55 protein-coding genes (2 of these 55 running past the window's edge) are annotated in these 54,915 nt (G+C 69.6%); 26 read left to right on the top strand and 29 right to left on the bottom strand.

Going from position 1 to position 54,915, the window contains the following annotated elements:
- Positions 1-1,743 carry the 5' portion of a hydrogen gas-evolving membrane-bound hydrogenase subunit E gene (gene mbhE, locus AC07EQ_RS11470; protein WP_478387915.1) on the bottom strand. 636 nt of this gene lie to the left of the window's left edge, so 1,743 of the gene's 2,379 nt are visible here — the first part of the coding sequence; it begins with the start codon at positions 1,741-1,743; its stop codon lies off the left edge, out of view.
- A gap of 440 nt (positions 1,744-2,183) precedes the next feature.
- Between mbhE and AC07EQ_RS11465 the strand changes: the two genes are divergently transcribed.
- The 5 genes from AC07EQ_RS11465 to AC07EQ_RS11445 all read left to right on the top strand — a co-directional run bounded on the left by AC07EQ_RS11465 (position 2,184) and on the right by AC07EQ_RS11445 (position 7,902).
- Complete coding sequence (locus tag AC07EQ_RS11465; RefSeq protein WP_478387914.1) at positions 2,184-3,875, top strand: serine/threonine-protein kinase; 1,692 nt, start codon at positions 2,184-2,186, stop codon at positions 3,873-3,875.
- A gap of 76 nt (positions 3,876-3,951) precedes the next feature.
- The gene (locus tag AC07EQ_RS11460; protein WP_478387913.1) at positions 3,952-4,761 is read left to right on the top strand and encodes a purine-nucleoside phosphorylase; all 810 of its coding nucleotides are present in this window, start codon (positions 3,952-3,954) and stop codon (positions 4,759-4,761) included.
- Positions 4,762-5,105: 344 nt separating this feature from the next.
- Positions 5,106-6,737: a phospho-sugar mutase gene (locus AC07EQ_RS11455; RefSeq protein ID WP_478387912.1), complete on the top strand. Its 1,632-nt coding sequence runs from the start codon at positions 5,106-5,108 to the stop codon at positions 6,735-6,737.
- Between the two features lie 2 nt (positions 6,738-6,739).
- The gene (locus AC07EQ_RS11450) at positions 6,740-7,192 is read left to right on the top strand and encodes a flavodoxin family protein (RefSeq protein ID WP_093266990.1); all 453 of its coding nucleotides are present in this window, start codon (positions 6,740-6,742) and stop codon (positions 7,190-7,192) included.
- Positions 7,193-7,566: 374 nt separating this feature from the next.
- Entirely contained in the window at positions 7,567-7,902 is a 336-nt protein-coding gene (locus AC07EQ_RS11445; RefSeq protein WP_132485237.1) for a hypothetical protein, read from the top strand.
- Positions 7,903-8,087: 185 nt separating this feature from the next.
- Here the strand turns inward: AC07EQ_RS11445 and AC07EQ_RS11440 are convergent, their stop codons facing one another.
- Entirely contained in the window at positions 8,088-8,468 is a 381-nt protein-coding gene (locus AC07EQ_RS11440; RefSeq protein WP_358307401.1) for a type II toxin-antitoxin system death-on-curing family toxin, read from the bottom strand.
- Positions 8,469-8,482: 14 nt separating this feature from the next.
- Positions 8,483-8,689, bottom strand: coding sequence for a type II toxin-antitoxin system VapB family antitoxin (locus AC07EQ_RS11435; RefSeq protein ID WP_358579371.1), 207 nt, complete (start codon positions 8,687-8,689; stop codon positions 8,483-8,485).
- Between the two features lie 53 nt (positions 8,690-8,742).
- Here AC07EQ_RS11435 and AC07EQ_RS11430 point away from each other — a divergent pair, with 53 nt between their 5' ends.
- Positions 8,743-9,333, top strand: a complete 591-nt coding sequence (locus tag AC07EQ_RS11430; protein ID WP_478387911.1) for a TetR/AcrR family transcriptional regulator — start codon at positions 8,743-8,745, stop codon at positions 9,331-9,333.
- A 306-nt stretch (positions 9,334-9,639) separates the two neighbouring features.
- On the opposite strand, the gene AC07EQ_RS11425 is transcribed toward AC07EQ_RS11430, so the two are convergent.
- The 3 genes from AC07EQ_RS11425 to AC07EQ_RS11415 all read right to left on the bottom strand — a co-directional run bounded on the left by AC07EQ_RS11425 (position 9,640) and on the right by AC07EQ_RS11415 (position 12,841).
- A complete protein-coding gene (locus AC07EQ_RS11425) occupies positions 9,640-10,992 on the bottom strand; it encodes a glycoside hydrolase family 18 protein (RefSeq protein WP_478387910.1) in 1,353 nt (450 codons plus the stop codon).
- Positions 10,993-11,267: 275 nt separating this feature from the next.
- Positions 11,268-11,891, bottom strand: coding sequence for a uracil phosphoribosyltransferase (gene upp, locus AC07EQ_RS11420; RefSeq protein WP_093266981.1), 624 nt, complete (start codon positions 11,889-11,891; stop codon positions 11,268-11,270).
- Positions 11,892-12,136: 245 nt separating this feature from the next.
- Positions 12,137-12,841 (bottom strand): TetR/AcrR family transcriptional regulator, encoded by a 705-nt coding sequence (locus AC07EQ_RS11415; protein ID WP_478387909.1) that lies wholly within the window; start codon positions 12,839-12,841, stop codon positions 12,137-12,139.
- A 111-nt stretch (positions 12,842-12,952) separates the two neighbouring features.
- Here AC07EQ_RS11415 and AC07EQ_RS11410 point away from each other — a divergent pair, with 111 nt between their 5' ends.
- Positions 12,953-14,515 carry an FAD-dependent monooxygenase gene (locus AC07EQ_RS11410; RefSeq protein ID WP_478387908.1) on the top strand — a complete coding sequence of 521 codons (1,563 nt, stop codon included), beginning with the start codon at positions 12,953-12,955 and terminating at the stop codon, positions 14,513-14,515.
- 42 nt (positions 14,516-14,557) lie between these two features.
- On the opposite strand, the gene AC07EQ_RS11405 is transcribed toward AC07EQ_RS11410, so the two are convergent.
- A complete protein-coding gene (locus AC07EQ_RS11405) occupies positions 14,558-15,511 on the bottom strand; it encodes a TIGR03564 family F420-dependent LLM class oxidoreductase (RefSeq protein ID WP_478387907.1) in 954 nt (317 codons plus the stop codon).
- Between the two features lie 85 nt (positions 15,512-15,596).
- On the opposite strand from AC07EQ_RS11405, the gene AC07EQ_RS11400 reads away from it, so the two are divergent.
- Complete coding sequence (locus AC07EQ_RS11400) at positions 15,597-16,229, top strand: TetR/AcrR family transcriptional regulator (protein WP_478387906.1); 633 nt, start codon at positions 15,597-15,599, stop codon at positions 16,227-16,229.
- Positions 16,230-16,277: 48 nt separating this feature from the next.
- On the opposite strand, the gene AC07EQ_RS11395 is transcribed toward AC07EQ_RS11400, so the two are convergent.
- Positions 16,278-17,411 (bottom strand): glutathione-independent formaldehyde dehydrogenase, encoded by a 1,134-nt coding sequence (locus AC07EQ_RS11395; RefSeq protein ID WP_478387905.1) that lies wholly within the window; start codon positions 17,409-17,411, stop codon positions 16,278-16,280.
- Between the two features lie 219 nt (positions 17,412-17,630).
- Between AC07EQ_RS11395 and AC07EQ_RS11390 the strand changes: the two genes are divergently transcribed.
- Complete coding sequence (locus AC07EQ_RS11390; RefSeq protein ID WP_478387904.1) at positions 17,631-18,785, top strand: alkaline phosphatase PhoX; 1,155 nt, start codon at positions 17,631-17,633, stop codon at positions 18,783-18,785.
- Positions 18,786-18,795: 10 nt separating this feature from the next.
- Here AC07EQ_RS11390 and AC07EQ_RS11385 read toward each other — a convergent pair whose 3' ends face one another.
- The gene (locus AC07EQ_RS11385; RefSeq protein WP_478387903.1) at positions 18,796-19,278 is read right to left on the bottom strand and encodes a hypothetical protein; all 483 of its coding nucleotides are present in this window, start codon (positions 19,276-19,278) and stop codon (positions 18,796-18,798) included.
- Positions 19,275-19,517 (bottom strand): HC3 family zinc finger protein, encoded by a 243-nt coding sequence (locus AC07EQ_RS11380; RefSeq protein ID WP_478387902.1) that lies wholly within the window; start codon positions 19,515-19,517, stop codon positions 19,275-19,277. The genes AC07EQ_RS11385 and AC07EQ_RS11380 overlap by 4 nt, the downstream gene beginning before the upstream one ends.
- 188 nt (positions 19,518-19,705) lie before the next feature.
- Here AC07EQ_RS11380 and AC07EQ_RS11375 point away from each other — a divergent pair, with 188 nt between their 5' ends.
- Both AC07EQ_RS11375 and AC07EQ_RS11370 read left to right on the top strand, forming a co-directional pair.
- A complete protein-coding gene (locus AC07EQ_RS11375; protein WP_478387901.1) occupies positions 19,706-20,566 on the top strand; it encodes a helix-turn-helix domain-containing protein in 861 nt (286 codons plus the stop codon).
- A gap of 21 nt (positions 20,567-20,587) precedes the next feature.
- Positions 20,588-20,773: a DUF397 domain-containing protein gene (locus AC07EQ_RS11370; RefSeq protein ID WP_478387900.1), complete on the top strand. Its 186-nt coding sequence runs from the start codon at positions 20,588-20,590 to the stop codon at positions 20,771-20,773.
- Positions 20,774-20,831: 58 nt separating this feature from the next.
- On the opposite strand, the gene AC07EQ_RS11365 is transcribed toward AC07EQ_RS11370, so the two are convergent.
- Positions 20,832-21,620 (bottom strand): alpha/beta fold hydrolase, encoded by a 789-nt coding sequence (locus tag AC07EQ_RS11365; RefSeq protein WP_478387899.1) that lies wholly within the window; start codon positions 21,618-21,620, stop codon positions 20,832-20,834.
- A gap of 58 nt (positions 21,621-21,678) precedes the next feature.
- Between AC07EQ_RS11365 and AC07EQ_RS11360 the strand changes: the two genes are divergently transcribed.
- Positions 21,679-22,044: a MerR family transcriptional regulator gene (locus AC07EQ_RS11360; RefSeq protein WP_478387898.1), complete on the top strand. Its 366-nt coding sequence runs from the start codon at positions 21,679-21,681 to the stop codon at positions 22,042-22,044.
- Between the two features lie 32 nt (positions 22,045-22,076).
- On the opposite strand, the gene AC07EQ_RS11355 is transcribed toward AC07EQ_RS11360, so the two are convergent.
- From AC07EQ_RS11355 to AC07EQ_RS11340, 4 genes are all read right to left on the bottom strand, one after another.
- Positions 22,077-22,709 (bottom strand): class I SAM-dependent methyltransferase, encoded by a 633-nt coding sequence (locus AC07EQ_RS11355; protein WP_478387897.1) that lies wholly within the window; start codon positions 22,707-22,709, stop codon positions 22,077-22,079.
- A 61-nt stretch (positions 22,710-22,770) separates the two neighbouring features.
- Complete coding sequence (locus tag AC07EQ_RS11350; protein ID WP_478387896.1) at positions 22,771-23,052, bottom strand: hypothetical protein; 282 nt, start codon at positions 23,050-23,052, stop codon at positions 22,771-22,773.
- 197 nt (positions 23,053-23,249) lie between these two features.
- Complete coding sequence (locus AC07EQ_RS11345; RefSeq protein WP_478387895.1) at positions 23,250-24,755, bottom strand: alpha/beta hydrolase; 1,506 nt, start codon at positions 24,753-24,755, stop codon at positions 23,250-23,252.
- A 105-nt stretch (positions 24,756-24,860) separates the two neighbouring features.
- Positions 24,861-25,310 carry a helix-turn-helix domain-containing protein gene (locus AC07EQ_RS11340; RefSeq protein ID WP_478387894.1) on the bottom strand — a complete coding sequence of 150 codons (450 nt, stop codon included), beginning with the start codon at positions 25,308-25,310 and terminating at the stop codon, positions 24,861-24,863.
- A gap of 298 nt (positions 25,311-25,608) precedes the next feature.
- Here AC07EQ_RS11340 and AC07EQ_RS11335 point away from each other — a divergent pair, with 298 nt between their 5' ends.
- The 6 genes from AC07EQ_RS11335 (at position 25,609) to AC07EQ_RS11310 (ending at position 32,313) form a co-directional block, all read left to right on the top strand.
- A complete protein-coding gene (locus AC07EQ_RS11335) occupies positions 25,609-26,745 on the top strand; it encodes a hypothetical protein (protein ID WP_478387893.1) in 1,137 nt (378 codons plus the stop codon).
- Positions 26,729-28,060, top strand: coding sequence for a hypothetical protein (locus AC07EQ_RS11330; RefSeq protein WP_478387892.1), 1,332 nt, complete (start codon positions 26,729-26,731; stop codon positions 28,058-28,060). The genes AC07EQ_RS11335 and AC07EQ_RS11330 overlap by 17 nt, the downstream gene beginning before the upstream one ends.
- Positions 28,057-28,533, top strand: a complete 477-nt coding sequence (locus tag AC07EQ_RS11325; RefSeq protein ID WP_132493591.1) for a hypothetical protein — start codon at positions 28,057-28,059, stop codon at positions 28,531-28,533. Before AC07EQ_RS11330 ends, AC07EQ_RS11325 begins: the two co-directional genes overlap by 4 nt.
- Entirely contained in the window at positions 28,530-29,960 is a 1,431-nt protein-coding gene (locus AC07EQ_RS11320) for a hypothetical protein (protein WP_478387891.1), read from the top strand. Before AC07EQ_RS11325 ends, AC07EQ_RS11320 begins: the two co-directional genes overlap by 4 nt.
- A gap of 30 nt (positions 29,961-29,990) precedes the next feature.
- On the top strand, positions 29,991-31,184 hold the full coding sequence (locus AC07EQ_RS11315; RefSeq protein ID WP_478387890.1) for a hypothetical protein: 1,194 nt from the start codon (positions 29,991-29,993) through the stop codon (positions 31,182-31,184).
- A 325-nt stretch (positions 31,185-31,509) separates the two neighbouring features.
- Entirely contained in the window at positions 31,510-32,313 is an 804-nt protein-coding gene (locus AC07EQ_RS11310) for an aminotransferase class IV family protein (RefSeq protein WP_478387889.1), read from the top strand.
- Between the two features lie 21 nt (positions 32,314-32,334).
- Here the strand turns inward: AC07EQ_RS11310 and AC07EQ_RS11305 are convergent, their stop codons facing one another.
- Positions 32,335-32,679, bottom strand: a complete 345-nt coding sequence (locus AC07EQ_RS11305) for a MerR family transcriptional regulator (RefSeq protein ID WP_478387888.1) — start codon at positions 32,677-32,679, stop codon at positions 32,335-32,337.
- Positions 32,680-32,891: 212 nt separating this feature from the next.
- Positions 32,892-34,088, bottom strand: a complete 1,197-nt coding sequence (locus AC07EQ_RS11300) for an integrase core domain-containing protein (RefSeq protein WP_478387887.1) — start codon at positions 34,086-34,088, stop codon at positions 32,892-32,894.
- Between the two features lie 218 nt (positions 34,089-34,306).
- Between AC07EQ_RS11300 and deoC the strand changes: the two genes are divergently transcribed.
- Genes deoC through AC07EQ_RS11285 form a run of 3 tightly spaced genes read left to right on the top strand, consistent with a single transcriptional unit; the run spans position 34,307 to position 37,585 of the window.
- Positions 34,307-35,275 (top strand): deoxyribose-phosphate aldolase, encoded by a 969-nt coding sequence (deoC, locus tag AC07EQ_RS11295; protein WP_478387886.1) that lies wholly within the window; start codon positions 34,307-34,309, stop codon positions 35,273-35,275.
- Positions 35,275-36,714: an aldehyde dehydrogenase family protein gene (locus AC07EQ_RS11290; RefSeq protein WP_478387885.1), complete on the top strand. Its 1,440-nt coding sequence runs from the start codon at positions 35,275-35,277 to the stop codon at positions 36,712-36,714. The genes deoC and AC07EQ_RS11290 overlap by 1 nt, the downstream gene beginning before the upstream one ends.
- Positions 36,707-37,585, top strand: a complete 879-nt coding sequence (locus AC07EQ_RS11285; protein WP_478387884.1) for an aldehyde dehydrogenase family protein — start codon at positions 36,707-36,709, stop codon at positions 37,583-37,585. Before AC07EQ_RS11290 ends, AC07EQ_RS11285 begins: the two co-directional genes overlap by 8 nt.
- A gap of 456 nt (positions 37,586-38,041) precedes the next feature.
- Here the strand turns inward: AC07EQ_RS11285 and AC07EQ_RS11280 are convergent, their stop codons facing one another.
- The 3 genes from AC07EQ_RS11280 to AC07EQ_RS11270 form a co-directional block, all read right to left on the bottom strand.
- Positions 38,042-38,662 (bottom strand): HAAS signaling domain-containing protein, encoded by a 621-nt coding sequence (locus AC07EQ_RS11280; RefSeq protein WP_478387883.1) that lies wholly within the window; start codon positions 38,660-38,662, stop codon positions 38,042-38,044.
- Positions 38,659-39,012 carry a PadR family transcriptional regulator gene (locus AC07EQ_RS11275; RefSeq protein ID WP_478387882.1) on the bottom strand — a complete coding sequence of 118 codons (354 nt, stop codon included), beginning with the start codon at positions 39,010-39,012 and terminating at the stop codon, positions 38,659-38,661. The genes AC07EQ_RS11280 and AC07EQ_RS11275 overlap by 4 nt, the downstream gene beginning before the upstream one ends.
- Before the next feature lie 130 nt (positions 39,013-39,142).
- Entirely contained in the window at positions 39,143-39,721 is a 579-nt protein-coding gene (locus AC07EQ_RS11270) for an SMI1/KNR4 family protein (RefSeq protein WP_478387881.1), read from the bottom strand.
- Positions 39,722-39,981: 260 nt separating this feature from the next.
- On the opposite strand from AC07EQ_RS11270, the gene AC07EQ_RS11265 reads away from it, so the two are divergent.
- On the top strand, positions 39,982-41,208 hold the full coding sequence (locus AC07EQ_RS11265) for a primosomal protein (RefSeq protein ID WP_478387880.1): 1,227 nt from the start codon (positions 39,982-39,984) through the stop codon (positions 41,206-41,208).
- Between the two features lie 55 nt (positions 41,209-41,263).
- Here AC07EQ_RS11265 and AC07EQ_RS11260 read toward each other — a convergent pair whose 3' ends face one another.
- The 3 genes from AC07EQ_RS11260 to AC07EQ_RS11250 all read right to left on the bottom strand — a co-directional run bounded on the left by AC07EQ_RS11260 (position 41,264) and on the right by AC07EQ_RS11250 (position 44,021).
- Positions 41,264-41,872, bottom strand: a complete 609-nt coding sequence (locus AC07EQ_RS11260; RefSeq protein WP_478387879.1) for an RNA polymerase sigma factor — start codon at positions 41,870-41,872, stop codon at positions 41,264-41,266.
- A gap of 178 nt (positions 41,873-42,050) precedes the next feature.
- Complete coding sequence (locus AC07EQ_RS11255; RefSeq protein ID WP_478387878.1) at positions 42,051-42,815, bottom strand: IclR family transcriptional regulator; 765 nt, start codon at positions 42,813-42,815, stop codon at positions 42,051-42,053.
- 117 nt (positions 42,816-42,932) lie between these two features.
- Positions 42,933-44,021 (bottom strand): adenosine deaminase, encoded by a 1,089-nt coding sequence (locus AC07EQ_RS11250; protein WP_478387877.1) that lies wholly within the window; start codon positions 44,019-44,021, stop codon positions 42,933-42,935.
- Between the two features lie 323 nt (positions 44,022-44,344).
- Between AC07EQ_RS11250 and AC07EQ_RS11245 the strand changes: the two genes are divergently transcribed.
- Positions 44,345-45,538 carry a hypothetical protein gene (locus AC07EQ_RS11245; protein ID WP_478387876.1) on the top strand — a complete coding sequence of 398 codons (1,194 nt, stop codon included), beginning with the start codon at positions 44,345-44,347 and terminating at the stop codon, positions 45,536-45,538.
- Between the two features lie 30 nt (positions 45,539-45,568).
- On the opposite strand, the gene AC07EQ_RS11240 is transcribed toward AC07EQ_RS11245, so the two are convergent.
- The 6 genes from AC07EQ_RS11240 to AC07EQ_RS11215 form a co-directional block, all read right to left on the bottom strand.
- Positions 45,569-46,876 carry a thymidine phosphorylase gene (locus AC07EQ_RS11240; RefSeq protein WP_478388016.1) on the bottom strand — a complete coding sequence of 436 codons (1,308 nt, stop codon included), beginning with the start codon at positions 46,874-46,876 and terminating at the stop codon, positions 45,569-45,571.
- Between the two features lie 665 nt (positions 46,877-47,541).
- On the bottom strand, positions 47,542-47,922 hold the full coding sequence (locus AC07EQ_RS11235) for a cytidine deaminase (RefSeq protein WP_478387875.1): 381 nt from the start codon (positions 47,920-47,922) through the stop codon (positions 47,542-47,544).
- Between the two features lie 96 nt (positions 47,923-48,018).
- Complete coding sequence (locus AC07EQ_RS11230; protein WP_478387874.1) at positions 48,019-49,287, bottom strand: ABC transporter permease; 1,269 nt, start codon at positions 49,285-49,287, stop codon at positions 48,019-48,021.
- Entirely contained in the window at positions 49,284-50,378 is a 1,095-nt protein-coding gene (locus AC07EQ_RS11225; RefSeq protein WP_478387873.1) for an ABC transporter permease, read from the bottom strand. Before AC07EQ_RS11225 ends, AC07EQ_RS11230 begins: the two co-directional genes overlap by 4 nt.
- Entirely contained in the window at positions 50,375-51,925 is a 1,551-nt protein-coding gene (locus AC07EQ_RS11220) for an ABC transporter ATP-binding protein (RefSeq protein ID WP_478387872.1), read from the bottom strand. The genes AC07EQ_RS11225 and AC07EQ_RS11220 overlap by 4 nt, the downstream gene beginning before the upstream one ends.
- Positions 51,926-52,094: 169 nt before the next feature.
- On the bottom strand, positions 52,095-53,201 hold the full coding sequence (locus tag AC07EQ_RS11215) for a BMP family lipoprotein (RefSeq protein WP_478387871.1): 1,107 nt from the start codon (positions 53,199-53,201) through the stop codon (positions 52,095-52,097).
- Between the two features lie 506 nt (positions 53,202-53,707).
- On the opposite strand from AC07EQ_RS11215, the gene sdhC reads away from it, so the two are divergent.
- From sdhC to sdhA, 3 genes are all read left to right on the top strand, one after another.
- On the top strand, positions 53,708-54,142 hold the full coding sequence (gene sdhC, locus AC07EQ_RS11210) for a succinate dehydrogenase, cytochrome b556 subunit (RefSeq protein WP_132493609.1): 435 nt from the start codon (positions 53,708-53,710) through the stop codon (positions 54,140-54,142).
- 5 nt (positions 54,143-54,147) lie between these two features.
- Positions 54,148-54,567, top strand: coding sequence for a succinate dehydrogenase hydrophobic membrane anchor subunit (locus tag AC07EQ_RS11205; protein ID WP_358580210.1), 420 nt, complete (start codon positions 54,148-54,150; stop codon positions 54,565-54,567).
- Positions 54,568-54,640: 73 nt separating this feature from the next.
- Positions 54,641-54,915, top strand: partial view of a succinate dehydrogenase flavoprotein subunit gene (sdhA, locus tag AC07EQ_RS11200; RefSeq protein ID WP_478387870.1) — the beginning only. It continues 1,516 nt past the right edge of the window; only the first 275 of its 1,791 coding nucleotides appear in the window; it begins with the start codon at positions 54,641-54,643; the stop codon falls past the right edge of the window.

The raw sequence follows: 54,915 nt of genomic DNA, 5'->3' as shown, positions 1-54,915 counted from the left end.
GGCCCGCATCACCAGCGCCGTGCCGGGGACCGCCAGCACGGTCAGCAGGATGATGCCGAGGTAGGTCGGCAGCGAACCGACCTGCAGGCGCCCGGTGACGCCGACCGCGACCCGCTCCAGCAGCGCCATGATCCGCTCGTACCCGCGCTGGGCGTCCAGCGGCCGCGGCAGCCGGTTGCGCAGCCCGGTGAGGCGGGTGCGCCCGAGGTGCAGCGCGACACCGCCGGTCACGGCGACCGCCGACAGCAGCAGCGGCAGCGTCCACCCGTGCCAGATCCCCAGGTGGTACGGGTCGGCCCCTGCCGGGAAGGCGCTGGCGTAAGCGCTGGTCAGCTTGTCGACGACCGAGTAGCTGAGGCCCAGGACGACGCCCGCGGCCGCAGGCAGCGCGGCGGGCAGCAGCACCTCGGGACTGGCCGGTTCGGCCTCGGTCGGCACGATGTCGCGCTTGTCCGCGAAGGCGCCCCACAGCAGCCGCAGGCTGTAGGCGACGGTGAGCATCGAGCCGACCACCAGCACCGCGTCCACCAGCGGTTCCGGGCCGGAACCGCCGAGGTAGGCGCTGAACGCCGCCTCCTTGCCGACGAAGCCGAGCATCGGCGGCAGCCCCGCCATCGACGCCGCGCCCAGCATCGCGATCATCGCCAGCCACGGCATCCGGCGGCCCAGCCCGGACAGCTCGCGGATGTCGCGGGTGCCTGCCTGGTGGTCGATGATGCCGACGACCAGGAACAACGTCGCCTTGAACAGGCCGTGGGCCAGCAGCATCGCGGTCCCGGCGACCGCCGCGGTGTAGGTGCCGGTGCCGAGCAGCACCATCAGGAAGCCGAGCTGGCTGACCGTGCCGTAGGCGAGCAGCTTCTTCAGGTCGTACTCGTGCAGCGCCCGCCAGCCGCCCATCAGCATGGTGGCCAGGCCGAACACCACGGTCGGCAGCCACCACTGCGGCACGCCCGCGAACACCGGCCCCAGCCGGGCCACCAGGAACACACCGGCCTTGACCATCGACGCGGCGTGCAGGTAGGCGCTGATCGGCGTCGGCGCCACCATCGCGGCGGGCAACCAGTTGTGGAACGGCACCTGCGCGGACTTGGTGAACGCGCCGACCAGGATCAGCACCGCGGCCACCGCGACCGGCGTGCCGCCGGGCGGGTTCGCGATCAGCTCGGAGATCCGGTAGGTGCCCGCGGACTCGCCGAGCACGACGAAGCCCAGCAGCATCACCAGTCCGCCCAGGCTGGTGATCATCAGGGCCTGCAGCGCGGACCGCCGCGACTCGCGGCTGATCCCGGCCTGCCCGACCAGCAGGAACGAGCAGATCGTGGTCAGTTCCCAGAAGACGTAGACGGTGATCAGGTCGTCGGCGAAGACCAGCCCCAGCATCGCGCCGGCGAAGGCCAGCAGCAGCGGCGCGGACCGCCGCGCGTCGCCCCCGCCGCGGCTGAAGTACGCGTCGGAGTAGATCAGCACCAGCGAGCCGATGCCGGCGACCAGCACCGTCATCAGCAGCCCGAGCGCGTCCAGCCGGAAGCTGAGCTCCAGCCCGATCAGCGGCGCCCACGCGACCGTCTCGGTGATCACCTGCCCGGTCAGCACCGGTTGCGCCTGCGCCAGCACCCAGACCAGCGCTGCGGCCGGTGGCACTGCCGCGGTCAGGAACGCGGCTCGGGTGCTGCGCCGCGCGAGGAACGGGAGCGCCAGAGCAGCCAGCAGGTGCACGATGACGAACGCGAGCAAGGGCACCTCCTCGACGACGATTGGTCGTGGTCACCCGGACCCGCCGACTCCCGACCACCGGGATTGTTCGTCACCGTTCACGCAGTCGCACCGCGACGATCGACGTCGCGCCAGTGCAACCGCTGCGCATATCGGCTTGAGGAAGGCTCGGGCCACCGATGTACAGCGAGGTCCGATCGGAGCCCAACTTATCCGAAACGTACGAGTTCGGGCCAGTCAGCTCCGGAGGGCATATTGGCCGATGGGAGGCCGTTTTTCGTTGCGACGAAATGACCTTTGGCGGCATCGGGGGTGCCGCCGGGGCGACCGTCGGCGTGGGATAGTTCACTTTTCGTAACGCCGATGCGGATACCGCGGGTGATCGTCGCGGCGAGTCCGGTAATCATCGCAGCTGAGCAACGATCCTCACCGGTTCCGCCAATGCCGGGCCGTCGACCATGGAAAATATGGCCGTGCCCACGGATAGCTACGAACCCGACACCCTGGCCGGCGCCGGGCGGTTAATCGGGAACCGGTACCGCTTGGACAGCAAGCTCGGCGGCGGTGCGATGGGCACCGTGTGGTCCGGCACCGACGAGCTGCTGCGGCGGCAGGTGGCGGTCAAGGAGGTCAAACTCCCGCCGGGGATGCCGGACGCGGAGGCCGCCGAGTTGCGCGAGCGCGCGCTCCGGGAAGCCCGCGCCATCGCCGTCCTGTCGCATCCCAACGTCGTGACGCTCTACGACGTGGCGCGCGAGGACGGCGAGCCGTTCGTGGTCATGGAGCTCGTACCGTCGCAGAGCCTCGCCGCGATCCTCAGCAAGCACGGTGCTCTCGACGACCACCAGCTGGCGGTGATCGCCGACGGCGTCGCCGCCGGGCTGGAGGCCGCGCACCGGGCGGGCATCGTGCACCGCGACGTCAAGCCCGGGAACGTGCTGATCGGCGACGACGGCCGGATCAAGGTCAGCGACTTCGGGATCTCCCGCAACATCGCCGAGCACACCCTCACCAGCACCGGCATCCTGCTCGGCACCCCGGCGTTCATCGCCCCGGAGGTCGCCGCGGGCCAGGGCGTGACCGCCGTCGCCGACCTGTGGGGGCTCGGCGCGACGATGTTCGCCGCGGCCGAGGGACGCACGCCCTACGACGTCAGCAACGACCCGCTGGCCACCGTGACCGAGGTGGTGCGCGGCCCCGTGCCGGTGGCCACCCGGCCCGGTCCGATCGGCGACATCATCCGCGGCCTGATGGTCAAGGACCCGTCGCAGCGGATGCCGCTGACCGAGGCGCGCCGCCGGATCCAGCGCCTGCTGCCCGAGCCCGGCGTCCGCCCCTTCTCGATGCTGCTGGACCCGGACGCGCCGACGGTGAAGGTGCGGCACCAGGTGTCGCCCCCGTCGGCGCCGAAGCCCGCACCCGCGCCGGATTCGGCTCCCCTGGCCAGCAATCCCGGCCTACCGCCGTTCGCGTTGAAAGAGCCGCCGCCGCAGCCGCGCCGCACATCGCCGCTGGCGGTGCTCGCGCTCGGCGTCGCCGCGGTCGTGCTCTTCGCCGCCGCGCTCGCCGGCGGCTTCGCCGCGACCCGGGTGATCGCGGGCAAGCCGGTGCTGCGGGAAGCCGCGACGCCGGAGGTCGAGCCCGCACCGCCGGCGGTGCGCCTGAACCTGACCGAGCACAACAACGTCGCGAAGCACACCGCCGCGCCGAGCGGTGGCGAGTTCACCATCATGGCTCCGAGCGATCCCGGCTGGCGGCTGTTCATCAGCGAGCGCAACGACTTCGCCAACAGCGCGGTCGTGTCCTTCGTGTCCCCGGACGGCACCACCGAGATCGCCGTCCAGCGCTACGGCAGCTTCTTCGACGCCGGCTACGAGTTCTCGGACTACGAGAACGAGCTGCGGAAGTCCGGTGCGGGCCAGGATCACGCGGTGACCGTCGAGTCCAGCTCCCCCGACGGCAGCAACCGGCAGCGGCTGGAGTACGCGACGGTCGAGAAGTCCAAGTTCAGCCAGCTGGGCCCGGAGCGGCGAGTCAGCACCGCGGCGGAGCTGAGCCGCCACGGCAACGACCTGTGGATCGTGCGGGTGACGGTGCCGGGCAGCCACGCGCCGACCGGCGAACTCGATCAGATCCAGGGCAGCCTGCGGACCAGCTAGCCGTGGAAACGGGTTCCACGTGCTCGTGCGGTGAACGGGCTTCGTCCTGGCCTGGTACGGACTAAGCTGCGCGAGCGTGACCTCTACGACTGCTTCCGACCCTTCCGCCGCTGCGCAGGCGGCCGCCGCCAAGCTCGCCGAGATCACCGGCGCCGACCGCCACGACCTGGTGGTCGTGCTCGGTTCCGGCTGGCAACCCGCCGCCGAGGAGATCGGCCGGCCCACCACCGAGCTGAGCATGGCCGACCTGCCGGGCTTCGCCGCGCCGGGCGCGATCGGGCACAGCGGCAAGATCTGGTCGTTGCAGGTGGGCGACAAGCGGGCGATGGTCATGCTCGGACGGACGCACCTGTACGAGGGCAAGGGCATCGATCCGGTGGCGCACGGCGTGCGGACCGCGATCGCCGCCGGCTGCCGGGCGGTCGTGCTCACCAACGCCGCCGGCGGGATCCGCGAGGGCATGCAGGTCGGTCAGCCCGTGCTGATCAGCGACCACGTCAACATGACCGCGCGGTCGCCGCTGGTCGGCGCGAACTTCGTGGACCTCACCGACCTGTACTCGCCGCGGCTGCGGGAACTGGCCCGCAGCATCGATCCCTCGCTGGAGGAAGGCGTGTACGCCGGCCTGCCGGGCCCGCACTTCGAGACGCCGGCGGAGATCCGGATGCTGCGCGGGCTCGGCGTCGATCTGGTCGGGATGTCGACCGTGCTGGAGGCCATCGCGGCCCGCGCCGAGGGCGCCGAGGTGTTCGGGCTGTCGCTGGTGACGAACCTGGCCGCCGGGTTGAGCGGGCAGCCGCTGAACCACCAGGAGGTCCTGGACGCCGGTCGCGCCTCGGCCAGCCGGATGGGCAAGCTGCTGCGTTCGCTGGTCGAGGCTGCGTGAGCGCGGCCCTTGCCTCGCGCGTGGCCAGGTGCTGAAGTCGGCGTGATGATTGTGGTCGTGAGCGGTTTTGGTTGCTGCAGCAGTCGTTTGAGATGTGGTGGCGTGCGAGTGCGGTAGGGCGGGTTGTTGTCTTTGAAGCGGCGCAGCCGCTTAGCCCACCCTCGCGGCTTGCACCGCCGCGGGTTCTCAGGCGTCTTCTCGCGAGGACAGCCCCGACGTGGTGAATTGGTCATTCATGATGTCGGGGATCCCACAGCGAGAAGACACCTGTAACTCCCGCAGGGGGGCCGCCACCCGCACCGCCACGCAGAACAAGCCTGGAAACAAGCTCTTCAGGAGGCGACGTGACGCTCGACGCGCAGCCGCGCGAGGCCGCCCGGCAGTGGATCGCCGGGGACGTGGACCCGCGGACCCGGGCCGAGCTGCAGGCGCTGGTCGACGCCGACGACCCGGAGCTCGCGGACCGGATGTCCGGCATGCCGCAGTTCGGCACCGCCGGCCTGCGCGCGGCGGTGCGCGCGGGCTCGAACGGGATGAACCGCGCCGTGGTCGTGCGCACGACCGCCGGCGTGGCGGCGTGGTTGGCCGAGCGCGGTCACGGCGGCGGTGTCGTCGTGGTCGGTCGCGATGCGCGGCACGGCTCGGAGGACTTCGCGGCCGACGCCGCAGGGGTGCTGGCGGCCGCCGGTTTCGAAGTGCGGATGCTGCCCGAGCCGCTGCCGACGCCGGTGCTGGCGCACGCCGCACGCGCGCTGGACGCCGTCGCGGGCATCCAGATCACCGCTTCGCACAATCCGCCGCAGGACAACGGGTACAAGCTGTACCTGCGGGGCGGCATCCACCTGGTGAGCCCCGTCGACACCGAGATCGAGGCGGCGATCGCCGCGACTCCGGCGGCGAACGCGGTGCCGCGCAAGGAAAGCTGGTCGATCCACGACTCCGCCCTGGGCGACTACCTCGCGCGGGTTGCGACGCTGCCGCGCGGCGACGCGCGAACGCTGCGGATCGCGGCGACCGCGTTGCACGGCGTCGGCGCGCAGACGCTGCGGCAGGCGCTGCATCGCGCCGGTTTCGACGACGTGCATCTCGTTGCGTCCCAGGAGAAACCGGATCCGGACTTCCCCACCGTCGGCTTCCCGAACCCGGAGGAACCGGGGGCGACCGACGAGCTGCTGGCGCTGGCCGCCGAGATCGGCGCGGACCTGGCGATCGCGCTCGACCCGGACGCCGACCGGTGCGCGCTCGGCGTCCGGGAGGACGGCGCCTGGCGGATGCTGCGCGGCGACGAGACCGGCGTCCTGCTCGCCCAGCACATCTTGTCCACTGTGGATAAATCGGCCGATCCGCTGGTGGCGACGACGATCGTGTCCGCGACCATGCTGCGTTCGATCGCCGCCGAGTTCGGCGTGCGCTACGACGAGACGCTGACCGGCTTCAAGTGGCTCGTGCGCGCCGGTGACGGCGCCGGAACCGGCCTGGTCTACGCCTACGAGGAGGCGCTCGGGCACTGCGTCGACCCGGATGCCGTGCGCGACAAGGACGGCATCTCCACCGCCGTCCTGGGCAGCGACCTGGCCGCCACCCTGAAGGCGTCCGGGAGCGGCCTGCCGGAGCTGCTCGACGCCCTGTCCGCGAAGCACGGCGTGCACCAGACCGGCCAGGTCTCCGTGCGCGTCACGGACCTGAGCGTGATCCCGCGCATCATGCAGCGGCTCCGCGAGCGGCCGCCGACCAGCCTCGCGGCGACCACTGTGGACGTCGAGGACCTGTTGCCGGACACCGATGCGCTGGTGATCACCGGCGCGGGCGGGCTCCGGGTCGTCATCCGCCCGTCCGGCACCGAACCCAAGCTCAAGTGCTACCTGCAGGTCGTCGAGCACGCCGGCGAACTCCCGCTGGCGGCGGCGAAGCAGCGGGCCGCGGACCGGCTCGACGCGCTGAAGCGGGCGGTTTCCGACCTGGTGCGGGAGGACTGACGATGCCGAGGCTGCTGATCGTGCACCACACGCCGTCGCCGGGCATGCAGGCGATGTTCGAGAAGGTCGTCGCGGGCGCCACGACCGACGAGATCGAGGGCGTCGAAGTGGTGCGGCGACCGGCGTTGAGCGCCACGGCCAGCGACGTCCTGGAAGCCGACGGTTACCTGCTCGGCACGCCGGCGAACCTCGGCTACATCAGCGGCGCGCTCAAGCACTTCTTCGACACGATCTACTACCCGTGCCTGGATTCGACGATCGGCCGGCCGTACGGCTGCTACGTGCACGGCAACGAGGGCGTGGAGGGCGCGCTGCGCGCGATCCGGTCGATCACGACCGGCCTGTCGTGGCAGCAGGTCGCGGAACCGGTCACCGTGCTCGGCCAGCCGGACAAGGACGCGCTGGAGGCGTGCTGGGAGCTCGGGGCGACCGTCGCGGCCGGGCTGATGCCCTGAACGGCGTATCCACCCATCGCGGAGGGTGACGCCCAGCCGGGGTGGCCGAGCGCCGTTTTCGCGCGAAAACGGCGCTCGCCACGCGTGGGAGGTGACGGTTTCGCGCGAAAACGGCGCGCTCGCGACCAACCCCAGTTGATCTTGGTCGACACGACCGGAGTAATCTGATCGTGTCGTCGGGGCGCGCCCCTTGACGACAGCTGGGCGCCCTGGACAAAGCCCGCCTTCCCTCATCAACGTGCGATGCCCAGGGCGCCCCGCACCTTGCGCATGGTAATCGGCCGACCGGTCCGACCAGCTCAGCAGGCCGATCCGGGGGAACTGAGCAGGCCCTCCGGCAGCATTTGGACCGCCGGAGGGGTTACCCTGCGACAGTGAGTGAGGAAGCGATCCGACTCGAACTCGACGACTCCGGCGTCTCCGTGGATCTCCCACAGCCCCCCGGTCCGCAGGATCAGGTTCAGGGCGTTCCGTACCGACCTGTCGAGTTCCGCGACGACGACCTACCAGCCGCCCTGGAGCGGTCCGCCCAATGGCTTCGCGAGGCCCAGAACTGGCTGGGTGAACCCATCGATGTCATCGCAGTCCACCTGGACTACGACGATCGCGAAGGTTCGCCCTACTACGACCTCAAATTGCTCTGCAACGAAGAGGACCTGGCAGGCGCACCGATTGCCATGAGGAAGCTCGAGAGCGGAGCCGTCGGCTAGGGCCTGGTAGCGGCGCTCCCGCGTGGTCGGCCGGCCACCGCGAGCAAGTGCCGGAACAACGATCTCGGCCGAAGACCGAACGAATTGAGCGCGATGGCCCGCCCGGACTCCCGGGCGGGCCATCGCCGTTCCGGGCCCGTCGCCGCGAATCTTCCCGCACACCAAGGGTTTGCGGCGCGGCCAGGTCAGATCTTGGGCTTGGCCCAGCGCTCCAGGTGATCCGCCACCTCGGGGAGCTCCCGCTGGTCGCGGCCGACCTCGCGGACCAGCACCAGCGCCTCGTCGTCGTCGGCCTCCACCCACCAGCCGTTCACGTCGCACATCGCCACCGCGGCCACCCAAGCCAGCCGCCAGTTGCCGCCGGCCAGCGGCCGGGTGCGCACGATCGAATCCAGCAGCGCCGCCGACTTCAGCCACAGGGTCTCGTACGCCGGCACCCCGAGGACCTCCGCGCGCGGCCGGTACGCCGCCGCGTCGAGCAATCCGCTGTCCCGCACCAGCAGGTCGCCGTCGGACACCGCGGTCGCGAGCAGGAGCAGATCGGACGTGTCGAGATATACGGTCACCGGTCAATAGTCGATCATGAAGGGCCGAGCTTGTCCAACAATCCCCGATATCGCGGCAGAACGCGCTGCATCACGTCGTCCAGCTGCTGTTCCTTCTGCTGGCGCGCCCAGCGTTCGGCCAGCGCACTGCGCACGACCTCCTGCTTGGACCGCCCCTCGACCGCCGCCAGCTCGGCGAGCCGCCGGTTCTCTTCCTCGGTCAGACGCAAGGTCATGGCCATGCGGTAGATGGTATCGCGCTGATACCACCCGAGAAAGGCGCTACTTTCGGTCAATGGCGAGACCGCGAGCGCACGACGAAGCCCTCCGCACCCGCCTGCTGGACCGGGCCGGCGAGCTGCTGTCCGCGCACGGCCCGGAGGGGCTGAGCCTGCGGCGCCTCGCCGCGGACGTGGGCACCTCGACCACCGCGGTGTACTCGCTGTTCGGCGGCAAGCCGGGGCTGGTCCGCGAGCTGTACGTGGAGGGCTTCCAGCGGCTGTGCGACCGGATGGAGCGGGTGTCGCGCACCGGCGATGCGGCGCAGGACCTGACCGCGCTGGGCCACGCCTACCGGGACAGCGCACTGGCCAACCGGCACTTCTACTCGATCATGTTCGGGCACGCGGTGCCCGACTTCACGCCCGACGAGCAGGCGTGGGAACAGGCGCTGCGCAGCATCGAGCCGCTGCGGGAGGCGATCGCCAAGGGCATCGAGGCCGGAGAGCTGATCGACGCCGATCCGGCGGAGGTCGTCTTCGCCGCGTGGGCGCTGGTGCACGGCCTCGTCTCGCTGGAGCTGAGCGGTTCGGCACCGGCCGAAGACGAAGGCAGCGCCCGCTATGAGCGGGCGCTGCGCAACGGTTTTGCGGGTTGGAGGCGCTGACCCCGAGCGACGGGGGAGTTTCCTCGGGGCCAGCGCGTCGTGCGTGGCCTTGGCCGGCGGCCATGACCACCCACGACTGCTTCGGGATTCCGTCGGTTTTCTCTTCGAAGCGGCGCAGCCGCTTAGCCCACCCTCGCAGCTCGCACCGCCGCGGGTTCTCAACGGTGTCCTGCGGGGACACCCCGCACCCCGGGCTATCTCGCGAGGACAGCCCCAGCGCCGTGCATTGGTCGGGGATCCCGGAGTCGAGAAGACTTCCGAGGTTCCGCTACCCGCACCGCTATGCGAGCTGCGTTGAAACAGTCCTCAGCCGAGGGCCTTGTGGATGGCGGTCATCAGCTCGCCTTCAGGCGTGTCGCCGTCCATCGACCACACCATCGCGCCGCCGAGTCCCTGCTGCTTGAGGTACTCGACCTTGCGGGTGATCTCGGTCGCGTCGTCGAAGGTCCAGAACGTGGTTCCGTCGTAGATCCAGGCGTGACCGGCCTTCTCGTCGCGGTGCAGGGCGAACGAACCGGCCTTGGCCTTGAGCAGCTTGTAGTCCTCGATGCCGGCCTCGTACTTGGCCGGGGCGGGACCGGTCGAGGTCTGGAACAGGCCGTTGTTCTGGTTCTGCACGCCGGTCCAGCCGCGGCCGTAGAAGGGCACGCCGAGCACCATCTTGTCGTTCGGCGCCCCGGCGGTGCGCCAGGCGTTGATCGTCTGGTCGATGCTCCACTTCTCCGGCGACGGGTCGCCCTCCGGGCTGTAGATCGCCGACTGGTGGTTCGTCGTCGGCTCGTAGGCACCATGCAGGTCGTAGCCCTGGATCGTGCCGAAGGTGAGCAGGTCGAAGACCTTCGGCACCTCGTAGCCGGCCTCGATCTTCTTCGGATCGGCGGGCAGGAACGCGCTGATGTCGTAGGTCTTGCCGAGCTCCTGGCCGGCGGCGTCGAGCTGGGTGCGCCATTCCTGCAGCAGCGCGGTGTAGTTCTGCTTGTCGGCCGGGTCGACGACGTTGCCGGGGCCGCCCTCGGAGGCGGGCCACTCCCAGTCGAGGTCGACGCCGTCGAAGATGCCCGCGGCGACGCCGTCCCCGCCCTGCGGCTCGCCGATCTTCGGCAAGTTGCCGCGGATCCACATGTCGATGCAGGACTTGACGTGCGCGGCGCGGGATTCGGGGGTCGCCGCGGCCGCGTGGAAGTTCTTCGACCAGGTCCAGCCGCCGAAGGAGATGTAGACCTTCAGCCCGGGGTACTTCGCCTTGAGCTGCTTGAGCTGGTTGAGGTTGCCCGCCAGCGGCTGGTCGTAGGCGTCGGCCGTGCCGTTGACGGTCTGCTCGGCGGTGAAGCGGCGCTGGTAGTCGGCCCAGGCGTCGCCTTCGCCTGCCTGGTTGACCTGGAAGCACTTGCCGCCGGCGTCGAGGTTGCCGAAGGCGTAGTTGAGGTGCGTCAGCTGACCGGCGGCACCGGAGGTGTCGAGGTTCTTGACGAAGTAGTTGCGGTCGTAGATCGACCACTGGGTGAAGTAGCCGACTTTGCGGGCGGCGGCCTGGGGTTGGGGGTCGGCCGGGGTGTCGGAGGCCCCGGCCGGGGCGGCCAGCGCGGGCAGCCCCAGGGCGAGGATCGAGGCGAGCAGCACCGGCAGCCGGAACGGGAAGCTGCGTCGTCGAAGGGACATGGCGACTCCTGCGTCATCGGGGGGATCGCTCAATGTGGTATAGACCATATTCGGATCAGGTCTAGACCAGGTAGCGCCTGTTCGGCCCAATAACGCTGCTGCGAGCGGTCGCGAGCGGGAAGTGAAAATCCGGGTAAGAACCGGGATTTTCCCGAATCCCGGCCCCGGAACGACGTTTCAGCTGGTCACGGGCCGTGAGTCTTTTGTGCTGCTATAACGACCCACAAGACTCACGGCCCCGTGCCTGCGGAAACACCACTCCGCACTCCGTGGAATTACACCGCGCCGTATTCGCGGTCCCCCGCGTCGCCGAGGCCGGGGACGATGAATCCCGACTCGTTGAGGCGTTCGTCCACGCTCGCAGTCACCACCCGCACCGGCAGGCCGGACTCCTCCAGCCGGCGCACGCCCTCCGGGGCGGCCAGCGTGCAGATCGCCGTGACATCGGTGGCGCCGCGGTCGGTCAGCAGGCTGATCGTGTGCACCATCGAGCCGCCGGTGGCCAGCATCGGGTCCAGCACCAGCACCGGGCGGTCGGACAGGTCGGCGGGCAGCGATTCGAGGTACGGCGTGGGCTGCAGCGTCTCCTCATCCCTGGCCAGGCCGACGAAGCCCATCTGCGCCTCCGGGATCAGCCGGTGCGCCTGGTCGGCCATGCCGAGACCGGCCCGCAGCACCGGCACCAGCAGCGGCGGGTTCGCCAGCCGGTAGCCGTTGGTGCGCGCCACCGGGGTGTGGATCGGCTCCACCGCGACCTCGGCGTCCCGCGTCGCCTCGTAGATGAGCATCAGCGTGAGCTCCTGCAGCGCGGCGCGGAACGCGGCGCTGTTGGTGCGCGCATCGCGCATTGTGGACAGCCTTGCCTTCACGAGGGGGTGGTCCACGACCCGAACGTCCATGACCGACAACAGTAACCGCCCGCATCGCGAAGCACGTTGCCGCTGCTCAACAACGTGTCGCCGGTCGCACGGCCGCCGCCGGGCGTCAGCCCTCCGCAAGTTCCATTGAAATCGAAGGTTCGATTTCAATGGAACTTGCGGGTTGTCCACAGTCGCCGGTGCGTCGTGACCCGACACACCGGGGGATGTGGACAACTTCTTCGATTTCAATGGAAATCGGACCTTCGATTTCCATTGAAATTGCGTCACACCGAGTCGGCGGCGTGGGCGGCGATGCCTCGGACGAGGATGTCGAGGCCGAACTCGAAGCGCTCGTCCTCGTCGCCGGACATCAGCGCCGGGAGGAGGGCGACGATCGCCGGGAACCGCTCCGCCGGGAGCTCCGCGAAGTACCGCCCGATCATCTCCATCCGCTCGCCCCGCTCCGCGTCGCTGAGGCCGAAGTCCGCGCTGCGCTCCATGGCGACCGCCGTGGCGAACAGGGCGAGGGTGTCGACGGAGAACGCCACCACGCGGTCGGAGAATCCGGCCGAGCGGAGGATGGCCATCATCGCCTCGGAGACGATCAGCGCGTTCGGCCCGGCCGGCGCCGGGGTGCGCATCACGACCTGGGCGATGCCCGGGTGCGCCGTGAGCACCTCGACCTGCTGGCGGATCAGGTCCTTGAGCGTCTCCTGCCACTTCTCCGGATCGAGCTCCGGCACCCGGATCTCGCCGATCACGAGGTCGAGCATCAGCTCGTGCAGTTCGTCCTTGTTGCGGACGTAGGCGTAGAGCGAGGCCGCGCCGGTGCCGAGCCGCTGCGCAACCTTCCGCATGCTCACGGCGTCCAGGCCTTCGCTGTCGAGCAGTTCGAGCGCGGTGCGCACGATCAGCTCCAGGCTCAGCGGCCGTTTCGCCGCCCGGTCTCGCACGGCGCGCTGCTGCCAGGGCGGAACCGGCAGGGACATCGTTCACCACTTTCTCGATCGGCGCTTCGAACACCGTACTTGACGCGAACACTGTTCGCGAGTAGAACATCGTTCGTCAGTCACGAACACCGTTCGCACGAGGGGTCACCGATGCCCGAACGAACTCCAGTCCTGATCGTCGGCGCCGGGCTGTCCGGCCTGTCGACCGCCGTTTTCCTGGGCCTGCACGGCACGTCGTCGCTGGTGGTGGAGCGCCACCCGGGCACCTCCACCCACCCGAAGGCGCGAGGTCAGCAGAACCACGCGATGGAGGCGCTCCGCCTCGTCGGCCTCGAATCCGCCATGCTCGACGCGTCGCCCAAGAGCCAGGGGTTCCTGCTGCGCATAGCGCAAAGCGCGAGCGGCCCGGTGTTCCGCGAGATCCTGCACGACACCTTCGTGCCGCTCGACCACCTGACGCCGGCGAGGTCGGCCGACGCCAGCCAGGCGAGCGCGGAGCGCATCCTGGCCGAGCGCGCCCGCGAACTGGGCGCCGAGATCCGCTTCTCCACCCGGCTGGATTCCTTCGAGCAGGACGAGAACGGCGTCCGCGCGGTGCTCGCCGACACCACCGGAACCCGCGAGGTGCACGCCGACTACCTGGTCGCCGCCGACGGCCACCGCAGCCCGATCCGCGAGCGGCTCGGCATCGGCACCCACGGCCGGGGCGCCCTCGGGCACTCGATCCACTGGCTGGTCCGCGCCGACCTGTCGGCCGTCGTCGGCGATCGCCTGGTCATGTACTACCTGCAGAACCCGGAGCTGTCCGGCGGCAACGGCGTGGTGGTCAGCACCGATCACCCGGACCAGTTCGTGGTCGGCGTCGGCTACGACCCGGCGCACGAGGAGCCGGCGGACTTCACCGAGGAGCGGAGCCTGGCGCAGATCCGGCTGGCCACCGGCGTGCCCGAGCTCGACGTCGAGATCCTCGCGACGGACAGCACGGTGACGACCATGCAGGTGGCCGACCGGTTCAGCGCCGGCCGGGTGCACCTGGTCGGCGACGCCGCGCACACCATGCCGCCGCACGGCGGAATGGGCGGCAACACCGCCGTGATGGACGGCTTCTACCTGGCGTGGAAGCTCGCGGCGGTGCTCCGCGGCGAGGCCGGGCCGGGACTGCTCGACAGCCACGACGCGGAGCGGCGGCCGGTGGGCGAGCTGGTCGCGGAGAACCAGTTCCGGAACGCCATCGTGCGCAACCGGCCCGACCTGGCCCGGGAAGGCGACGCGCCGCCGATCGAGGACCCGGCCGTGCTGCTGTTCGGGTACCGGCACAACGGCGCGGTCGTCCGGGAACCCAGCGACGAGGGCGAGCTCCTGGAGGACGCGACCAGCCCGACGGGTCGCCCGGGTTCGCGCGCCCCGCACGTCCGACTGTCCACTCCGGACGGAGAGATGTCCACGATCGACCTGTTCGGCCGGGGTTTCGTGCTGCTGACCGGATCGGGAGCGTGGGCCGGGGCCGCCGCGGAGGTCGCCACCGCGCTGGGGGTCCGGCTGGAACCGCAGCTGATCGGCGGCGAGGTGACCGGCGACTGGACCGGGCCGTACGGGATCGGCGCGGACGGGGCGGTGCTGGTTCGCCCGGACCGCTTCATCGCCTGGCGCAGCCGAGGCCCCGGCACCGCCGCCGATCTGGAGAAGGCGCTCCGCACCATCCTCGACCGCTGAACGCCGCGCGGGTGTGCAGTTTCAATTGAAACTGCACACCCATCAGCTCGGAGCGCGGTTCGCGGCCAGTTCGCCGAGGAGTTTCCAGGTCCGGCGCTCGTCGGCCGCAGAACCGATCGCGGTCTGGGTGTAGACGAGCTCGGTCGCGCCCGCCTCGAAGTACTCTGCCACCTGCTTCGCGATCGACTCCTCGTCCCCGATCGCGACCAGGTCGGCGGGGTTGCCGATCCCCTCGCGGTCCAGCGCCGCGCGGTAGGACGGAATGGTCCCGTAGTAGGCCATGTTCTCCTCGGCGCGAGCCCGGGCGCCCGCCACGTCGGAGGTCACCACGCCGGAGACGATCACGGCGATCCTGGGCTCCGGCCGCCCGGCGGCTTCGGCGTAGCGGCGGATGGTGGGGACGGTGTACTCGGCCAGCGTCCGCGGCCCGGACAGGATCGGCAGCGCGCCATCGGCGAGTTCGGCCGCGGCGCGCAGGGTCAGATCACCGGCCGCCGCCACCAGCACCGGCACTCGCGGCCGGGCTCCGGGCACGCTCGCGGGGAGCGTCGTCCTGGCGACCAGTGTTTCCCCGCTCAGGTCCACCGAGCCCGATTCGAGCAGCTCGCGCAACGCCGCGAGGTATTCGCGCAGGTGGCGAATCCTGGGATGCGGGGCGATCCCGTAGGTCTGCTCGACGAACGACTTGATCGACAACCCGACGCCGAGCGTGAAGCGTCCGTGGCCGGCGGCCTGCGCCGTCTGGGCCTGCATCGAGAGGGCGATCGGGTGCCGCGGGTAGATCGGCACGACCGCGGTGCCGACGTCGATTCCCGGGACTTCGCGCGCGGCGAGCGCGGCCACCGTGATCGCGTCGTGGTCGAAACGCTGGGTGAACCAGGCCGACGTCAGCCCGTCGGCGGCGAGCTCTTTCACCTGGTCGATGAGGGCGTCCACGGAGTTCGCTTCGCCGGAGAGCGAGGTGTGGTCGGTGGGCAGGGCTACGCCGATGCGCATTCGCGTGCTCCAATCGGTTCCGGAGCAGAAAGCTTAACCCGGTTAGAAAATTAACCGAGTTGGAGATCGTGCTAGCCTCGGTGGCGTGGAACGAGCCGGACTCCGGGAACGGAAGAAGCAGCGGACCCGCACGGCTATCGCGGACGCGGCGATCGCGATGTTCCTCGAATCCGGTTTCGACGCGGTGTCCTGCGCCGACGTCGCCGAGCGGGCCGAGGTGTCGAAACCGACCCTGTTCAAGTACTTCCCGGCCAAGGAAGACCTGGTGCTGCACCGCATCGCCGACCACGAGGGCGACGCGGCAGCCGTGGTCCGGGACCGGGCGGCGGGCGAAGACCCGCTCGCCGCGCTGCGGCGGCACTACCTGGTGGCGCTCGCCGCGCGCGATCCGATCACCGGGCTGAACGACAGCCCGGAAGTCCAGGGCCTCCACCGGTTGATCAACGGCACGCCCAGCCTGTCGGCCCGCATGCTCGGTTTCGCGGAGAGGAGGGCCGAAGCACTGGCGGAGGCGCTCGTCGAAGCCGGCGCGCCTGCGGGCATCGCGACCCGCATCGCAGCGCACCAAGTGGTCACGGCGCTCCGAGTGCTCGCCGAGGAGAACGTCCGCCAGGTTGCCGGCGGCCGCTCCCCCGACGAGCTCCACCCGGAGGCCGTCGCAGCCGCCGAGTGCGCCTTCGACATGCTGCGCACCGGCATCTGCGGCTCCGTGTCGTGAGCGGTTGTGGTCGTCATGGCGACCACAGCCGCTCACGACGCCTGGGGCTCACGGGTGCAGGACGACCTTGGTGTATCCCTCGATCCGCTGGTCGAACTTGCGGTAGGCGTCCGGGGCCTCCGTGAGGGACAGCTCGTGCGAGACGACGAAGCTGGGCTTGGCCCGGCCCGCGATGATCATGTCGCGCAGCTGCCGGTTGTAGCGCTTCACGTTGCACTGCCCGGTGCCGATGACCTGGCCCTTCTCGAACATCCGGCCGACCGAGACGAGCAGCATCCCCTTCTTCGCCTCCTCGTTGGGCCCACCGGGATCGGCCGGCACGTACAGGCCGGGCACGCCGAGCCGTCCGGTCGGGCGGACCGTCTCGATCAGCGAGTTCAGCACGATGGCCGGCTCCTCCTTCGAGCCGTCGCCCACCTGCGCCTGGTAGCCGACCGCGTCGACACCCTTGTCGGTGCCCTCGCTGCCGGTCTGCTCCTTGATCATCTCGACCGGGTCGCCCGCGGAGAAGTCGATCGGGATCGCCCCGATCTCCTCCGCCTTGGCCAGCCGCTCCGGCACCCGGTCGACGCAGAACACCCGCGCCGCACCACGCAGCAGCGCCGAGTAGGCGGCCATCAGCCCGACCGGTCCCGCCCCGTACACGACGACGCTCTCGCCCGGCGAGACCTGCGCGAGCTCGCAGCCGTGGTAGCCGGTCGGGAAGATGTCGGCCAGCAGCACGAAGTCGGCCTCGTGGCTGCCGTCGGCCGGCAACTTCAGGCAGTTGAAGTCGGCGAACGGCACCCTCAGGTACTCGGCCTGCCCGCCGGTGTACGGCCCCATCGCGACGTAGCCGTAGGCGCCGCCGGCGAAGCCGGGGTTGACGGTCAGGCAGAAGCCGGTGTTGCCCGCCATGCAGTTCTTGCAGAAACCACAGGCCACGTTGAACGGCATCACGACCCGGTCGCCGCGGTTCAGGCCGGCCACGCCGGAGCCGGTCTCCTCGATGATGCCCATGTTCTCGTGCCCGAACACGATGCCCGGTTCGGCGGCCGTCCGGCCCTCGTACATGTGCAGGTCGGAGCCGCAGATCGCGGTCGAGGTGATCCGCACGATCACGTCGTTGGGGTGCTGGATCGTCGGCCGGTCCACCTCGTTGATCGCGACCGAGAAGGGCTCCTGGTACACGACTGCCTTCATCGTTGACCACCTCCGAGTGGAAGACGCGCGAATTCCATCTGGCTGCCGACCAGGGATTACCCCGTTCGGGAAGCCCCAAGACACTGACGGGCGTCACCCGAACGAGGGCCGTGCGCGGAGTTGCCGGACCAGGCCCGGTGGGACCGAACGGCGGTAGTTGGCGCCCGGCCGGTTCCGACAGGATGGGGATCCGCCGCCGACGGACTGAAGGGAGTCGTTGTGCGGCGTCGTTCTTTTCTCCGTGCTGCCGTGATCGGTGGCGGTGTTGCCGCCTTCTCCGGCGGGTTGTGGACCGGAGCAGCGGTGGGCGGACCGATCCGCCGGGTGGCCGAGAGCCCTTACGGGCCGCTGCTTCCGGCTGATGACAACGGGATCGAACTGCCCGAAGGATTCACCAGCCGCATCATCGCGCGGTCCGGCGAGAGCGTCGAAGGAACGTCCTACACCTGGCACGACGCGCCCGACGGCGGGGCCTGCTTCGTCGACGGCGACGGCTGGATCTACGTGTCCAACTCCGAGATCGAGCCGGGCGGCGGCGTCGGCGCGGTCCGGTTCGACTCCGGCGGCGGCATCGCCGACGCCTACCGCATCCTGGACGACACGCGGCGCAACTGCGCCGGTGGGGCGACACCGTGGAACACCTGGCTCTCCTGCGAGGAAGTCGGCTACGGGTACGTGTTCGAGACCGATCCGTGGGGCGCGAAGGACGCGGTGCGGCGGGACGCGATGGGCAAGTTCAACCACGAGGCCGCGGCCTGCGACCCGGTGCGCAAGGTCATCTACCTGACCGAGGACGAGCCGGACGGCTGCTTCTACCGGTTCCGCCCGGACAACTGGGGCGACCTCGGCGCCGGTGGGCTGCTGGAGGTGCTGGTCGCCGGGCCGGAGACCTCGGGCAAGGCCACCTGGGCGGAGGTTCCCACGCCGACGCCCGACGACGGCGACACCCCGACCCGCGAGCAGGTCTCCGACGCGAAGCACTTCGACGGCGGCGAAGGCTGCTACTACGCCTCCGACAAGTGCTGGTTCACCGCCAAGGGCGAGAACCAGGTCTGGCAGTTCAACGCCGCCGACGACACCTTCGAACTCGCCTACGACGGCGGCGGCGAACTCGGCGGCGTCGACAACGTGACCGGCACTTCGTTCGGCGATCTCTACGTGGCCGAGGACGGCGACAACATGGAGATCTGCATCATCACGCCCGACGACGTGGTGGCGCCGGTGGTCCGGGTGAACGGCCAGGACGAATCCGAGCTGTGCGGACCCGCGTTCAACCCGGCCGGCGACCGGCTGTACTTCTCCTCGCAGCGCGGCACGTCCGGCTCCTCCTCCGGCGGCATCACCTACGAGATCACCGGCCCGTTCCGGCACTAGGTACCCGTGTCTACTTCGTGCTGCTATGGCAACACAAAGTACGCACGGGACCTGAACAGGCAAAACCTGATCCCAGCCGGATGTCGACGGGCAACTGGGGATGCTCGTCGATGTCCCACCAGAGCCGGTGGCGGCCGACGTACTCCGCCACCGGCTCTTCCGGCCACCTGATCTCCTCCTCCGGCTGATCGTCCGCAGTTTCAATTGAAACTGCGGGGTCCAGGTGATCGGTCACGGCGCCGGGGGGAATCGTTGTGCCGTGGGGATCGTCCGCAATTTCAATGGAAATTGCGGGAGTGTGGCGGCTCGCGGTGCGTTCGGCTTCCAGGGCCTTGCTGAGTTGCCACACCATCACCGCGCCTGGTCCGGCACCGGCGTGTTGGCCGGTGCCGCCGCGTATCGGTATCACCGCGAGAACTCCTGCCACGGCGGCGAATGCTCCCAGTGCTGCGAGGTATCCAAACGGGTACTGGATCAGGTTCAGGAGAATCACGACGCGTCCTCCTCGCGGGCTTGCGCATCGCGGCGGGATCGCGCTTCGTCCCAACAGGATTCGCAGGTGAGTGCGAGCCATTCGACCTCGGTGGGCGTGCCGATGGTCAAGGTCAGCCCGCACAGGGTTTCCCGCACTTGACCGGGCTGCGGCGGCCGGTCCGGGTACAGGCCGTGCCGGAGGCCGCCGAAGGGCCGCCAGTAGGCGACCAAGCCCCGCCGCTGGAACAGCTCGAACACGTTGCCTCCCAACCGTTGTCGGAGAGACGGTGGCCCCGGTCCGGGGGTCGGGGGGCGAGACCGGAGCCACCGCCAAGCAGTAACAGCATGTGTTGTTATCGTAACTGCTTGAGATCAAGGTAGAGACTTGTTTGCTAATTAGCCAGCTCGTCCACTCGGACGTGTAGCCGAAACCGGCGGAGGACCCGATGGCACCGAGCTCACCAACAGTCGCCAACTGGGCTTTGGGCCTGCGACTGAAGGAGAAGCGCGAGGAGGCAGGCCTGAGCGGCATCGCCGCAGCCAAGCACATTGGGATCACCGGCGCGTACTTGTCCGAGGTCGAGAAGGGCAAGAAGAACCTGTCGTCGGACCGTATGAACGCTGTGATCGACTCGTACGAGTTCAGCGAAGAGGAAGCCAATGAGCTTCGGGCGCTTCGAGACGATGCCAGTCAACGAGGGTGGTGGAACAGCTACTCGGCGATCTTCAACGATGAGTTGCTCCGGTTCTTCGGGTACGAGCACGGCGCCGAAAGCCTGCACACCTACGACAGCGGCCTGATGAACGGCTTGCTGCAGACCGAGGATTACGCGCGAGCCGTGATCGAGTCAGGCAGCCCCAACGTCCGTTTGGCCGAAGCGGAACGGAGAATCAAAGCCCGGCTCACTCGGCAACGCCGACTGCGCGGTGAAGACCCGCTTCGCATCACCGCAGTCATGAGCGAAGCCGTGCTCCGACAGCAGGTAGGCGGAGCAGCAGTCCTCAAAGCGCAGCTTGAGCACCTCGCCGACCTGGTGGACGAGCTACCAGACAGCCTGGAAGTTCTTGTCGTGCCCTTCGAAGCGACCGGGCATCACGCAATGGGCGGGTCCGCCTTCCACATCATGACGTTTCCGAGCGGAAGGCTGCCCACACTGCTCTGGCAAGAGACTGTGACGTCGACGAATCTGATCACAGATTCGTTGACGGTCCGCGAGTACGCACTCGCCCACACCGAGGCAGAGAAGGCGGCGCTGAGCAGCGAAGACTCCCTCCAACTCATCCGAAGCATCTTCAGATCGTTGTGATGCCACATTAAGGTGGCATGCATGAGCTCGTCCCCGAAGGCATGGCGCAAGTCCAGCTACAGCGCAAGCAACGCCTCATGCGTTGAGGTCGCCGTGACGCCGGGAGTGGTCGGGGTCCGCGACACCAAGGACCGCGCCGGCGGCACCCTCACCTTCTCCCGGAACCAGTGGGCCGGTTTCCTCGCAGCGCTGCGGCACCACAAGTGACTTCCAATTTTGCCTAAAATTGGAAACCTCCGCACCGGACCACCAGGCGCGGCGCCCTTCACCTGGGGCGTTCCCGGAGGAAGCTCTTGATCGCCGTCGCCCACTCCGCTGGGCTTTCTGCCGCTATCGCGTGGCCGCAGGGCAGGTCGATGGCTTGGGATCCGTCTATGCCCGCCTGGAGTTCCCGGGCGTTCGCCGCTGAGATCAGCTTGTCCTCCGCCGCCGAGATCACCAGTGTCGGGGCGCTGATCTTCGCTAGGTCCGCGCGGACGTCGACTCGTTCCAGCAGGTCCAGGTGGTCGTCCATGCCCTGCGGCAGGTTCTCGGCGATTTCGGCCACCAGCTCCGCGATCTCGTCCTCGGTGCGCTCGTCCAGCCAGCTGCGGCCGAACACCACCATCGCCAGGTACGACGCCAGCGTCCGCTGGTCGGCGGTCCTCCCGAGCTCGCGCCAGATCCGCACCGCGAGCCGCAACTGGGGATTCGGGTAGGCGAAGCCCGCCGAGAGCGCGAGGGCGCGCACGCGGTCCGGGTACCGGGACGCGATGCGCACCGCCACTGGCGAGCCGGTGGAGAAACCGAGGACCGCGAAGGTTTTCAGCCCGGCGCGGTCCGCGCTGCGCACCAGTGCATCGGCCAGGCCGTCGACGGTCAGCGGCGCCCGCGCGCGGGGTGTGTTTCCCGAGCCCGGGAAGTCCGGTGCGACAACCGTGTGCTCCTCGGCGAGCCGGTCGATCAGCGGGCCGAAGCTGTCCTGGATGTCGCTGCCCGCGCCGTGCGCGAGCAGCAGGCCCGGGCCTCGGCCGCGGACGAAGTGGTCGAGTTCGGGGTTCGATGCGTCGGACATGCCCCGAACATAGAATTTCCCATCGATGTGAAGGTTCTGCGATTGTGCTGGGGGTCACGTGCGGATCGGCGAGCTCGCCCGGCTGACCGGGGTGAAACCGAGGCTCCTGCGCTACTACGAGGAGCGCGGTCTGCTGCACGCCGCGCGTGGAGCCAACGGCTATCGCGAGTACCCGCACGACGCCGCGGAACGGGTCGCGCAGATCCGCACGCTGCTGTCGACCGGCATGTCGACGGAGGTGATCCGCGAGCTGCTGCCGCACGCCTGCGGCGCGGAACCCGAGTTCGCGCCCGATCCGGCGCTGCTCGCCACGCTCGCCGACGAGCTGGAGTGCGTCGACGACAAGCTCGCCTGCCTGAGCCGGACGCGCGAGGTCATCGCCGGCTACCTGGACACCGCCCGCGCCCGTCAACGGCGGCTGTGAGCGCTAAATCCGGCAAGAACCGGATTTGACCCTCACCCGGGCTTGCGCCACAGCAGGGAATGGCGCCAGAAAAGGCGGCGGCGCACTTGGGCTCCGGGAAGGATTTCCCTTGCCGCGTCGCTGATTTCGGTCAAGGTCGCACTCGCGTCCCGGACCGGCATGCCTTCGTCGTGCGGTTTGCCCGCTCGGCCGCGCGTGGCCAGGTAGGCGCCGACGGCGGCGTTCGCGGGGAAGCTGGCCGCCGCCATGGCGAAGTCGGCCGCGGATTCCTCCCGGTAGAGACCGATGACGGCGAGCACTCCGCCAGGACGGAGCAGCGAGGCGAGCCTGGTCAGGGCGGGGCGCAGCGGCATGTGGTGCAGGCTCGACAATGCCGTCACCGCGTCGTAGCCCTCGGGATGCAGGTCCAGGTCGGCGTCCAGCACGTCTCCGCGCAGCCACCGCACGTTCGTCGCGGATGTCCTGGCCGAGGCCTGATCGATCATCTCGGCCGAAACGTCCACGCCGTCAACGAAATCCACGCGCTCGACGAGCCGCCGGACCAATGCGCCGGTCCCGCATCCGACGTCGAGCACCCGCGAACGCCGCTGCGGCACCTGCCGCAACAACCACGGGTGGTAGTGCGCGTTGTGATCCCACAACAACGCTCGAGGCAACTGAATCAACGAAACCTCCCGCTCTCTTCCTACCGCAGGCGCTCGCTCAGCCGCGCGCAGCGGCGTGAAGTCATCGGTCCGGGAACAGCACCGGGAAAGTGCGCAGCATCAATCGCATCCCTGCCACCACGTGCTCGAACTCGCTGTCCCGCAGCGAGATGTCGGTGAACGGATACTGCCAGCCGTAAGTTCCCCCGGTCTGCAACAGCGCGTCGAGGTAGCCGCGGTAGTCGACGTCCAGCCGGTAGGTACCCCGGGCGACCCGCGTGCGCCAGCGGAGGAGGCACGTTCCCGAAGACGTCCAGCAGGTAGCCGAGGTTGAACTCCCCCGACAGCTCGACGTCCGGCTCATCGATGGACCACTGGCAAGCGAGCTCCTCGAACCGGTTGGACCGGTAGGTCAAGGCCGAGGCTAACCAAGGGTGATCAAGCGGCCGCTCGCATTCGGCGCAATCCGCCCGGCGCCCGTTCGCGGTTTCAACAGAAGGCTCGTGAGTGGTGATACCGGCAAGAGCCGGCATCACCACTCACGAGCGGCGGAACGCCGGGTCAGGCCGCGTGGACCGGACGGACGGCAGGGCCGCCCGAGGCCGTTGCCGCCGCCGGCGGTTCGGTCGGGTAGACGGCCTCGCAATGCGTGCCCGGGGCCGGGGTTTCCAGCGTCGTCAGGTACTTCTCGACGTGGCCCACGATGCAGGCATTGCGGTAGTACTGGCCGTGGCCGATGCCGTCGTGCTCCAGCAGGACCGAGTTGTCGATCTGGTCCGCCACCGCGAGGTTCCAGGCCGTCGGCGTCGCCACGTCGTACTTGCCCTTCACGATCAGGATCGGCGGCGCGCCGTTGATCGACAGCTCGTGCTGCGGGTTGCTGACCTCACCCGGCCAGCCCAGGCAGGTCGTCACGTCGCTCCAGAACGGCGAGATCTTCGTGTGCGGCGCGACCTTCTCCGCCTGCTCCCGGTAGCTCTGCAACTCCGCGAAGTCGCGGACCTTCCAGCTCCAGTCATCGCACCAAATGGCCTGGTACGAGTTCTCGACCAGCTCGGCCGGGGCCGCCATCGCGGTGACCGACGGGTTGCCTTCGGACAGCGCCTTCAGGCGGTCCGCCAGCCCGTACCACCGCTCCTCCGGCCGGTACATCGCGCGCATCAGCTCGCTGCGCAGCGAGCCCGCGCTGAGCGCCGTGCCGGTCGCCGGGTCCGTGAGGGTGCCGGCTTCGGCCTTGGCGTGCACGCCGTCCCACACCGCGCGGACGTCCTGGCCGTACAGCGAGCAGTTCGCGGTCCGCTCGCACCAGTCGGCGAAGGTGTTGAACGAGCCTTCCAGGTCCTCGCTGGCCGTTTCGATGTAGCGGCCGCCGGAGGTGTTGCTGTGGTCCATGTTCGAGTCGATCGTCATCGCCCGGACCCGGTTCGGGAACAGCTCCGCGTACTGCTGCCCCACCTGGGTGCCGTACGACGCGCCGTAGAAGCTCAGCTGCTCCTCGCCGAGCGCCGCGCGGATGGCATCGAGGTCCCGGACCGCGCTGATCGTGTCGACGAAGTCGAACACCGGTCCGGTGTTCTTGCGGCAGTCCTCGCCCAGCTTCGCGTTGTAGGCCAGCAGGTCCTGGTACTCCTGCTCGTTCGCCGGGAAGTCGCCGGGGGCCTGCTCCAGCAGTTCGGCGCTGCACCGGACCTCGCTGCTGCGCTTCACGCCGCGCTGGTCCCAGCTGACGATGTCGAACCGCTTGCGCAGCTCACCGTCCTGCAGCTTGTCCGCGCCTTCGATGTAGGTGTCGATGCCGGAGACACCCGGGCCGCCGGGCGCCACGAACAGCACGCCGATCCGGTTCTGCGGATCGGTCGCCGCCAGCCGGCCGATCGTGATGTTCGTCTTCGCGCCGTCGGGGTTGTTCCAGTCGATCGGCACCTCGACGGTGGTGCACTCCCCCTGCCGGTCGCCACATGGTTCCCAGGTGGGACCGGTCGGCCCCGCGAACGCGGTTTGCGCGCCGGCGAGGGACGAGAGCATGAGCGCGGCCGATGCCGCGACGAGTAACGGGCGTTTGAGCACAGGTTCTCCTCGTGATGAACCGTTGAACGATCACGAGCCTAGGCGCACTTGATCACTCGAACGGACGCATTCGGAGCAAAAAGTGGTTTCCTGCGCGATTTTCGGCTAGTCGGCGGCGTAAAGGTCGGGGTTGTCGGAGAGCGCGGCCACCATCGCGGCGCGCGAGCCGACGTCGAGTTTGATGAAGATCCGTCGCATGTGGGCGGAAACCGTGTACAGGCTGATCTCCAGCACCCCCGCGATCGACCGGTTGGTGTAGCCGAGCCCCACCATCCGCGCGATCTCGCGCTCGCGCGGGCTGAGCACCTCGTCGACCTTCGGCGCGACCGGCACGAGCAGGCACCGCATGCCGAGTTCCGTCATGTCGAGCAGGGGTTTCCGGGCCGCCCGGTGCGGTCCGGCGAGCTCGCCGACCCGGCGCACCAGGGCCTGCACCAGGTGCTGCACCAGCTCGTCCGAGCCGAGGTCGACGACGCGGTCCCGCCACGGCGGTTCCGGCTCGGGAAGTCCTCTGCGGGCGTGCGGAACGGATGTGGCGATCGAGTCACTCGGCATGTACCGGCCTCCCCAGTCCCGGGTGCGGATCGGCGGTTCGCGCCACCCCGCCAACGGCCCGCTTCCCCCTTCGCGAGCCGGTCACGGCCTTCGCCGCGGCGAATACCAGCAAAACCAACATCGTCCGTTCGCACATCGTCGATTCGTGTGACACCCGGATCATCTAAGTCGGACAGCTGACACATGAACGTGCGACTACCACCCGAATGCCGGTTGCCCTGGACTGTTCGCACGCGCTCACCGACGGCCGGCTTGACGAAAGAGCCGCCGGACGCGGTGCAGGACAGGAGGATCCGCCATGAGTCGCTACCGGGCCGTCGACGGCGAGCTCGAGGACGAGCTGGCCGGCGAGCTGGAGGACGAGTTCGAGCTCGAGGACGAGCTGGAAGGCCTCGTCCGGGAGCTGGAGGACGAGGACGAATTCGAGGACGAAGACTTCTACGAGTTCGAAGACGAGGACGAAGACGAGGACGAACTCGAAGACGAGCTGGAGGACGAGTTCGACGCCGAGTTCGAGGACGAGCTCGAAGCCCTGATCCAGGAGCTGGAGGACGAGCTCGAAGACGAGGACGAGGACGAATTCGAGGACGAAGACGAGTACGAGGAGGAGTTCGAGGCGCTCGTTCGCGAGCTGGAGGACGAGTTCGAGTTCGAGGCGGAATACGAGGACGAGGGCTTCTCCAACCCGGGGCGCCGGGTCTACCCCGACGCCGAGTTGATGGCCAACCTCGCGTTCCAGGCCGAGCAGGCGGAAACCGAGGACGAGGTCGAAGGCTTCCTCGCGCCGCTGGTCGGACTGGCCGCGCGCGGGCTTCCCAGGCTGGCACCGGTGATCCGCAAGGCGGCGCCGAAGTTGCGGCGCGGCATCGGCAAGATCGGGCGGAGGCTCTGGAAGGGCAAGGGCCGGCGCAAGATCCGCAGGATGCCGAAGCTGCTCAAGACGGTTGCGCAGCGGCTGAAGCGCAAGTCCCAGCCCAAGGGAACCCCCCGGAAGCGGAAGTCCCCAGCGGGGCGGCGCCGCTCGATGAACGCCACCTTGGCCAGGCGCAGGAAAACCACCGCCGCCCGCCGTGCCGGCCTCCAGAAGAAGCGCCGCGGTGGCCAGAAGAAGCGGCCGGCCAAGCAGCGGCGAGCGCCCGCTCGCGCCAAGAAGAAGGCCAAGAAGAAGGACGACGAAGGCGGCCCGTTCAAGATCATTCCGGGCGCGGTGTCCAGTGCGCTTCTCGGCGGAGTCGCCAGCAACCTGCTGAAGCCGATCAGCGAACTCTCAAGCAGCATCGTGGGCAGTCTCTTCGAATACCCCGAAGACGAGCCCCGCATGCGTCCGCCCCGGCGGAACGGCTACCGGCCGCGGAGCGATCGGCGCAGGGCGCAGCTGATCGCAGCCGTACGCCGCGATCTGCAGGGCGGCAGAACCAATGGGCGCCGCGGCTGAGCTGCGGCCGGTCGCGTCTCGCTCGCGGCCGGCGCCGCAGCAGACATCCGCGTCGAACCGGGAACTCCGCGCCTGGGTGCGCACCCAGGCGACGAACGTGGAGCGGCATCTCGACGCGCTGCGCCCGTTCGGCTGGGCGGAGTTCGGCGATCCGGCGACCGGGCCGAGCCGCGCTCACCTGGTCGCGGTCAACGACACCATGAACACGCTGCGCGGCTCGCTCAACTCGGCGACCCGGGACGCCCGCCGCGCCGCCGAGGCCGCGTTCGCGCACCCGAGCCCGCAACGGCTGCGGGAGGTGCTGCGCACGAAGACGCGGGCGCAGCGCTGGGTGAAGGAGACCGAACGGATCTGGGACTTCTACCTGGAGCTGTTCAACCAGCGGCAGAGCCGGTTCGCGCCGTGGCTGGTGGCGGCCGACCGCATCGCCCTGGACTGCTACCAGTACGCCTACCTGGGGATCGGGCGGTGGCGCTCGATCCCGACGCCGCCGCCGTTCTGCTACCTGGAACCCAGCCACGGCCCGGCGACGTCGCGGCGCGGCATCCCGCTGCGGCGGATCAGCTACCGGGTCAACCCGTTCCCGCTGATCCAGCTGCCGTTCCACCGGCTGGTCAACCCGTGGACGCTCGGCGCGGTGCTGCACGAGGTCAGCCACAACCTGCAGAACGACCTCGGGCTGGCGCGGGCGATCCCGCTGCAGGTCGCGGCGCGGCTCACCGAGGCCGGGGTGCCGAAGGCGGTGGTGTCGATCTGGGTGCGGTGGAACCGGGAGACCTTCGCCGACATGTCCGCGCTGCTGCTGGGCGGCCCGGAGATCGTGGGATCGCTGTTCGACGTGATCGGCCGGACGCCGGCGAAGTCGATGCGGTTCGCCCGCCGGGCCGTGCACCCGGTGCCCTACCTGCGCGGAAAGCTGTCGATCGAGTTGCTGCGGCGGATGGGTTTCCCGCGCCGCGCCGAGGAGTACGAGCACGCCTGGCACGCCCTGTACCCGCGGCCGAAGCTCATCGACGCGCCGCCGGCGCTGCTGGCGACCGCGGGCCGGGCGATCCCGGCGGTGGTGGACGCGATGTGCTTCACGTCGTTCCCGTCGCTGGGCAACCGGAGCCTGGCGAAGGTGGAGCGGTTCGAGCCCAAGGAACAGCGGATGATCGAGGAAGCCGCCGGGCGGCTGGCCGACGGCGTGTCGCCCGGGGTGGTGCCGGAGCGGTTCCTGATCGGCGCCGTCCGGTACGCGCTCCAACAGCGGATGGCACCGCCGCAGCGGCTGGTGCGGTTCTTCATGGAAGAACTGGGGAGGCGAGCGCGGTGACCTTGCGCGACGAATTCCCGGTGCTGGCGCGGGAACTCCGGCAACTCGCGGCCGCGTGGCGGGCGCTGGAGTTCAGCGTGATCGAGGACCGCCCCAGCGGCGAGAGCCCAGCCGTGTCGGACCGGCTCGCCGAGGTCGTCACCGACGGCAGCGCCGAGCTGCAACCGGCGCTGGTCGCGGTCCGCGGCCGGCCGGACGGCGAAGCCCTGCACACCACGGCGTTGGCGCTGCGGCAGACGCAGCGGCGGCTCGACGACGAGTTCCGGTGCCACCATGCGGCCGCCGAGCTCATGCGCGCCGTGCGCGGGCGGGGCCCGCAGTGGCTCGGTTGGGCGCACAGCATCCGGTCCGGTGTGGACGGATGCGTGGATTCGTTGCGCAGCACGGAGGACACCATGTTGCGGTGCTGGCGCGAGGCAGCCGAACTCGCGGTGCGGTTCGGCATCGAGGGGAACTGCGAGGGCAGGCGATGACCATCTACGACGACCGCGTCAACGGTGGCGGTGTCAACGGGGACAGGGGCGCCCAGCTGCCACCCGCCCAGGATATCGACAGCGCATATCCGCTGGTCACCCGGCACGACCCGCCGTGCTGCGAGCGTCCTGGCGACATCGCGAGCAAGGCGATCAGCGACGTGCTCGGGTGGAAGTGGCGCAACGGCGACACCAAGGGCTTCGCCGCCGCGCTGACCGGGAGCTTCGAGCTCAAGCGCGTCGAGGGGCACATCGAGGCGAACTGGACGCCGCGCGGCTACGCCATCCAGGCCGACCTGGGCGCGGTCACCGGCGGGCAGGCTTCGCTGGCCGCGCGGGCGCGCAGCGCGATCAAGGACGCGACCGCGCTGCTCGACTCGCTGAAGCCGCTGCGGCCGGGCGTGGATCCGGAGAACGGCGAGGGCTTCCGCAGCCTGGTGCGCCACGAGCTGGAGGAGATCCGCAAGGAGCTGGAGAGCCCGCTGCTGCGGGTGCCGCGCGTGGACCAGCTCTTCTTGCTGCTGCTGGGGAATCCGGCGTCCGCGGTGGACCCGGACCTGGTGCGCGGGCACCTCGGGGAGCTGCGCAACGAGTTCGGGCTGATCGGCGGGCTGGTCAACACCATCGAAGAGGAGCGGATCCAGACCTCGTTCATCACGCTGGTCGACTGGGTGCTGTCGCTGTACCGCGGCTGGCTGGACGCCCGCGGCCGGATCGACCCGTTCGCCCAGCCGGAAACCGGGCAGGCACCGTTCTTCGGCCCGGCCGTCGTGGCGCTGTCGCAGCTGATGTCGGCCGCCGCGGTGCAGACCGAGGAACTGGTCGCGGCGCTGAGCTCGGTGAGCATCCACCGCGGCGACCGCGAGGTGCTGCGCATCCCCGATCCGGACGGCGGCTCGATGTCGCTCGGCGGGTTGTTGCGCTGGACGTACGAGTTCACCTGCTTCGAGGGCCGCAAGCTGATCGAGGTCGCGGGCAAGGACGGCGTGGACAGCGCGTTCCTGCAGGTCGCGGAGCGGCTGGAGCGGCTCGTCGGCAACCTGCCGCGGCGCGGCGACGGCGGCGAGCAGGACGTGCCGGGCAACTACCGGGCGACGCTGCCGCCGGGATTCTTCAGCTCCCGGGTGCAGCGCGCGGTCGACGAGCTGCACGACCACTTGCAGGAGATCGTGCGCGTCGCGCGGCCGATCCGGCACGGCGCGAAACCGGCCGACCCGCCGGGACCGCAGGCCCCGCCGCCCGGCTCCGGGCCCAAGCCGCCGGATCCCCCCGAGCCGCCGCCACCCGGGCCGTTCCCGCCCGGGCCGGCACCCGCGACGGGAGCCCCGGCACCCGCTGCCCCGGTCGAGGCATCGCCCGACCTCGCAGCCAAGCAGCGCAGCCCGCGCAAGCGTCCCGAGCCCAAGCCCGCCCCGCGGCCGGAATAGCGGCCCGCCCGCGCCCCGCACGGAGGAATGATGGCCACCGAAAAGCAATACCGGGAACTGTTCGACCGGGTCGCCGCGCTGCGCAGACAGGTCGCCGGCAACCTGTCGAACGAGCTGGGCAGCGACCCGCAGGTCGGCGAGGCGATCCTGAAGCAGATCGACGACATGCTCTTCGCCGTCGAGGTCGAGGCGAAGAACGAGCCGAAGCCGCCCGACGGCGGACTCGCGCAGCTGGTCGGCATCGGCGGCGAGTCGGCCGACGACCTCGGCGCGACCCGCATGCCGCACGGCGTCGAGGCCTACGACGAGACCATCGCGTCCGAACGCATCCTCGCCGTCGCCGACCTGTACTACCTGTACCAGCACGAACGGATCGGCGTGCCGCGCGTCGTGCAGAAGCTGCGGGAGCTGTTCGAGCGCGGCGCGATCCGGCTCTCCGACGGGCCGGGCGCGTTCGGGCTGTACCGGTTCGACCGGCGCGACGTGCTCCGCTACACCAAGCGCGACCGGATCAACGCCTACCGGCGGGTGCTCGGCTACGGGCGCGGGCTGGGCTCGGCGAACTCCCGGCCGAACACCGACTTCCACCGGCTGTTCACGCAGTTCAGCAACCAGGTCGCGCTGTTCTGGCGGGACAAGCGGATTTCCGACGTCATCCGGGAACGGGCCCACGACATGGCCTTCGGCAGCATGGCCGTGGTGCGGCGCAGCGGGCTGGACCTGCGCAACAACCTGAAGTTCACGTCCTACGGCCACCTGAACGTGCTGCGGGTCGAGGTCATGCAGCTGATGGACGAGTGCTTCCGCATCCTCAACTCCGAGGACGTCAAGGACCTCTTCGGCGCGGCCAACGCCTGGGACGTGGTGGACGAGGTGCTGATCCGCTACTTCGACGAGAAGCTGGTCACCTCGCCGCGGCAGCGGATGGCGGTGACCGGGCGGAACGTGCTGCGCTGGCTGGCGGCGCCGCACATCCTGGAGACGACCCGCTCCGAGTTCGAGGCGCTGCTGCTGGAGGTCGCGGAGCCGGCGGAGGAGTGGATCACCTCGGCGCAGTCCCTCCGGCTGGCCGACCGCACGGGTTCCAAGCAACTGCTCCCGTGGGACCGCCAGCAACCGGCGGGAGTAGCGGCACCGTCCAGAGGGGAGCGCCCGGAGTCCCCGACGCGGAACCGCCAACCGGCCCTGGCCCGGCGAGCCCGTCTCAACGGCCACCGCAGGTGACCGCGCCCGGATCAGGCCCTCCGACAACGCCTCCCCACACCGCCTCACCTCGGTGCCGGGGAGGGCAGTTTCAATTGAAACTTGCGAGTCGTCGGCGTGTCGGACAACGACACACCGCCACCTGTGGACAACTCCCGCAATTTCAATGGAAATCAGACCTCCAATTTCCATTGAAATTGCGCGTCGGAACCCGTGCTGTGATCCACGGCACCACGGGTTGACCTTCCAACCGGTGTCAAGCCATAGCGTCGTTTCCAAGCCCGGACGGGGCGGCCGGCGAAACCGCCGCCACGTCCACCCGATCCCGCGATCCTTGGAGCGACCCGTGAACTCTTTCGTCGTGCACCGCAACGGCCGGCCGGCCAATGCAGCGGAGCTGACGCCGCTGGCGTTCGCGGGCTTCGCCCACATGACCGCCATGCAGATCCGCGGCGGCGGGGTGCGGGGCCTCGACCTGCACCTGGAGCGGCTGCGGACCGCCTCGCTGACGATGTTCGGCCAGGCGCTGCCCGGTGATCAGGTGCGGTCCTACCTGCGCGCGGCCCTGGCGGGTGGCCCGGCCGACCTCTCGCTGCTGGCCACCGTCTACTCGCCGGCGGGCGAGTTCACCGTGGCCGGGCCCGACGCGACGCCCGAGGTCCTGATCCGAACCTCCCCGGCCACCGACGGCCCCGCGGGCCCGCTGACGCTGGCGACGGTCGAGCACGAACGGGAACTCCCGGAGGTGAAGCACGTGGGCGAGGTGGCCAAGACCTACTACCTGCGGCAAGCCGTGGAACGGGGCTTCGACGACGCGGCCTTCGTCGACCGCCGGGGACGGCTCAGCGAGGCGTCGATCTGGAACCTGGCCTTCTGGGACGGCGACGCGGTGGTGTGGCCCGAGGCGAAGATGCTGGGCGGGACCACGATGGGCATCGTCCGCAGGCAGCTGGAACGCCTCGGCGTCCCACAGCGCACCGCGGAGATCAGGCCCGCCGACCTGCCGGAGCTGTCCGGGGCGGCGGTCATGAACTCCTGGACGCCGGGTGTCGCGGTGCACGGGATCGACTCCGTGCCGATGCCCGAAGCACCGGCCTTCCTGGAGCTGCTGCACCGCGCCTACCAGGCCGAATCGCTCGTCACGCCGTGAGCCGCCGGGACGGGCCCCGGCTCAGGACTGCGCCAGGAAACCGGCGAGGTTGCTGCGGTTGCGCTGCAGTCCGGCGATCCGCTCCTCCGCGATCGCCAGTTCCCGGTCCATGATGGCCCGCACGTCCACGCACCATTCGAACTCCGGCAGTTCGCCGTGGACGCACGGCAGCACCGCGCGGATCACCTCGGTGGACAACCCCGCATCCAGCAGCGCGCGGATCTGCCGCACGACGACCACCGATTCCTCGTCGTACTCGCGGTAGCCGTTCGAACCACGCCGGGCCTCCAGCAGTCCCTGCGCCTCGTAGTACCGCAGCAACCGCGCGCTGACGCCGCTGACCCGCGCCAGCTCCCCGATCAGCATGTTCCCCACCTCGCCCGGACTCGACCTGCCGCCCCCAGTAAACCCGATGCGTCGCCCTGACCCGCTTCAACGGCCACCGCGGGTAGCCGCCAGGCCACTCGTTCCGCCGGTCAAAGCCCGTGAGTCCTTTTGGTCGCTATAGCAACTGTCATGTCTCGGTAGATGTGTCAAGGGTTTGTCTTGGATGTTGTGTCACGGTTGGTGGGTGGTTGTTAGGCGGCGGGAGTGAGTTTTCCTTGGTATCGCTGGGTTTCGTTGAGTGTGAGGGAGCCGAGGACTTCGCCGTCGGGGTTGTAGGCGGTGAGATGGCCGCCGTTGCGGAGCAGGGTGATGGTGGTGCCGGTGTGGGCTCGGCCGATCGACAGGGTGCGTTTGTCACCGAGGCTGACGGTGCCGTTGGCGGTGACGCGGACGTGGTGGATGGTGGCGTCGTCCTGACGGGGCAGGTCGCCGGGGCCGCCGTGTGAGGCCGCGGCGTTCCAGGCTTTGGCGGGGGTGGTGTCGAGGCTGCCGTGGCGGCGGCGGGTGTTGTAGTGGTCGCGGACGGCGTCCAGGCGTTGCTGGAGCTCGTCGATCGAGGCCGGGGGCTGCGGGTAGTGGTGGTCGAGGAGCTTGGCGGCGCTTTGGTGCAGGCGTTCGCACTTGCCGCAGGTCTGGGGGTGATAGGGGCTGGAGTGGATCACCCGGCTGCCGTGGCGGGCGGCCATGGTCCGGGAGAAACGGCTGGTCAGTGTCTTGTCCTTGGCGCGGTCCTTGTGGGCGAAGGCCGAGCCGTTGTCGGCCAGGATCATGCCGGGCGCACCCCAGTCGGCCGTGGCTTTGTCGATCGCGGTGATCGCGGCGTCAATGGTCTCGGCGCCGGCCACATGCGAGGCGACCCAGACCCGGCTGCAGTCGTCGATCACGTCCAGGGCCACGACCGTGGTGCCATCGGCCAGCACGTGTTCGGTGCCGTCGATCTGGTAGCAGTCCCGAGGCCGGGCGTAGCTGAATCGCCGCCACGACGAACGCGGCCGCTTGGCCGGGTTCTTGGCCAACAAGCCCTGCCGGTCCAGGATCCGGTTGATCGTCGAGCGCACCGGCACCCGCCACCCCCGCGCGGCCCAGTCCTGGGCGCCTGCGAGTGTTTCCAGCTCGGCCCGGATGTTGTCCGCACCGGCATCCGGCGCCAGCTCGGCCCGCAACCGCACGATGTGCTCGACGATCTCCGGTGAGGTTGCCGACGGCGAGGTCTTCGGGCGCCGCGACCGCGGCGCCCACTCGCCCTCGGCCGCGATCCTGGCGCGGTGCCGGTAAAACGTGCGTGGATTCACGCCGTTCACCCGGCACCACTCGGCCACATTGCCGATCTGCGCACCGGCCATCAGGGTCGCGTCCATGAGGCGCATCATCGCCTGCTTCCTCGCCATGGCCCAAGCCAAAGCGATGATCAAGCGACACATCACCAAAGACACCCGCTATGACACAACTCATCGGACTCAAGAGTCGCCATAGCAACCAAAAGTGCTCACGGGCCTTTGGGCGAAGGCCGCCGGGTGAACGGGGCCCGGCCAGGCCGGATCCGCGGCGGTTGGCGTGATCATTCCAGTCGCGGCGGGGGCTCGGGCCTAGCGCTTAGACTCCGGGCATGGCACAGTCGCCGCCCTTGTCCAAGCTCACCGCGTCCGAGCTCGCCGACGCCGTCCGGGACGACCGGTCCTTGCGCCGGTTCCTGCACGGCCTGCCCGGCGTCGACCAGGTCGGGTTGGAGCAGCGGGCCGCCGGCCTCGCGACGCGGAGCATCAAGAAGGCCGCGAAGCGCTGGGCGATCGACACCGCGATCTCGATGATCGACCTGACGACGCTGGAAGGCGCCGACACCGACGGCAAGGTCCACGCGTTGTGCGCCAAGGCTCGCCACCCCGACCCGGAGCGACCGGACACGCCGCAGGTCGCGGCGGTCTGCGTCTACTCCGACATGGCCGCCACCGCGGTCCGGGCCCTCGACGGCACCGGCGTCCAGGTGGCCTCGGTGGCGACGGCGTTCCCGTCCGGCCGCTCCGCGCTGCCGGTGAAGCTCGCCGACGTGGAGTACGCGGTGGCCGCGGGCTCCGACGAGATCGACATGGTGATCGACCGCGGCGCCTTCCTCGCCGGCCGCTACGGGCAGGTCTTCGAGGAGATCCAGGCGGTCAAGGCGGCCTGCGGCGACGCGCACCTGAAGGTCATCCTGGAGACCGGCGAACTCGCCACCTACGACAACGTGCGCCGCGCGTCCTGGCTCGCGCTGCTCGCGGGCGGCGACTTCATCAAGACCTCCACGGGGAAGGTTCCCCAGGCCGCGACGCTGCCGTTGACGCACCTGATGCTCCAGGCGGTCCGCGACTGGCGGGATTCCACCGGCGAGCTGCGCGGCGTCAAGCCCGCGGGCGGCATCCGCAACACCAAGGACGCGATCCGCTACCTGGTGGCCGTGCACGAGGTGGCGGGCCCGGAGTGGCTCACCCCGAAACTGTTCCGATTCGGTGCGTCCAGCCTGCTCAACGACCTGTTGATGCAGCGGCGCACCCAGCTCGACGGCCACTACAGCGGCCCCGATTACGTGGCGGTGGACTGATGATCGATAGCCCGTGGGAGTACGCACCGGCGCCGGAGTCGCGGGAGATCGCAAACCTCAAACCCAGCTACCGGATGTTCGTCGACGGCGAGTTCGTCGACGGCGGCGGCGAGCCGCTGAAGAGCATCGACCCGGCCACCGAGGAACTGCTGGCCGAGGTCTCCAGCGCCTCGGAGTCCGATGTGGACACCGCGGTCCGGGCGGCGCGGCGGGCCTTCGAGGACACCTGGTCGACGATGCCGGGCCGGGAACGCGCGAAGTACCTGTTCCGCATCGCCCGGCTGATCCAGGAACGCGCCCGCGAGCTCGCGGTGCTGGAATCGCTGGACAACGGCAAGCCGATCAAGGAGTCGCGGGACGCCGACATCCCGACCGCGGCCGCGCACTTCTTCCACCACGCCGGCTGGGCCGACAAGCTCGGCTACGCCGGCTACGGCCCCGACCCGCGGCCGCTCGGCGTCGCCGGCCAGGTCATCCCGTGGAACTTCCCGCTGCTCATGCTGGCCTGGAAGATCGCCCCGGCGCTGGCCTGCGGCAACACCGTGGTGCTCAAGCCCGCGGAGACCACGCCGCTGACGGCCCTGGTGTTCGCCGAGATCTGCCAGCAGGCCGGGCTCCCGCCGGGCGTGGTGAACATCCTGCCGGGCGCCGGTGACATCGGCGCCGCGCTGGTCGCGCATCCCGGCGTCGCCAAGGTCGCGTTCACCGGCTCCACCGAGGTCGGCAAGCAGATCCAGCGCAGCGTGGCCGGCTCCGGCAAGAAGCTGACGCTGGAGCTCGGCGGCAAGGCCGCGAACATCGTCTTCGACGACGCGCCGCTGGACCAGGCCGTCGAGGGCATCGTGAACGGGATCTTCTTCAACCAGGGCCACGTCTGCTGCGCGGGCTCGCGGCTGCTGGTGCAGGAGTCGATCGCCGACGAGCTGCTCGAGAAGCTGCGGATCCGGGTGCGGACGCTGCGGGTGGGCGATCCGCTGGACAAGAACACCGACGTCGGCGCGATCAACTCCGCCGAGCAGCTGGGCAAGATCACCGAGCTGGCCGCCAGCGGCGACGCCGAGGGCGCCGAGCGCTGGACCAGCCCGTGCCCGCTGCCGGAGAAGGGATTCTTCTTCTCCCCCACGGTCTTCTCCGGCGTCCACCAATCGATGCGGATCGCGCGCGAGGAGATCTTCGGTCCGGTGCTCTCGGTGCTCACCTTCCGCACCCCGGCGGAGGCCATCGCCAAGGCCAACAACACGCCGTACGGCCTGTCGGCCGGGATCTGGACCGAGAAGGGCTCGCGGATCCTGTGGGCGGCGCAGCAGCTGCGGGCCGGCGTGGTGTGGGCGAACACCTTCAACCGGTTCGACCCGACCGCCCCGTTCGGCGGCTACCAGGAATCCGGCTTCGGACGCGAAGGCGGCCGCGCCGGTTTGGAGGCGTACCTCGATGTCTGACAACCGCACCCCGGAGCGGCTAGCCGTGGCCAAGACGTACAAGCTCTACATCGGTGGCTCGTTCCCCCGCTCGGAGTCGGGCAGGGTGTACCCGGTGCACGACGGGCAGGGCGAGTTCCTCGCCAACGCCGCGCACGCCTCGCGCAAGGACGTCCGCGACGCGGTCGCGGCGGCCCGCAAGGCCTTCGCCGGCTGGTCGGGCGCGACGGCCTACAACCGCGGCCAGGTGCTGTTCCGCATCGCCGAGGTGATGGAGGGCCGGCGCGAGCAGTTCGCCGCCGAGATCGCCGCCGCGGAGGGCCTGTCCCACGACCAAGCCTTGTCCACAGTGGATCGCGCGGTGGACCGGATGGTCTGGTACGCGGGCTGGACGGACAAGATCTCGATGGTGCTCGGCGCCGCGAATCCCGTTGCGGGACCGTACTTCTCGTTCAGCGTCCCGGAGCCCACCGGCGTGGTCGGCGTGCTCGCGCCGCAGGACTCCGCGCTGCTCGGCCTGGTCAGCGTGGTGGCCCCGGTGATCGCGGCGGGCAACACCTGCGTCGTGGTCGCCAGCGCGGACCGGCCGCTGCCAGCCGTGACCTTCGCCGAGGTGCTGGCGACCTCCGACGTGCCCGGCGGGGTGGTCAACGTCCTGACCGGCCAGGCGGCCGAACTCGCGCCCTGGCTCGCCGCCCACGCCGACGTCAACGCCCTGGACCCGACGGGCGCCCCGGCGGAGCTGCGCACCGAATTGGCGCAGGCCGCGGCGGACACGGTCAAGCGGGTGCTGCCGGTGCGCGGCGAGCCGGACTGGGCCCGCGAGCCCGACCTCCAGCGCCTCCGGGCCTTCACGGAGATCAAGACCGTCTGGCACCCCGTCGGCACCTGACGAACCGAAGAGGATCCGCAATTTCAATGGAAATCGAAGGTCCAATTTCCATTGAAATTGCGGAAGTTGTCCACAGGAACCGGCGTGTCGTGGCCCGACACACCGACGACCGTGGACGACCCGCAAGCTCCATTGAGCGTTTTCATCCTGATCGACCCGCAGTCGCGGGTCGCAAAGCCGCACGTCGATGGGGGGTCGCATGCGCCGCAGGCGCATAGCCCACCTACGGCACCGGCACCGCCGCGGGTTCACCGTGCCCACCCCTCCGGGGTTCTCCCGGCGAGGACGGCCCCTCCGCCGTGTATTGGACATACCTCAGGAGGGGCACCCACAGACCAGGAAGCCTCTGAGGTTCCACTACCCGCACCGCCACGCAAAACGAGGTTGGAAAAACCTCATTGAAATCGAAGGTTCGATTTCAATGGAACTTGCGGGCCTCGGCGCGGGTCGGTGGGTTCAGCTGGTCTTCGGGTAGACCACGCGCCCGCGCCGGATCGCGCGTGCCAGCATGCCGATCACGCCGAGCACGAGCACCCCGCCCAGCGCGATCGCCGCCCAGCGCGGCATCTCGTACAGCGGCGTCACGTCGTCGAAGACCGAGCCGATCACGATCTGCGACGCGATGGACAGCGCGAAGGTCACCACTGCCGCAACGGCGTAGACCTGGTTGCGGGCCTTCGCGGTGAAGGCCGCGAAGAACAGCATGGTTCCCGACACCATCAGCACCAGCAGCGCCACCAGCGCCACCGTGTCCTTGAGGGTGTACGGGATCGTCGCGGTGTCCGCGAACAGCCCGTCCAGCAGGTAGTCCGAACCGAACATGGTCAGCGCCGCCACCGCCGCCCCGCTGGCCACGACCTCCATCGCGGACCGCTTCCCGGTGCCGCGGTCGAGCTGCTCCGCGACCTGCGCGGCGTATTCGCGCGGTCGCCCGAAGGCCTCGATCGGGTCTTCACCGGTCTCCGTCACGTGCGCCTCGACCTCGGCGAGCACCTCGCCGACGCGTTCGCCGGAGATCTCGTGCATCCGCAGCGCGACCAGCAGCTCGTCCCGGTATTTCTTGTCCAGCGTCATCATTCCTGCACCCCTCGTTGCACGAGCCGGATCGAGTTGTTCGCGAACTCGATCCACTTCGGTCCCAGTTCGGCCAGCGCCGCCCGCCCCTCATCGGTCAGCGCGAAGTACTTGCGGCCTGGCCCGCCTTCGCCGGCCCGCCATTCGGCCCGCAGCAACCCGTCCGCGGCGAGCCGGTTGAGCAGCGGGTAGAGCGTGCCGGCCTTCATGTCGGGCAAACCCGCCTCTGCCAGCCTCTGCAGCAGCGTGTAGCCGTAGCCCTCGCCTCCCTCGGCGAGCAGCGCCAGCACGGCCAGATCCAGCACGCCGCGCAGCCATTGCGTCTGCCTGGCGGAGATCCCCTTGTCAACCACGGGAACAAGGTAACACCAACTAGTGTGTCTCGCCAACTAGTAGGCGACACGCAGCCGACCTCGCTCGTCGATCTACGTGGAACCGGCTCCGCGCCGGAAGTCGCCTACCTCGCCGCGAAGGCGGGTCGCGTCAGCGGATCTGCCAGTCGAGGCGCCCGTCTTCGGTGACGGTCGGATAGCTGTGCCCCGCCGGAACTCCCTCGGTCAGCGACCGGAGCACGTCCGCGAGCATCGCCGCGACGCCCCGCCACTCCGGCCTGAGCACCTGCGCCGCCTCCTGCTCCCACTCCAGCACGCAGCCCGTCAGCGGCCCCGGCCGCAGATCCACCACGAGCTCATCGGCGAAGCCATCACCGGCGATCGGGATCCACGACGGGTGAAAGCTGGAGCCCGGCGAGCCCGCGTAGTAGTCGCAGGCCGGCCGATCCCACTGCGCCGTCCAGTTCTTGCGGTGATCCCGCCACGACTGGAGCGCCTGCGCCGCGCTGTACGGCGTGTAGAAGGGCGGCAGGACGTCGGCCAGCACATCCGCATCGGTGCCGCCGCAGCACGCCCACAGCTCGCGCAGTTCGACGGGCAGCTCGACCGCGAACTCCGCTTCCAGCTCGGCGAGGTCCGGCAGCACCGGGGAACGTAGGGCGGCTGCGGTGACGGGCGCGTGCTCCGAAAGCCAGAGCACGATCTTCGTCCACAGCTCCGTGACAACCATTCCGATCATGGTCGTCCGGAACTCGCCAAACCGGTACCGCCAAAGGTGACCCCACCGCCAGGTGCGAGCCGCCGCTGCGCCGAAGGGCGCAACGTGGATTGGACCACTGCAGCACATCCGAATGGGGATCGTTACGAACTGTTCCGTCGACCGTTGCTTTCCACGGGCTCGATACGGTGAGAGCCGGACCGGGGAACACGCTGTGAACGCGGAGCCCGTAGGCTTCCGCGAGGTCTGGTTCGGTGACCGGAGGTAGAGAGATGGCGCAGGACATCGTCCCCATCGAGCTCGGGCTCCCGCAGGGCGACGTCGTCACCCTGTGGGCACCGCGCTGGCGCGAGGACGGCGAGGAGTGGGAGGCATTCCTCGGGCACGAGGACGACCTCTATGGATTCCCCGACGCCGCACACCTGGCGGCGTTCGTGCGCACCGCCGAGGAGCACGACCTCGACGACCACCCGGCGTGGCACGTGGTCCCCGAGCTCCCCGCCGAGGACCTGAACCCGGACGAGGACCACCAGTACGACCTGGTCGGCGTCCCCGAGCTGGTCGCCGAGCCGCTGGACACCTGGACCATCGGTGAGCTGGCCGACATCGTCGAGATCGCCCGCTCGCTGGCCGACGTCTGCGAGCTGGACGCGGTGCACGACGTGCTGGACGCGGCCGACGGGTTCGCCATGCTCGACCAGGGCACATTCGCGTTCTCCGGCAAGGACGGGCAGCGCCGCTGGACCGACCTGTGCCAGGTCGTCGTCGAGCGCTGGGACGAGGTGCTGGACGCCATCGACGCCGTCGTCACCACCCCGGACGTGCCCGCCGACGCCGTCGCCACCGCCGAGACCGAACTCGCCGAGGCGCTGGAGGCCGACGACGACGAGGCGGCGAGCACCGCCGAAGCGCCCGAGGTGGACGACATCGAAGAGGTCGAGGTCGGCTTCTGGGGCGAGGTCGGCATCGACCCGATCCTGATCATCACCAGCACCGGCGAGCACTACTCGCTGCGCTGCTACCTCGATGACGACCCGATCTTCCTCGGCAGCGGCGGCAAGATCGACGTGTTCCCGTCGGCGCGCGCGCTGGCCCGGTTCCTGGCCGACGAGAGCGCCATCGAGGACACCGACCTGGCCCGGGTCGCGACCTGGTCGCAGGTCGTGGAGAAGGCCACCGCCGGCGAGCTGCAGGTCGAGGTCGACCCCGAGAACACCTACGTGCTGACCGGCCTGGACGCCGACCTCGGCGCCGGACCGTCCGAAGTGGATTCGACCCAGCTGGACCTCGCCGAGGAACTGCTGATGGACGCGGCCGCGTGGGCCGGCGACGACACCGTCGAGCAGGCGCTGCAGCCGTCGGAACGGCTCGGCTGGCTGGTTTCCTTCGTGCTCCGCCCGAACCCGAACCGGCTGCCGCCGAGCGCGCCGTTCGACGCCGAGGTCGAGACCTGGCGCAAGCTGGTGGAATCCCTGGAAGCGCGGTTCCGCTCGCACTGAACCACAGGGCACGGGTGCCGGTTTCCTCGCGAGATCGGCACCCGGGCGAGCCGCGTCAGGCCACCTCGGCGAGGAGCTCCCCGGGGGCCGCGAGCCGGCGACGGGCCGGTTCGCCCGCGCACACCTGCGAATAGGCCTCCCGCAAGCCCTTTCGCGCGCGGTAGACGAGCGCGGCCGCGCTGTTGCGGCTGATGCCCAGACGTCGGCTCATCTCGGCCGTCGTCTCCTCCTCGACCTCCATGCACCACAGGACGTGCCGCCAGCGGCGCGGCAGCCGGGCGAACGCCTTCGCCACCAGCTCGCGCTCCTGCTTGAGCACCGCGGGATCGATGAACGGCACGTGGTTCTCGGGCTGGTAGAAGCCGTCGAGCTCGGCGGCCAGGAGCACCCGGCGGTCCCGGTTGTTCAACGCCATCGCCAGGTTCCGCACCGTGGTGAGCAGGTAGGCGCGGAACGCGGAGTCCGGGCCGCCACCGCGGCGCAGGACGTCCAGGATCTTCACGAACGCTTCCGCGACCAGGTCTTCCGCGTCGCTGTGGGTGCCGACGACCTGCTTGGCCATGGTGTGCGCCGCAGTGCGATGCCGCGAGTACAGCTCACCGAACGCTTCGGTCGATCCAGTCCGAACCGCCTCCAGCAGCGTCCGATCGTCACCCGCGATCATCGTTCCTCTCACTGCTTTTGCACCGGTGGGAGACGTGCTGCCGCGGAAGCGCGGTGGCCGTCCCCCACCGGGTACGCCCCCACTGCGAGAGATGCTCGTCGGGGCCGGGACGACGAACAAGACAGAGATTTTCAGATAGTGATTACCCCTCGAAGGGGCGACGGCGACCGCCGAAATATCACCCGGCAGTGGGGAATCGGTCGGCCACCGCGAGCGTCCGGGAGATCTCCACGGCCGCGGCCCGCAACGGCCGCACGTAGGACTTGGTGTCGGCGAGCTTGCGCGCCGGGAACGAGATCGCCAGCGTCACCGGACCATTGGCGCCGATCACCGGCGCGGCCAGGCACGCGGTGCCCAGCGAGTACTCCTCGGAGTCGGAGACCACCGGCCGGACCGGGCGGTTGACCAGGTCGCGGATCCGGGTGATCGTGCGCGGGGTCAGGTCCGCGGGCGGGTGCCGGAGGAAGTGGTCGGCGCGCTCTTCGTGGCTCAGCCCGGAGAGCAGGCACTTCCCGATCGCCGTGGCGTGCGCGGCCTCGCGGAAGTCGGCCCAGGTGTCCACCCGGGGCGTGCGCGGGCTGTCGACGATCTCGGCGACCTCCACCTCGCCCTCGTGGTAGCGGGCGAGGTAGATGGCCGCGTTCAGGTCCTCGCGCAGGCCCACCATGACGGCGCGGACCTGGCTGCGCAGCCCTTGTTTCTGGCCGGCGACGTGCAGCCCGCTCACCTGCTCGCCCAGGATGAAGGCGCCATCGTCGAGCTTCTCCAGATAGCCCTCGTGCACCAGGGTGCGCAGCAGGTGGTAGGCGGTCGGCAACGCGATTCCGGTGCGCCTGGCGAGGGTTTTCGCGGTTGCACCGCCCGCGTGCTCGCCCACCGCCTCCATCAATCGAAGCGCGCGCTGCACCGATGCGATCAACGTGGGTTCGCCGCCCCGTGCCACCTGTCCCTCCTGCGCTCTGCGGCGCCGTGCTGCTCGCGCCGATCGTGAAACGAATTCAGGCTTGGCAGTATCCACCGCCGCCAAGGGGCACGCACCCGTTTCGGCGGCGATCTCCGATCATTCCGACAGCGCCGTGTAGCCGGGCTTGATCACCTCGTTGATGATCTCCAGCCGCTCGTCGAAGCCGATGAACGCCGACTTCATCGCGTTCACCGTGAACCACTGCATGTCCGACCAGCCGTAGCCGAACGCCTCGTGCAGCGCGGCGAACTCGCCGGACATCGAGCAGTGGCTCATCAGCCGGTTGTCGGTGTTCACGGTGACCCGGAAGCGCAGCTTCGCCAGCAGGCCGATCGGGTGGTCGGCGATCGACTTGGCGGCCCCGGTCTGCAGGTTCGACGACGGGCACATCTCCAGCGGGATCCGCCGGTCCCGCACGTAGGACGCGAGCCTGCCCAGGTGCACCGTGCCGTCCTCGGCGACCTTGATGTCGTCGACGATCCGCACCCCGTGTCCGAGGCGTTCCGCGCCGCAGTGCTGGATCGCCTCCCAGATCGATGGGAGCCCGAACGCCTCACCAGCGTGAATCGTGAAATGCGCGTTCTGCTGGCGGAGGTATTCGAAGACGTCCAGGTTCCGCGTGGGCGGGAATCCGGCTTCCGGTCCCGCGATGTCGAAGCCGACCACCTCCGCGTCGCGGTACCGGACGGCGAGGTTCGCGATTTCCGCCGACCTCGCGTGCTGCCGCATAGCGCAGAGCAGAGTACCGATTCGGATACGTTTTCCGGCGGCTGCGGCGCGGCGTTCGCCATCCCGGAATCCGTCCTGCACGGCCTGCACGATCTGATCGAGAGCCAGGCCCCGTTCCTGGAAGAGTTCCGGCGCGTAGCGGATCTCCGCGTACACCACGCCGTCGGTGGCCAGGTCCTCGACGCACTCGGCCGCGACCCGGGCCAGCGCCTCCTCCGTCTGCATCACCGCGACGGTCTGCGAGAAGGTCTCCAGGTAGCGCTCCAGAGATCCCGAGTCCGCCGCCGCGGCGAACCATTCGCCCAGCTCATCGGCGTTCTCGTGCGGCAGGTCGGAGTATCCGACCGCCCTCGCCAGATCGATCACGGTCTGCGGTCGCAGGCCGCCGTCGAGGTGGTCGTGCAGCAACACCTTCGGAGCCAGCCGGATGGAGTCCAGGTTCACCGGAGTCGACATGCGCCCACGTTACAGCGCGCAGGTGATCACCTCACGCACAGCTACGAACAACGAACCCGAAGAAAACCTCGGATACGCCCGGGTTTCAGGCATCGTTCAACCGGACGGCCGTCACGCAAAACTCACCCAGATGGAGGCAATCGCAACTCTTAGAGCATTCAGCAGCGAGTTCATTGGTCTTTTCGGCCTAAAAATACGCCGCCTAACGGAGTCGTAATCGGCATCGCAATCACGCAATGTATCGGGGGGCGGCTGGGAACGCGAGAACCGACTAGCTAGGCTCCTGGAGTCCTCACCCCCCTCGACGAAGGACGCCCCTAGCCGTGACCGAGAACATGTCGTTCGACCGCATGCGCAACATGCTCACGCGTGCGGCTGAGATCCGCGAGAGCGAACAGCAGCAGATCTTCGACGCCCTGGACGAGATCCATGCCCGGCTGTCGCCGCTGGAGTCCCTGGGCTCCGTGCGGAAACGCCTGTCCGAGCTGCCGGATCGCACCGAAGTCAGCGTGCTCGCCGAACGACTCGACGAGGCACTGGCCAAGCTGGAAGCGCACGACGGTGCGCTGGTCGAGCTGAAGAGCTCCGTCGACGGCCTGGTCGACAAGCTCGCCAAGCCGTTCGCGCAGCTGGACGGGCGCCTGGACGGGGTCGCGGGCCGAATGGACGGCGTCTCCGGCCGGATGGACGGCCTGGAGGACAAGCTCGGCCACATCCACAAGCGCCTCGACGAGCTCGGCCTGCACCTCGACAAGCAGGACGGCCGTCTGGAGACGCTGCCGACCGCGGTGCACGGGCCGGTGCGTGAGCGCATCGACTCGCTGGAGACCAGCCTGCGCGGGCGCTTCGCCGAGATCGACGAGGGCGTGCACGAGCACCTCGACGGCACCCGCGAGGCGCTGCAGCGCGCGGTCACCGACTCCACCGCCAACGCCCAGAACACGCTCTCCGAGGCGGTCTCCGGCTCCCGCGAGCAGCTGGACGCCAAGCTCGACCAGCTCGCCGCGCGCCCCGCCGTGGACCCGACCGACAAGCTGGACAAGCTGGCCGACCGGCTGGAGCAGCTCACCAACCGGCTGGACCAGGTCTCCGGGCGCCTCACCCAGGTCGAGGACAACGTCAACACCCGGATCGACTCCGTCGAGCAGGGCTTCACCAACCGCCTGGACACCGTCGAAGAAGGCGTCAAGAACGGCCTCGGCGAGCTCGGCGGCACGTTGTCGAAGAACCTGTCACAGCTGTCCGGCACGCTGTCCTCGCGTCCCGACAGCGAGTCGCTGGGCGCCCTGGTCCGCGAGGCCAACGAGGAGAGCGAGCGGCGGCACGCCGGTCAGCTCGACGAGGCGATGGCGACCTTCGCGGAGCTGATCCTCGGCGGCAGCGCGCCTTCCGGCCCGCCGCCGCCCACCACGCTGCCCCGGCAGCAGCGCCGCGGCCGGTCCAAGAGCGCGAAGCGCGACCCGGACAAGGCCCTGACCGCAGACGGCGACGAGGACTTCACCGCCGAAAGCGCCTAAGCCCGAGCCGCGCGCCGACCGGCCCCCAGATCAGGGTGGTCCGGCCGGTGCGCGGTCCACGACCACTCGATCCAGGATCAGCGGCGTCGACACCTCGTCGGCGCCGCTGATCTCGTATGCGCCCACCAACGCCTCCCTGGCACCAGCGACGGTTTCCGGCCGGTCGGTGTGCAGTTCCAGAAGTGGCTGGCCCGCCGTCACGCGATCGCCGGGCTTCGCCAGGCACAGCACTCCTGCGGCGTGCTGGACGTCGTCCTCCTTGCGGGCCCGGCCGGCTCCGAGTCGCCACGCCGCGATCCCGACCCCGTACGCGTCGAGCCTCGCCAGCGTCCCGGTTTCCGGTGCGGTGACGACCTCGACGTGCTCGGCCTGCGGCAACGCGGCCTCCGGGTCGCCGTCCTGGGCCCTGATCATCCGGCACCACGAGTCGTACGCCCGCCCGTCGGCCAGCACCTCGGCCGGGTCCACATCGGGCAGACCGGCGTGCTCGAGCATCTCGCGGGCCAGCGCCAGCGTCAGTTCCACGACGTCCGGCGGCCCGCCGCCCCGCAGCACCTCCACCGCCTCCGCCACTTCCAACGCGTTGCCGACCGCGCGGCCCAGCGGGACCGACATATCGGTGATCAACGCACTGGTGCGCAGGCCGTTGGCCGTGCCGATCTCCACCAGCGCGGTGGCCAGCTCCCGCGCCTGGTCCAGGTCCTTCATGAACGCGCCCGAACCGCACTTGACGTCCAGCACCAGCGACTGCACGCCCTCGGCGATCTTCTTGCTCATGATCGAGCTGGCGATCAGCGGGATCGACTCGACCGTGCCCGTCACGTCGCGCAGCGCGTAGAGCTTGCGATCGGCGGGGGCCAGCCCTTCCGTCGCGGCGCACACCACCGCGCCGACGTCGTCGAGCCGGTCGCGGATCTCGTCGGGCGACAACCGGGCGCGCCAGCCCGGGATCGACTCCAGCTTGTCCAGTGTGCCGCCGGTATGGCCGAGTCCCCGGCCGGACAGCTGCGGCACCGCCGCGCCGCACGCGGCGACCAACGGCGTCAGCGGCAGCGTGATCTTGTCGCCGACGCCGCCGGTGGAATGTTTGTCCACAGTGGGCCTTCGAACCCCGTCCAGCACCAGCGTCTCGCCGGAGGCGACCATCGCCGCCGTCCAGCGCGCCGTCTCCGCCGGAGTCATACCGCGCAGCAGCACCGCCATCGCCAGCGCGGCCATCTGCTCGTCGGCGACCTGACCCCGGGTGTACGCGTCGATGACCCAGTCGATCTGCGCATCGCCGAGCACCTGCCCATCGCGCTTCGCGCGGATCACGTCAACAGCGGAATGCACCGCCACCACCTCCACGGCTCGCAACAACTTCCTGCCTATATAGAGGAACGAACCCCGCCAACAGATACACCCCGATCGGATGATCATCGCCAAAACCCGCACGCACGACCGAGAATTCGCAACCTACCCGCGTGCACTGTGGATTTCGACGGCCAGTCGGAGCACGTTCCCGAAGCGCTGGGCTCGCCCGGTGTTTCTCCCCGAGCCAAGCGGCCAAGCCTTCGCCGACGAGTCGTTCCGCGAAGCCGAAGTCGGCGGGTACTACATCCTCGCTGCGGTGGTCTTCGAGGCCGCCACGCACGATCTGGCTAGGTCGGCGATGTACGAGCTGCGCGGCAGCCGCAACGCGTACAAGCTGCACTGGAACGAGATGACTTCGCAGGAGAAGCACAACGCGGCGAAAACCGTGGCCGAGCTCGAAGGGTTTCACATCGTCGTGATCGGAGCCCCGTGCCTGGGCGACGGCAGGAACGCGCCTCTAGCAGCTGCCGCGAGCTCCTGGACGCTCGGCTCTACCAGATCGATTTGGCGATCGACTACTAACGGCCTCAGGACATGCGTTAGGCCAGGGTCCCGGTCTGCCCCGGGAAGCACCTGGCCTAGCGACTCGCTCGACACCCACGGTGCCGAGCTCCCACAACGCACCATACACCGCTTTGCGCAACGACTGCCTACAGTTCGAAGGCGTCGGGGAGGACTTCGGTCATCGGGAGCACTCCTCGCGGCGTGTCCACCAGGCAGTCCCGGCCGCCCAGTTCGAAGAGGAGCTGGCGGCAGCGGCCGCACGGCATCAGCAGGTCGCCCGTCCCGCTCCGGCAGGCCACCGCGACGAACCGGCCGCCGCCGGTCAGCCGCAGTTGGCCTGCCATGGTGCACTCCGCGCACAGCGTGAGCCCGTAAGAGCCGTTCTCCACGTTGCAGCCGACGACCATCCGGCCGTCGTCGCACAGCGCCGCCGCTCCCACCTGCAACTTCGAGTACGGGCAGTACGCCAGCGCCGCGGCCTCCACCGCCGCGGCGCGCAGCGCCTCCCAGTCCACAGTGGTCGTCACTGGTCCGTTCGCTCCGATGTCGGTTTGGTCTTTTCTTCAAGCGGCGAAGCCGCTTAGCCCACCCGCGCCGCTACGGAAAACGAGCGGAAACAGTCCTCAATCCTCGCCCCTGCGGTATTGCAGGCCGTTCGCTGCGGGTGGTCGTAGTCGTTGCGACGCCGCCGCGAGGATCACCAGCGTGACGAGGTGCGGGGTGTAGGCCGTCAGTTCGTCCGGGAGCTCGTCGGTGAACCAGTACACCGAGTACGTGACCGCCGCGAACACCAGGGCCACCCCGGCGCCGAACCACATCCGCCGCCACAGCTGCACGGCCACCACCACGATCAGCAGCAGCGTCGCCGCGTACAGCAGCGCGTGCACGCTGGTCTCGCCGCTGCGCAGCTGCAGGCCGTCGGCGTAGCCGAACAGCCCCGCGCCGCCCAGCAGGCCGCTGGGCCGCCAGTTGCCGAAGATCATCGCCGCCAGGCCGATGTAACCCCGGTTGTTGGTCTGGCCCTCCAGGTAGCCGGCCTGCCCCGGGTTGAGGATCAGCGCCGCGCCGCCGATCCCGGCCAGCGCGCCCGAGATGATCACCGCGAGGTACTTGTAGCGGTAGACGTTCACGCCGAGCGACTCCGCCGCGACCGGGTTCTCGCCGCAGGACCGCAGCCGCAGCCCGAACGGCGAGCGCCACAACACCAGGTAGCTCACCGGCACCAGCAGGTACGCCAGCATCGTCAGCGGCGAGACCTCGGTGACCAGGCCGCCGAGGATGCCCGCGAGGTCGGAGATCCCGACCCGCTGCAGGTCTTCCAGCTGCTGCAGCCAGGTGCCCAGCGGCTGCGCCGAGTAGGTGTCGAACTTCGGCACCGGCGGGGATTCCCGCGGGTTCCGCGAGATCGGCTCGAACAGCAGCGTCGACAGGTACTTCGCGGTGCCCGCGCCGAGCAGGTTGATGGCCACACCGGACACGATGTGGTTGACCCCGAAGGTCACCGTCGCCACGGCGTGCACCAGGCCGCCGAGCGCGCCGAACACCGCGGCGGCGACGAGCCCGGCCAGCGGTCCCCACTGGTAGCCGGCCCAGGCACCGCCCCAGGTGCCCAGGATCATCATGCCTTCCAGGCCGATGTTGATGACCCCGGCTCGCTCCGCCCACAGCCCGCCGAGGGCGGCCAGCAGGATCGGGATGCCCAACCGGACCGCCGCCTGCACGGTGCCGGACGAGGTCAGCTGCGGCACGCCGGTCTGGTAGGAGGTGATCGACACCGCCAGGAAGCCGACCGCCACCCACAGCAGGACGCGGGCCCAGCCGGGCATCCGGCGGCCGAGGACGCCCGGTTTCCGGTCCGCCGGGGCCGATGATTTGGTCGCGACCGCGGTCATGCCCGCTCACCTCCGGTTCCGGCGGCGGCCGGGGCGGCCGCGGTGCCCAGCGCACGCCCGACCCGCCGCTGCTCGGCGGCGAGTTCGCGGCGGCGCACCAACTCGTACGCGACGACGACCGACAGCACGATCGCGCCCTGCAGGATCGTCACGATCTCCTTGGGCACCCCGATGTTGTCGAGCGTCAACGAGCTCTTGTCCAAGAAGGACCAGAGCAGCGCGCCGAACGCGACGCCGATCGGGTGGTTGCGGCCGAGCAGCGCGATGGCCAGTCCCGCGAAGCCGTACCCGGTCGGGAAGTTGAGCGTGAAGGTGTGGTCGCGGCCGAGGATCTCCGGCAGGCCGGCCAGTCCCGCGACGGCGCCGGAGATCAGCATCGCGGACATGACCATGCGCTTGGAGTTCACGCCACCGGCGGTGGCCGCGGTCGGCGACAGGCCGGACGCCCGCAGCTCGAAGCCGTAGCGGGTCCGGTCGATCAGCACCGCGTAGCCGACGCCGACGGCGGCCGCGAGCAGCACGAGGCCGAACATGGTGCCCGCGCCGCCGAACGGGATGCCGGGCACCTGGCCGCCGTCCGGGATGATCTTGGTGCCCTGCGTGTTCCCGCGCAGCTCGCCGAAGGTCGGGACGAGGTAGGCGACCACGCCGATCGCCAGCATGTTGAGCATGATCGTGGAGATCACCTCGGACACCCCGCGGTAGACCTTGAGCAGCGCCGCGATGCCGCTCCACGCAGCACCGACGACGGCGCCGACCACCACGATCACCACGGCGTGCAGCCCGAACGGCAGGCTGATGGCACCGCCGACGATCGCCGCCACGCAGGCGGCCAGCTTGTACTGGCCTTCGATGCCGATGTTCAGCAGGTTCATCTGGAACCCGATCGCGGCCGCGATCGCCACCAGGTAGTACGCCCCCGCCGTGTTGACGATGTCCACGGAGGTCGTGCCGCGGGCGACCTGCGCGATCATCTCCGCCAGCGTCGCGAGCGGGTTCGCGCCGGAGACCAGCAGCACCACGCTGCACAGCACCGCGGCGAAGACGATCGCCAGCGCCGGTGGCAGCAGCCGTGCGCGCCACGTGTTCATGCCGCCTCCCCTGCACCGGTCATCGCCGCACCGAGGTCCTCCGGGGTGACCGAGCGCGGGTCGGCCGTCGCGACCAGCCGCCCCCGGAACATCACCCGGATGGTGTCGGACAGGCCGATCAGCTCGTCGAGGTCGGCCGAGATCAGCAGGACCGCCAGGCCGGCCGAGCGGGCGGCGCGCAGGTGGCCCCAGATGCCCGCCTGGGCGCCGACGTCCACGCCTCGTGTCGGGTGCGCGGCGATGAGCAGCGCCGGGTCGCCGGAGAGCTCCCGGCCGACCACGAGCTTCTGCTGGTTGCCGCCGGACAGCGCGGCCGCGTCCACGTCGATGCCGGGCGTGCGGACGTCGAACTCGTCGATGATCCGCTGGGTGTCGGCCTTCGCGCCCGCCCGGTCCAGCCAGACCCCGCGGGCCGCCGGCCTGCGGGTCTGGTAGCCGAGGATCCTGTTGACCCACAGCGATTGCTGCAGCAGGAGGCCCTGCCGGTGCCGGTCCTCCGGCACGTAGCCGATGCCCGCTTCGCGCCGCGCCAGGGTGGACAGGCCGGTCAGGTCGTGGTCGCCGAGCACCACCCGGCCGGCGGTGACCGACCGCATGCCCATGATCGCCTCGACCAGCTCGGTCTGGCCGTTGCCCTCGACGCCGGCGATGCCGACGACCTCGCCGGCCCGCACCGTCAGGTCGACGTCCGAGAGCACCGCCCGGTCCTGGTCCGATGCGGAGAGACCGGTGACGACCAGCACCTCGCGGTCGGTCACGGTGGATTCGCCGTGCTCGGGCACCGGCAGCTGGCTGCCGACCATCATCTCGGCGAGGCCGCGGCTGCTGACCTCCGCAGCCGGCACCGTGCCGACCGTGGTGCCGCGCCGCAGGACCGTGATCGTGTCGGCGATCGCCCGGACCTCGTCGAGCTTGTGCGAGATGAACAGGAACGTGAAGCCCTGTTCCCGCATGGTGCGCAGGGTGTCGAACAGCTCGTCGACCTCCTGCGGGACCAGCACGGCGGTCGGCTCGTCGAGGATGATGATCCGCGCGCCCCGGTACAGGACCTTGAGGATCTCGACCCGCTGCCGGTCGGCCACGCCGAGCCCTTCGACCAGCGCGTCCGGGCGCAGCTCGAAGCCGGCCTGCTCGGCGAGCTCCAGCACCCGCCGCCGCGCCTTCGCGCCGATGCCGTGCTCGCGCTCCGCGCCCAGCACGACGTTCTCCAGCACGGTCAGGTTGTCGGCGAGCATGAAGTGCTGGTGCACCATGCCGATGCCGGCCCGGATCGCCTCGGCGGGCGTGCGGAACCGGATTTCCTCGCCGTGCACGCGGATGGTGCCGGAGTCCGGCGCCTGCATGCCGTAGAGGATCTTCATCAGGGTGGACTTGCCGGCGCCGTTCTCGCCGCACAGCGCGTGCACCTCACCGGCGCGCACCAGCAGGTTCACATCGGAGTTGGCGACCACGCCGGGGAAGGTCTTGGTGATGCCGGTCAGTTCGACGGCCGGTGCCCCGGCCGCGCCGGGTGGGCCGCCGGATTCCGGCGCAATCGAGGTGTTCATGGGGCTCCGTGGGACGTCGACACGGGCAGCGAAGCAGAAGGACGCTCAACAATGGACGGTTTCGGCGAGAACGTGACGATCTTGGCGCGAACCCGCCAACCGATCCGTTGCCGGGCGAGGGGCACTCCCGACGCGTCGTCCGCGCCGGAAGTGCCCCCCACCTCGGATGTCACGGCTTGTCGGAAACCTTGATATCGCCGCGGGCGATGGCCGCCTTGTAGGCGTCCACCGTGGGCACCAGCTCGTTGATCTTGCCACCGGAGGTGGAGTAGCCCACGCCGTCGATGCCCAGGTCGAACTTCTTCGGCAGCGAGCTCAGATCGTTGCGCGCGACCGCCGCGATGTAGTCGTACACCGCGAAGTCGACCCGCTTGAGCATGGAGCTGATGATCACGTCCTTGTACTCCGCGACCGTCGGCTGGTTGTACTGGTCGGAGTCCACGCCGATGGCCTGTGCGCTCGAGGACTTCACCGACGAGAACACGCCCTTACCGGAGGCGCCCGCCGCGTGGTAGATCACGTCGGCGCCGGACTCCAGCTGGCTGGTCGCGACCTCGGATCCCCGGTTCGGGTCCTGGAAGCCGCTGAAGTCACCGGCCGGCGACAGGTACTTGCTCTCGATCTTGATGTCCGGTGCGGCGGCCTTGGCGCCCGCCACGTACCCGGCCTCGAACTTCTCGATCAGCGGCGTCTTCACGCCCCCGACGAAGCCGATGTGGCAGTTCTTCGACCGGTGCGCGGCGATCACGCCGACCAGGAACGAGCCCTGCTCCTCGGCGAACACCAGCGACGTGACGTTCGGGATCCCCTGCACGTCCTCGTCGATGATCGCGAACTTGGTGCCCGGGAACTCCGGCGCGACCATCTTGATCGAGTCCGCGTAGGAGTAGCCGACCGCGATGACGGGGTTGTAGCCCTCGCGCGCCAGCTGCCGCAGCCGGGTCTGCTTGGCGTCCTCCGGCTCACCGGCCCCGGCGTCGAGCTCCTTGATGTCGCTGAAGCCCATCTGCGTCTTGGCGCGGTCCAGGCCGGCGACCGAGGCGTCGTTGAACGAGGCATCCCCGCGGCCACCGATGTCGAAGGCCAACCCCACCCGCATCCCGGCGGCCTGCGGGGCGGGCTGCTGCTGCTCGATGGCCGAAGTGGTCGGTGCCGCCCCCGCAGGCGGCGCGCTCAGCTGACACCCCTCCCCCTGGGCGTTGCTGGTTCCACCACCTCCGCTGTCCTTGGCACAACCCGCCAGCGCCAAGGCGCCGGTGAGCAGCACTGCGACCATTGTGGCGCCGTTCCGGCGCACTCCTCCGGCACCCGAGCGCCTTCCCCAAGTCGGCGTTCGCCGCATGCCGTTCCCCTTTCCTGTCGGTCCCACCGCGCCCCCATCGCCGCTCCGGTTTGGCCGGAGGTCCGCGGCGCCGGGTGAACTCCACACGAAGGTGTTGTCTCCGGTGAATTGTTCTTCCGGGGCGCGGCGCACGCCATTCGGTGACGTGGCTCTCGAAATTAAGTCTTGACGCTGCCGCTTGTGCATTGCTCGCATGTCACGAAATGGTTTCTACATCGATCAACCGAGATGGGGCGCTTGTCTGGTCGATCACAGACGGCGCAGGCGAGTAGGCCGGGGCGATTCGTCGGGTCTAGCATCCGATGAGTCAAGGCCCCAGTTCGTGGCCGGTGACGGGCGTGCACCCAATGCCAATTGGGACCAACTGCAACTCGGGGCCGGTCGCCCCTTGTTCCCGAACGGGGCCGTCAGTCCACCAGCGAGGTTGGAGGCCTTCCACCATGGCCAGCACCACCGCCTCCGCGGCCGAGGCCCCGCAGCGCGCCACCGCACCGCGCGCCAAGGGGCGCCTCTACCGCGGCGATCTGGGCATGTGGTCGTGGGTCGCCCACCGGATCACGGGCGTACTCACCTTCTTCTTCTTGTTCGTACACGTCCTGGACACGGCCCTCGTCCGGGTTTCGCCGAACGCGTACGACACGGTCATCGAAACCTACAAGCACCCCGTGATGATCCTGTTCGAGCTGGGTCTGCTGGCGGCTGTGCTGTTCCACGCGTTCAACGGCATCCGGGTCATGCTGGTCGACTTCTGGGCCAAGGGCACCAAGTACCAGAAGCCGATGCTGTGGACGGTCGTGGTGCTCTGGCTGGTGTTGATCATCCCGGCCGCGATCAGCCTGATCAGCCGCGCAGTCACGGAACTCTTCGGGGGTTGAGCAAAATGACCGTCACCGACGCATCGCTTTCCGTGGAGAAGCCGCGCACTCCGTCGCGCCCCGCCGCGCGCCGCAACAACTTCGAGCTCTACAGCTGGTTGTTCATGCGGCTGTCCGGTGTGCTCCTGCTGTTCCTGGTGCTGGGCCACCTGCTGATCATGCTGTTCCTGGACGGCGGCGTTCACAAGATCAACTTCGCGTTCGTCGCCGGGCGCTGGGCGTCCCCGTTCTGGCAGTTCTGGGACCTCACCATGCTGTGGCTGGCCGGCCTGCACGGCGGCAACGGGCTGCGCACCGTCATCAACGACTACTCCCGAAAAGACGGCACACGCTTCTGGCTGAAGATGCTGCTGTACGTCTCGGTCTTGCTGACCGTGGGTCTGGGCACCTTCGTTCTCTTCACCTTCGACCCGAACATCGGCTAGCGCCGCAGACGACCACAGCGTGGCGAGATCGACGCCCCACCCGCGGGTCCCGCCACAGCCCGAGGAGGCGACCATGCAATTCCACAAGTACGACGTGGTCATCGTCGGCGCCGGCGGCGCCGGCATGCGCGCCGCGATCGAATCCGGCCAGCGCGCCCGCACCGCTGTGCTGACCAAGCTCTACCCCACCCGTTCGCACACCGGCGCCGCCCAGGGCGGCATGTGCGCGGCGTTGGCCAACGTCGAAGAGGACAACTGGGAGTGGCACACCTTCGACACCATCAAGGGCGGTGACTACCTGGTCGACCAGGACGCCGCCGAGATCATGGCGAAGGAAGCCATCGACGC

This window comes from Saccharopolyspora sp. NPDC045839, assembly GCF_056431645.1.
This window is presented reverse-complemented; position numbering and strand designations above follow the sequence as displayed.

What these genes read in the sequence shown, in the direction of transcription:
- AC07EQ_RS11330 (WP_478387892.1), top strand. Translation starts at nt 26,729, where the DNA reads ATGGGCGCCGCGGCTGAGCTGCGGCCGGTCGCGTCTCGCTCGCGGCCG.
- AC07EQ_RS11280 (WP_478387883.1), bottom strand. Translation starts at nt 38,662, where the DNA reads ATGATGACGCTGGACAAGAAATACCGGGACGAGCTGCTGGTCGCGCTG.
- AC07EQ_RS11220 (WP_478387872.1), bottom strand. Translation starts at nt 51,925, where the DNA reads ATGAACACCTCGATTGCGCCGGAATCCGGCGGCCCACCCGGCGCGGCC.
- AC07EQ_RS11230 (WP_478387874.1), bottom strand. Translation starts at nt 49,287, where the DNA reads ATGACCGCGGTCGCGACCAAATCATCGGCCCCGGCGGACCGGAAACCG.
- AC07EQ_RS11215 (WP_478387871.1), bottom strand. Translation starts at nt 53,201, where the DNA reads ATGGTCGCAGTGCTGCTCACCGGCGCCTTGGCGCTGGCGGGTTGTGCC.
- AC07EQ_RS11450 (WP_093266990.1), top strand. Translation starts at nt 6,740, where the DNA reads ATGCCGAGGCTGCTGATCGTGCACCACACGCCGTCGCCGGGCATGCAG.
- upp (WP_093266981.1), bottom strand. Translation starts at nt 11,891, where the DNA reads ATGGACGTTCGGGTCGTGGACCACCCCCTCGTGAAGGCAAGGCTGTCC.
- AC07EQ_RS11435 (WP_358579371.1), bottom strand. Translation starts at nt 8,689, where the DNA reads ATGGCCATGACCTTGCGTCTGACCGAGGAAGAGAACCGGCGGCTCGCC.
- AC07EQ_RS11290 (WP_478387885.1), top strand. Translation starts at nt 35,275, where the DNA reads ATGATCGATAGCCCGTGGGAGTACGCACCGGCGCCGGAGTCGCGGGAG.
- AC07EQ_RS11395 (WP_478387905.1), bottom strand. Translation starts at nt 17,411, where the DNA reads ATGAAGGCAGTCGTGTACCAGGAGCCCTTCTCGGTCGCGATCAACGAG.
- deoC (WP_478387886.1), top strand. Translation starts at nt 34,307, where the DNA reads ATGGCACAGTCGCCGCCCTTGTCCAAGCTCACCGCGTCCGAGCTCGCC.
- AC07EQ_RS11205 (WP_358580210.1), top strand. Translation starts at nt 54,148, where the DNA reads ATGACCGTCACCGACGCATCGCTTTCCGTGGAGAAGCCGCGCACTCCG.
- AC07EQ_RS11320 (WP_478387891.1), top strand. Translation starts at nt 28,530, where the DNA reads ATGACCATCTACGACGACCGCGTCAACGGTGGCGGTGTCAACGGGGAC.
- AC07EQ_RS11415 (WP_478387909.1), bottom strand. Translation starts at nt 12,841, where the DNA reads ATGTCCCTGCCGGTTCCGCCCTGGCAGCAGCGCGCCGTGCGAGACCGG.
- AC07EQ_RS11300 (WP_478387887.1), bottom strand. Translation starts at nt 34,088, where the DNA reads ATGGCGAGGAAGCAGGCGATGATGCGCCTCATGGACGCGACCCTGATG.
- AC07EQ_RS11260 (WP_478387879.1), bottom strand. Translation starts at nt 41,872, where the DNA reads ATGATCGCGGGTGACGATCGGACGCTGCTGGAGGCGGTTCGGACTGGA.
- sdhC (WP_132493609.1), top strand. Translation starts at nt 53,708, where the DNA reads ATGGCCAGCACCACCGCCTCCGCGGCCGAGGCCCCGCAGCGCGCCACC.
- AC07EQ_RS11285 (WP_478387884.1), top strand. Translation starts at nt 36,707, where the DNA reads ATGTCTGACAACCGCACCCCGGAGCGGCTAGCCGTGGCCAAGACGTAC.
- AC07EQ_RS11465 (WP_478387914.1), top strand. Translation starts at nt 2,184, where the DNA reads ATGGCCGTGCCCACGGATAGCTACGAACCCGACACCCTGGCCGGCGCC.
- AC07EQ_RS11225 (WP_478387873.1), bottom strand. Translation starts at nt 50,378, where the DNA reads ATGAACACGTGGCGCGCACGGCTGCTGCCACCGGCGCTGGCGATCGTC.
- AC07EQ_RS11270 (WP_478387881.1), bottom strand. Translation starts at nt 39,721, where the DNA reads ATGGTTGTCACGGAGCTGTGGACGAAGATCGTGCTCTGGCTTTCGGAG.
- AC07EQ_RS11430 (WP_478387911.1), top strand. Translation starts at nt 8,743, where the DNA reads ATGGCGAGACCGCGAGCGCACGACGAAGCCCTCCGCACCCGCCTGCTG.
- AC07EQ_RS11315 (WP_478387890.1), top strand. Translation starts at nt 29,991, where the DNA reads ATGGCCACCGAAAAGCAATACCGGGAACTGTTCGACCGGGTCGCCGCG.
- AC07EQ_RS11370 (WP_478387900.1), top strand. Translation starts at nt 20,588, where the DNA reads ATGAGCTCGTCCCCGAAGGCATGGCGCAAGTCCAGCTACAGCGCAAGC.
- AC07EQ_RS11265 (WP_478387880.1), top strand. Translation starts at nt 39,982, where the DNA reads ATGGCGCAGGACATCGTCCCCATCGAGCTCGGGCTCCCGCAGGGCGAC.
- AC07EQ_RS11305 (WP_478387888.1), bottom strand. Translation starts at nt 32,679, where the DNA reads ATGCTGATCGGGGAGCTGGCGCGGGTCAGCGGCGTCAGCGCGCGGTTG.
- AC07EQ_RS11365 (WP_478387899.1), bottom strand. Translation starts at nt 21,620, where the DNA reads ATGTCCGACGCATCGAACCCCGAACTCGACCACTTCGTCCGCGGCCGA.
- AC07EQ_RS11425 (WP_478387910.1), bottom strand. Translation starts at nt 10,992, where the DNA reads ATGTCCCTTCGACGACGCAGCTTCCCGTTCCGGCTGCCGGTGCTGCTC.
- AC07EQ_RS11335 (WP_478387893.1), top strand. Translation starts at nt 25,609, where the DNA reads ATGAGTCGCTACCGGGCCGTCGACGGCGAGCTCGAGGACGAGCTGGCC.
- AC07EQ_RS11350 (WP_478387896.1), bottom strand. Translation starts at nt 23,052, where the DNA reads ATGAGCCGGACGTCGAGCTGTCGGGGGAGTTCAACCTCGGCTACCTGC.
- AC07EQ_RS11250 (WP_478387877.1), bottom strand. Translation starts at nt 44,021, where the DNA reads ATGTCGACTCCGGTGAACCTGGACTCCATCCGGCTGGCTCCGAAGGTG.
- AC07EQ_RS11410 (WP_478387908.1), top strand. Translation starts at nt 12,953, where the DNA reads ATGCCCGAACGAACTCCAGTCCTGATCGTCGGCGCCGGGCTGTCCGGC.
- AC07EQ_RS11375 (WP_478387901.1), top strand. Translation starts at nt 19,706, where the DNA reads ATGGCACCGAGCTCACCAACAGTCGCCAACTGGGCTTTGGGCCTGCGA.
- AC07EQ_RS11340 (WP_478387894.1), bottom strand. Translation starts at nt 25,310, where the DNA reads ATGCCGAGTGACTCGATCGCCACATCCGTTCCGCACGCCCGCAGAGGA.
- AC07EQ_RS11405 (WP_478387907.1), bottom strand. Translation starts at nt 15,511, where the DNA reads ATGCGCATCGGCGTAGCCCTGCCCACCGACCACACCTCGCTCTCCGGC.